Annotated in this window: 58 protein-coding genes, 1 tRNA gene and 1 pseudogene (1 of these 60 only partly in view); 28 read left to right on the top strand and 32 right to left on the bottom strand. The window is 67.1% G+C overall.

Annotated elements, in window-relative coordinates:
- On the bottom strand, positions 1–361 hold the 5' portion of the coding sequence (locus tag ASE83_RS06320) for a tryptophan halogenase family protein (protein WP_055786397.1). Its footprint begins 1,133 nt before the window's first position; the window shows 361 of its 1,494 coding nt (coding positions 1–361); the start codon lies at positions 359–361; the stop codon falls past the left edge of the window.
- 179 nt (positions 362–540) lie between these two features.
- Between ASE83_RS06320 and ASE83_RS06315 the strand changes: the two genes are divergently transcribed.
- Both ASE83_RS06315 and ASE83_RS06310 read left to right on the top strand, forming a co-directional pair.
- A complete protein-coding gene (locus ASE83_RS06315) occupies positions 541–3,870 on the top strand; it encodes a TonB-dependent receptor (protein WP_162236594.1) in 3,330 nt (1,109 codons plus the stop codon).
- Between the two features lie 203 nt (positions 3,871–4,073).
- Positions 4,074–5,414: a glycoside hydrolase 5 family protein gene (locus tag ASE83_RS06310; RefSeq protein ID WP_055786405.1), complete on the top strand. Its 1,341-nt coding sequence runs from the start codon at positions 4,074–4,076 to the stop codon at positions 5,412–5,414.
- A gap of 138 nt (positions 5,415–5,552) precedes the next feature.
- Here ASE83_RS06310 and ASE83_RS06305 read toward each other — a convergent pair whose 3' ends face one another.
- The 3 genes from ASE83_RS06305 to cpdR all read right to left on the bottom strand — a co-directional run bounded on the left by ASE83_RS06305 (position 5,553) and on the right by cpdR (position 7,787).
- On the bottom strand, positions 5,553–7,139 hold the full coding sequence (locus tag ASE83_RS06305) for an amidase (RefSeq protein WP_055786407.1): 1,587 nt from the start codon (positions 7,137–7,139) through the stop codon (positions 5,553–5,555).
- 122 nt (positions 7,140–7,261) lie between these two features.
- Positions 7,262–7,336: transfer RNA gene (locus ASE83_RS06300), tRNA-Val, on the bottom strand.
- A gap of 73 nt (positions 7,337–7,409) precedes the next feature.
- Positions 7,410–7,787 carry a cell cycle two-component system response regulator CpdR gene (cpdR, locus tag ASE83_RS06295; RefSeq protein ID WP_055761907.1) on the bottom strand — a complete coding sequence of 126 codons (378 nt, stop codon included), beginning with the start codon at positions 7,785–7,787 and terminating at the stop codon, positions 7,410–7,412.
- 101 nt (positions 7,788–7,888) lie between these two features.
- Between cpdR and ASE83_RS06290 the strand changes: the two genes are divergently transcribed.
- Complete coding sequence (locus ASE83_RS06290) at positions 7,889–8,755, top strand: N-formylglutamate amidohydrolase (RefSeq protein WP_055786409.1); 867 nt, start codon at positions 7,889–7,891, stop codon at positions 8,753–8,755.
- 186 nt (positions 8,756–8,941) lie between these two features.
- On the opposite strand, the gene ASE83_RS06285 is transcribed toward ASE83_RS06290, so the two are convergent.
- From ASE83_RS06285 to ASE83_RS06275, 3 genes are all read right to left on the bottom strand, one after another.
- A complete protein-coding gene (locus ASE83_RS06285; RefSeq protein ID WP_055786411.1) occupies positions 8,942–9,472 on the bottom strand; it encodes a cytochrome b in 531 nt (176 codons plus the stop codon).
- A complete protein-coding gene (locus tag ASE83_RS06280) occupies positions 9,472–10,257 on the bottom strand; it encodes a SapC family protein (protein WP_055786414.1) in 786 nt (261 codons plus the stop codon). Before ASE83_RS06280 ends, ASE83_RS06285 begins: the two co-directional genes overlap by 1 nt.
- Positions 10,258–10,341: 84 nt before the next feature.
- Entirely contained in the window at positions 10,342–11,784 is a 1,443-nt protein-coding gene (locus ASE83_RS06275; protein ID WP_055786419.1) for an FAD-binding oxidoreductase, read from the bottom strand.
- 76 nt (positions 11,785–11,860) lie between these two features.
- On the opposite strand from ASE83_RS06275, the gene ASE83_RS06270 reads away from it, so the two are divergent.
- From ASE83_RS06270 to ASE83_RS06255, 4 genes are all read left to right on the top strand, one after another.
- On the top strand, positions 11,861–12,340 hold the full coding sequence (locus ASE83_RS06270) for a hypothetical protein (protein ID WP_162237160.1): 480 nt from the start codon (positions 11,861–11,863) through the stop codon (positions 12,338–12,340).
- 95 nt (positions 12,341–12,435) lie between these two features.
- Positions 12,436–13,896 carry a DEAD/DEAH box helicase gene (locus ASE83_RS06265; protein ID WP_055786425.1) on the top strand — a complete coding sequence of 487 codons (1,461 nt, stop codon included), beginning with the start codon at positions 12,436–12,438 and terminating at the stop codon, positions 13,894–13,896.
- Between the two features lie 4 nt (positions 13,897–13,900).
- Positions 13,901–14,107 (top strand): DUF1289 domain-containing protein, encoded by a 207-nt coding sequence (locus tag ASE83_RS06260; protein ID WP_055786429.1) that lies wholly within the window; start codon positions 13,901–13,903, stop codon positions 14,105–14,107.
- Positions 14,108–14,172: 65 nt separating this feature from the next.
- Positions 14,173–15,384 carry an SDR family oxidoreductase gene (locus tag ASE83_RS06255; RefSeq protein WP_055786432.1) on the top strand — a complete coding sequence of 404 codons (1,212 nt, stop codon included), beginning with the start codon at positions 14,173–14,175 and terminating at the stop codon, positions 15,382–15,384.
- 54 nt (positions 15,385–15,438) lie between these two features.
- Here ASE83_RS06255 and gmk read toward each other — a convergent pair whose 3' ends face one another.
- The 6 genes from gmk to ASE83_RS06225 all read right to left on the bottom strand — a co-directional run bounded on the left by gmk (position 15,439) and on the right by ASE83_RS06225 (position 19,229).
- On the bottom strand, positions 15,439–16,101 hold the full coding sequence (gene gmk, locus ASE83_RS06250; RefSeq protein ID WP_055786435.1) for a guanylate kinase: 663 nt from the start codon (positions 16,099–16,101) through the stop codon (positions 15,439–15,441).
- 157 nt (positions 16,102–16,258) lie between these two features.
- A complete protein-coding gene (locus ASE83_RS06245; RefSeq protein WP_055786437.1) occupies positions 16,259–16,465 on the bottom strand; it encodes a hypothetical protein in 207 nt (68 codons plus the stop codon).
- Positions 16,462–16,761: a hypothetical protein gene (locus tag ASE83_RS06240; protein ID WP_327196413.1), complete on the bottom strand. Its 300-nt coding sequence runs from the start codon at positions 16,759–16,761 to the stop codon at positions 16,462–16,464. Before ASE83_RS06240 ends, ASE83_RS06245 begins: the two co-directional genes overlap by 4 nt.
- Positions 16,762–16,925: 164 nt before the next feature.
- On the bottom strand, positions 16,926–18,311 hold the full coding sequence (fumC, locus tag ASE83_RS06235; RefSeq protein WP_055786440.1) for a class II fumarate hydratase: 1,386 nt from the start codon (positions 18,309–18,311) through the stop codon (positions 16,926–16,928).
- Between the two features lie 22 nt (positions 18,312–18,333).
- Positions 18,334–18,750, bottom strand: a complete 417-nt coding sequence (locus ASE83_RS06230; RefSeq protein WP_055786442.1) for a GNAT family N-acetyltransferase — start codon at positions 18,748–18,750, stop codon at positions 18,334–18,336.
- Positions 18,747–19,229 carry an SspB family protein gene (locus ASE83_RS06225; protein WP_055786444.1) on the bottom strand — a complete coding sequence of 161 codons (483 nt, stop codon included), beginning with the start codon at positions 19,227–19,229 and terminating at the stop codon, positions 18,747–18,749. The genes ASE83_RS06230 and ASE83_RS06225 overlap by 4 nt, the downstream gene beginning before the upstream one ends.
- An 80-nt stretch (positions 19,230–19,309) precedes the next feature.
- Between ASE83_RS06225 and hisB the strand changes: the two genes are divergently transcribed.
- The 9 genes from hisB (at position 19,310) to ASE83_RS06185 (ending at position 24,984) form a co-directional block, all read left to right on the top strand.
- A complete protein-coding gene (gene hisB / locus ASE83_RS06220; protein WP_055787654.1) occupies positions 19,310–19,897 on the top strand; it encodes an imidazoleglycerol-phosphate dehydratase HisB in 588 nt (195 codons plus the stop codon).
- 1 nt (position 19,898) lies between these two features.
- A complete protein-coding gene (locus ASE83_RS06215; protein WP_055786447.1) occupies positions 19,899–20,204 on the top strand; it encodes a YciI family protein in 306 nt (101 codons plus the stop codon).
- Entirely contained in the window at positions 20,201–20,800 is a 600-nt protein-coding gene (gene hisH / locus ASE83_RS06210) for an imidazole glycerol phosphate synthase subunit HisH (protein WP_055786451.1), read from the top strand. The genes ASE83_RS06215 and hisH overlap by 4 nt, the downstream gene beginning before the upstream one ends.
- A complete protein-coding gene (hisA, locus tag ASE83_RS06205; protein ID WP_055786454.1) occupies positions 20,788–21,516 on the top strand; it encodes a 1-(5-phosphoribosyl)-5-[(5-phosphoribosylamino)methylideneamino]imidazole-4-carboxamide isomerase in 729 nt (242 codons plus the stop codon). Before hisH ends, hisA begins: the two co-directional genes overlap by 13 nt.
- Positions 21,513–22,274: an imidazole glycerol phosphate synthase subunit HisF gene (gene hisF, locus ASE83_RS06200; protein ID WP_055786457.1), complete on the top strand. Its 762-nt coding sequence runs from the start codon at positions 21,513–21,515 to the stop codon at positions 22,272–22,274. The genes hisA and hisF overlap by 4 nt, the downstream gene beginning before the upstream one ends.
- A 173-nt stretch (positions 22,275–22,447) precedes the next feature.
- On the top strand, positions 22,448–22,603 hold the full coding sequence (locus ASE83_RS18420; protein WP_156352802.1) for a hypothetical protein: 156 nt from the start codon (positions 22,448–22,450) through the stop codon (positions 22,601–22,603).
- A 1-nt stretch (position 22,604) separates the two neighbouring features.
- Positions 22,605–22,922 carry a phosphoribosyl-ATP diphosphatase gene (locus ASE83_RS06195; RefSeq protein ID WP_055786460.1) on the top strand — a complete coding sequence of 106 codons (318 nt, stop codon included), beginning with the start codon at positions 22,605–22,607 and terminating at the stop codon, positions 22,920–22,922.
- Between the two features lie 5 nt (positions 22,923–22,927).
- Entirely contained in the window at positions 22,928–23,305 is a 378-nt protein-coding gene (locus ASE83_RS06190; protein WP_055786463.1) for a histidine triad nucleotide-binding protein, read from the top strand.
- A 110-nt stretch (positions 23,306–23,415) separates the two neighbouring features.
- Positions 23,416–24,984 carry an amino acid permease gene (locus ASE83_RS06185; protein WP_055786465.1) on the top strand — a complete coding sequence of 523 codons (1,569 nt, stop codon included), beginning with the start codon at positions 23,416–23,418 and terminating at the stop codon, positions 24,982–24,984.
- Between the two features lie 75 nt (positions 24,985–25,059).
- On the opposite strand, the gene ASE83_RS06180 is transcribed toward ASE83_RS06185, so the two are convergent.
- Positions 25,060–26,058, bottom strand: a complete 999-nt coding sequence (locus ASE83_RS06180; RefSeq protein ID WP_055786468.1) for an adenosine kinase — start codon at positions 26,056–26,058, stop codon at positions 25,060–25,062.
- A gap of 138 nt (positions 26,059–26,196) precedes the next feature.
- Here ASE83_RS06180 and ASE83_RS06175 point away from each other — a divergent pair, with 138 nt between their 5' ends.
- The 4 genes from ASE83_RS06175 to ASE83_RS06160 all read left to right on the top strand — a co-directional run bounded on the left by ASE83_RS06175 (position 26,197) and on the right by ASE83_RS06160 (position 29,232).
- Entirely contained in the window at positions 26,197–26,895 is a 699-nt protein-coding gene (locus ASE83_RS06175; protein WP_055786470.1) for an EI24 domain-containing protein, read from the top strand.
- Positions 26,888–27,265, top strand: a complete 378-nt coding sequence (locus tag ASE83_RS06170; protein ID WP_055786472.1) for a hypothetical protein — start codon at positions 26,888–26,890, stop codon at positions 27,263–27,265. The genes ASE83_RS06175 and ASE83_RS06170 overlap by 8 nt, the downstream gene beginning before the upstream one ends.
- Before the next feature lie 131 nt (positions 27,266–27,396).
- Positions 27,397–28,437, top strand: coding sequence for a mannose-1-phosphate guanylyltransferase/mannose-6-phosphate isomerase (locus tag ASE83_RS06165; RefSeq protein WP_082443154.1), 1,041 nt, complete (start codon positions 27,397–27,399; stop codon positions 28,435–28,437).
- Between the two features lie 48 nt (positions 28,438–28,485).
- Positions 28,486–29,232, top strand: coding sequence for an HAD-IIB family hydrolase (locus ASE83_RS06160; protein ID WP_055786474.1), 747 nt, complete (start codon positions 28,486–28,488; stop codon positions 29,230–29,232).
- A 70-nt stretch (positions 29,233–29,302) separates the two neighbouring features.
- Here the strand turns inward: ASE83_RS06160 and ASE83_RS06155 are convergent.
- Positions 29,303–30,922, bottom strand: a pseudogene (locus ASE83_RS06155) (SMP-30/gluconolactonase/LRE family protein); the annotation flags it as partial.
- 17 nt (positions 30,923–30,939) lie between these two features.
- Here ASE83_RS06155 and ASE83_RS06150 point away from each other — a divergent pair.
- Positions 30,940–31,188: a helix-turn-helix domain-containing protein gene (locus ASE83_RS06150; protein ID WP_055786478.1), complete on the top strand. Its 249-nt coding sequence runs from the start codon at positions 30,940–30,942 to the stop codon at positions 31,186–31,188.
- A gap of 41 nt (positions 31,189–31,229) precedes the next feature.
- On the opposite strand, the gene ASE83_RS06145 is transcribed toward ASE83_RS06150, so the two are convergent.
- Complete coding sequence (locus ASE83_RS06145) at positions 31,230–33,020, bottom strand: DUF885 domain-containing protein (RefSeq protein WP_055786480.1); 1,791 nt, start codon at positions 33,018–33,020, stop codon at positions 31,230–31,232.
- Between the two features lie 284 nt (positions 33,021–33,304).
- Between ASE83_RS06145 and purU the strand changes: the two genes are divergently transcribed.
- Both purU and ASE83_RS06135 read left to right on the top strand, forming a co-directional pair.
- On the top strand, positions 33,305–34,165 hold the full coding sequence (gene purU, locus ASE83_RS06140; protein ID WP_055786482.1) for a formyltetrahydrofolate deformylase: 861 nt from the start codon (positions 33,305–33,307) through the stop codon (positions 34,163–34,165).
- A 216-nt stretch (positions 34,166–34,381) separates the two neighbouring features.
- Positions 34,382–35,878 carry an ABC1 kinase family protein gene (locus tag ASE83_RS06135; RefSeq protein ID WP_055786484.1) on the top strand — a complete coding sequence of 499 codons (1,497 nt, stop codon included), beginning with the start codon at positions 34,382–34,384 and terminating at the stop codon, positions 35,876–35,878.
- A gap of 28 nt (positions 35,879–35,906) precedes the next feature.
- Here the strand turns inward: ASE83_RS06135 and phbB are convergent, their stop codons facing one another.
- From phbB to ASE83_RS06070, 14 genes are all read right to left on the bottom strand, one after another.
- Positions 35,907–36,629 (bottom strand): acetoacetyl-CoA reductase, encoded by a 723-nt coding sequence (phbB, locus tag ASE83_RS06130; protein WP_055786487.1) that lies wholly within the window; start codon positions 36,627–36,629, stop codon positions 35,907–35,909.
- Between the two features lie 30 nt (positions 36,630–36,659).
- Complete coding sequence (gene hemH / locus ASE83_RS06125) at positions 36,660–37,667, bottom strand: ferrochelatase (protein ID WP_055786488.1); 1,008 nt, start codon at positions 37,665–37,667, stop codon at positions 36,660–36,662.
- 260 nt (positions 37,668–37,927) lie between these two features.
- Positions 37,928–40,159 (bottom strand): xanthine dehydrogenase family protein molybdopterin-binding subunit, encoded by a 2,232-nt coding sequence (locus ASE83_RS06120; RefSeq protein WP_055786491.1) that lies wholly within the window; start codon positions 40,157–40,159, stop codon positions 37,928–37,930.
- Between the two features lie 404 nt (positions 40,160–40,563).
- Positions 40,564–40,884 carry a Grx4 family monothiol glutaredoxin gene (gene grxD / locus ASE83_RS06115; protein ID WP_055787658.1) on the bottom strand — a complete coding sequence of 107 codons (321 nt, stop codon included), beginning with the start codon at positions 40,882–40,884 and terminating at the stop codon, positions 40,564–40,566.
- Positions 40,885–40,916: 32 nt separating this feature from the next.
- A complete protein-coding gene (locus tag ASE83_RS06110) occupies positions 40,917–41,153 on the bottom strand; it encodes a BolA/IbaG family iron-sulfur metabolism protein (RefSeq protein WP_055786494.1) in 237 nt (78 codons plus the stop codon).
- A 1-nt stretch (position 41,154) separates the two neighbouring features.
- The gene (locus ASE83_RS06105; protein ID WP_055786496.1) at positions 41,155–41,478 is read right to left on the bottom strand and encodes a DUF1476 domain-containing protein; all 324 of its coding nucleotides are present in this window, start codon (positions 41,476–41,478) and stop codon (positions 41,155–41,157) included.
- A 306-nt stretch (positions 41,479–41,784) separates the two neighbouring features.
- Positions 41,785–42,780 (bottom strand): NADPH:quinone oxidoreductase family protein, encoded by a 996-nt coding sequence (locus ASE83_RS06100; protein WP_200921843.1) that lies wholly within the window; start codon positions 42,778–42,780, stop codon positions 41,785–41,787.
- A complete protein-coding gene (leuD, locus tag ASE83_RS06095; protein WP_055786500.1) occupies positions 42,743–43,372 on the bottom strand; it encodes a 3-isopropylmalate dehydratase small subunit in 630 nt (209 codons plus the stop codon). The genes ASE83_RS06100 and leuD overlap by 38 nt, the downstream gene beginning before the upstream one ends.
- The gene (locus ASE83_RS06090; protein ID WP_055787662.1) at positions 43,372–44,166 is read right to left on the bottom strand and encodes an N-acyl homoserine lactonase family protein; all 795 of its coding nucleotides are present in this window, start codon (positions 44,164–44,166) and stop codon (positions 43,372–43,374) included. The genes leuD and ASE83_RS06090 overlap by 1 nt, the downstream gene beginning before the upstream one ends.
- 38 nt (positions 44,167–44,204) lie before the next feature.
- On the bottom strand, positions 44,205–44,330 hold the full coding sequence (locus ASE83_RS19030; RefSeq protein ID WP_268794965.1) for a hypothetical protein: 126 nt from the start codon (positions 44,328–44,330) through the stop codon (positions 44,205–44,207).
- Between the two features lie 4 nt (positions 44,331–44,334).
- Positions 44,335–45,771, bottom strand: coding sequence for a 3-isopropylmalate dehydratase large subunit (leuC, locus tag ASE83_RS06085; RefSeq protein WP_055786503.1), 1,437 nt, complete (start codon positions 45,769–45,771; stop codon positions 44,335–44,337).
- A gap of 326 nt (positions 45,772–46,097) precedes the next feature.
- Positions 46,098–46,733: a CoA transferase subunit B gene (locus ASE83_RS06080; RefSeq protein ID WP_055786506.1), complete on the bottom strand. Its 636-nt coding sequence runs from the start codon at positions 46,731–46,733 to the stop codon at positions 46,098–46,100.
- Positions 46,734–46,737: 4 nt separating this feature from the next.
- The gene (locus ASE83_RS06075; RefSeq protein ID WP_235513107.1) at positions 46,738–47,631 is read right to left on the bottom strand and encodes a 5'-nucleotidase, lipoprotein e(P4) family; all 894 of its coding nucleotides are present in this window, start codon (positions 47,629–47,631) and stop codon (positions 46,738–46,740) included.
- Between the two features lie 236 nt (positions 47,632–47,867).
- Positions 47,868–48,569 (bottom strand): CoA transferase subunit A, encoded by a 702-nt coding sequence (locus ASE83_RS06070; RefSeq protein ID WP_055786509.1) that lies wholly within the window; start codon positions 48,567–48,569, stop codon positions 47,868–47,870.
- Positions 48,570–48,873: 304 nt separating this feature from the next.
- Here ASE83_RS06070 and ASE83_RS06065 point away from each other — a divergent pair, with 304 nt between their 5' ends.
- Positions 48,874–50,526 carry a thiamine pyrophosphate-binding protein gene (locus tag ASE83_RS06065; RefSeq protein WP_055786512.1) on the top strand — a complete coding sequence of 551 codons (1,653 nt, stop codon included), beginning with the start codon at positions 48,874–48,876 and terminating at the stop codon, positions 50,524–50,526.
- Positions 50,527–50,587: 61 nt separating this feature from the next.
- Complete coding sequence (locus tag ASE83_RS06060) at positions 50,588–51,256, top strand: outer membrane protein (protein ID WP_055786515.1); 669 nt, start codon at positions 50,588–50,590, stop codon at positions 51,254–51,256.
- Between the two features lie 358 nt (positions 51,257–51,614).
- On the opposite strand, the gene ASE83_RS06055 is transcribed toward ASE83_RS06060, so the two are convergent.
- Both ASE83_RS06055 and thiS read right to left on the bottom strand, forming a co-directional pair.
- Positions 51,615–51,797 carry a CsbD family protein gene (locus ASE83_RS06055; protein ID WP_055787668.1) on the bottom strand — a complete coding sequence of 61 codons (183 nt, stop codon included), beginning with the start codon at positions 51,795–51,797 and terminating at the stop codon, positions 51,615–51,617.
- Positions 51,798–51,890: 93 nt separating this feature from the next.
- Positions 51,891–52,898, bottom strand: a complete 1,008-nt coding sequence (thiS, locus tag ASE83_RS06050; RefSeq protein ID WP_082443152.1) for a sulfur carrier protein ThiS — start codon at positions 52,896–52,898, stop codon at positions 51,891–51,893.
- A 106-nt stretch (positions 52,899–53,004) separates the two neighbouring features.
- On the opposite strand from thiS, the gene aroQ reads away from it, so the two are divergent.
- The 3 genes from aroQ (at position 53,005) to accC (ending at position 55,491) form a co-directional block, all read left to right on the top strand.
- Entirely contained in the window at positions 53,005–53,439 is a 435-nt protein-coding gene (aroQ, locus tag ASE83_RS06045) for a type II 3-dehydroquinate dehydratase (protein WP_055786517.1), read from the top strand.
- A gap of 41 nt (positions 53,440–53,480) precedes the next feature.
- The gene (accB, locus tag ASE83_RS06040) at positions 53,481–53,996 is read left to right on the top strand and encodes an acetyl-CoA carboxylase biotin carboxyl carrier protein (RefSeq protein ID WP_055786520.1); all 516 of its coding nucleotides are present in this window, start codon (positions 53,481–53,483) and stop codon (positions 53,994–53,996) included.
- Between the two features lie 145 nt (positions 53,997–54,141).
- Positions 54,142–55,491, top strand: a complete 1,350-nt coding sequence (accC, locus tag ASE83_RS06035; protein ID WP_055786523.1) for an acetyl-CoA carboxylase biotin carboxylase subunit — start codon at positions 54,142–54,144, stop codon at positions 55,489–55,491.
- Positions 55,492–55,587: the final 96 nt, after the last annotated feature.

Here is a 55,587-nt window from a genome sequence, read left to right as displayed (position 1 = left end):
CCGCCGCGCGGCGCAGCCAATAATGATGGAACGCCACCCCGCCCAGGGGACGGCCATAGGTGCCGAACGGATGGATGTACCGGTCGCCGATCGCGCCGAAGTCGCGAAACTCGATGCCGAGCTTATAGGTCGCCTCGGTCGCGGCCATGAACGCCGCTTCGTCAATGCCCAGGCGTTCGAGGTAGAGGCGCAAATGCGGCAAGGTCGCCTCGCCCACGCCGACGATGCCGATCGACTCGGATTCGACCAACGTGACGCTGCACGCCGCCGGCAACAGCCCGACCAGCCCGGCCGCCGTCATCCATCCTGCCGTACCGCCGCCCACGACGACGACGCGGACCCCTTGTGCCTGTTCCGTCATCCGCTCCCCGTCACTCTATCTGTCACCGCGCAGCCACACTTGGCCAAGGATCGCAGAATAGGGAAATTGATTTATCATATTTCTGTTGTGTTGCTGAAGCCGGAGTTTTACCGGGACGATAACCCGCGATGGCGAGGTTGTTGAACGGGTCCGACAGGGGACCAAGGGGAGGAAGCGTGATGGTGGTACGCCATAAGCAGACGGCTATGGACGGTTTTAACGCGCGCAAGCGGCTGGGTGCAACGGCATCGTTGCTCGCACTGACGGTCGCGGCACAGCTGGCAGCGACGGGTGCCATGGCACAGACGACGGTCGCGCCGGCATCACGCGACGACACGTCGAAGCCGCAGACCGAAACCGCCCCGCAGACCGATGGCGTCCCGGCCGGCAGCAGCGCCGGCAAGCGTCCCGTGTCGGGCAGCCTGTCGATCGAAAACCAGGGCAGCGTCGAGCAGTCGAACGTGACGGCGTCGGACCTTCAGACCCCGGCGGCCGATACGACGGACGGAGCTGACATCGTTGTCACCGGTCTGCGTCAATCGCTGGCGAATGCGCAGTCGATCAAGCGCAATGCTGACACCGTTGTCGACGCCATCACCGCCGAGGATATCGGCGCCCTTCCCGACCGTTCGGTCAACGAAGCGCTGCAGCGCGTCCCCGGCGTAGCGATCACCCGCTTCGCCGCCGCGACCGACACCGCGCACTTCTCGGTCGAAGGATCGGGCGTCACCATCCGCGGCCTGTCGTATGTCCGCGGCGAGTTCAACGGACGCGACAGCTTCGGCGTCAGCGGCGGTCGCGAGATCGGCTTCAACGACGTGCCGACCGAACTGGTCGGCTCGGTCGAGGTGTACAAGAACCTGACCGCCGACATGATCGAAGGCGGCATCTCGGGTTCGGTCAACATCAACACCCGCAAGCCGTTCGATACCAAGGAAACGCTGGTCTATCTGTCGGCCAGCGTGAACTATGGCGACTATAACGGCCGCAGCGAGCCGGCAGTGGTCGGCCTGTTCTCGAAGCAGTGGGACCTGAACAACGGCGGCCGTTTCGGCATCATGGCCAGCGGCAGCTACAACCGCCAGCGCAGCCGGTCGGACTCGGTGTTCTACTCGTCGTTCCTGCCGCGCTACAATGACGACAAGAACAGCAACGGCGTGCAGGACAATGGCGAAGGCCGCGTTCTGAACCCGGGCACGCCGTACCAGTCGACGCTGTGGGACCGCTATCCGGTGCCATCGGGCCGCGACTTCGTGTATGTGCCGCTGGGCGCCGGTATGCGTATGCAGGAGTTCGACCGCAAGCGCGTCGGCTATTCGGGCGCCGCGCAGTATGAGAACGCCTCGCGCAGCCTGTTGGTCACCGCGCAGTTCCTGCGTGCCGAATCGTCGCAGAGCTGGCTCGACCGCACCGTCGAACCCAACGTCTATTATGGCGATGCGAACCAGATCTTCCCGCAGGGCTACAACTCGTTCGCGCCGGTCGCCGGGCAGAATTTCAGCCAGCCGACCTATAGCGACGACGGCCTGTTCACCAGCGGGACGCTCATCAAGCAGTTCGGCGGGCAGTACACGACGCTCGGCAACCGCTATTTCCAGACCGACGGGTTCACGCAGGACCAGTCGCTGAACGTCAAGTGGGACCCGACCGACCGCCTGCACCTGAACTTCGACGGGCAGTATGTCTATTCGAAGGCGCGCGATTCGGACGACGTGGTCGAACTGTCGACGTTCAGCGGCGTGCGGATCGACGGGCGCGGCAACGTGCCGCAGATCACGCTGGTCCCGCCGGGCAACCAGGCGGTCGGCCCGTATTTCGCCAGCCAGACCAACACCTTCATCCGCGACGCGATGAACAACCGCACGCACAGCGACGGCGACGAATGGGCGTTCCGCGCCGATGCGCAATATGACGTGTCGGACGATTCGTTCCTGCGCAAGGTGCGCGTCGGTGGCCGCTACACCACCCGTGACCAGACGGTGAAGGCCAACGACTACAACAACTGGGGCGCGGTGTCGGACACCTGGACCTCGGGCCTTGCCACGGTCGACCGCTATCGCGACAGCATGACGCCGGTGAACTTCGCCGACTTCTATCGTGGCGAAGCGGTCCAGCCGCCGGTGGTCTGGGGCATTCAGGACGGCATCCTGACCAACCACGACGCGCTGACCGCGCTGCTGCGCACCGCCACCCGCCAGGGCGGCGGCGGCTATACCCCGCTCGAAGACCGCGGCACCGACCTGGTCGACGGCTTCTTCCGTCCGAGCGAGGTCTATCGCATCACCGAAAAGACCTATTCGGGCTATGCCCGTCTGGACTTCGGCGTCGACGGCCTTGGCGGTGGCGAAGGCAATATGTCGGGTAACATCGGCGTGCGCTTCGTCCATACGGAAGACCAGTCGTTCGGCGGCACCACTTTCCCGAACATCGCCAACACGCTGGGCGGTTTCCCGACCGTCGCGGCATTCTGCGCCAGCCCGAACACCAACAATACGGTTCGCCCGATCTGTACGGTGTCTGCGGCCCAGCAGGCGGCGATCGTCGCCTTCTCGAACAGCGGCAACGCGACCGGCGTGGCGACACAGTCGTTCGACAAATGGCTGCCCAGCCTGAACATCAAGTTCCAGCCGAATTCGCAGCTGCTGTTCCGCCTCGCGGCATCGAAGGCGATCTCGCGTCCGGGCTTCACCGACCTGCGCAACTTCGTCGGGCTGACCCCGTCGTCGGCGAACACGACCGGGATCTACGGCTTCAGCGCCAATTCGCGGAACCCTTTCCTCAAGCCGATCGATGCCAAGCAGGTCGACGTGACCGCCGAATGGTATTTCGCCAAGGTCGGCTCGCTGACCGCAGCGCTGTTCTACAAGCAGTTGTCCAACATCATCCTCGACAATTTCGGGTATAGCCGCAGCTTCACCAACAACGGCCAGACCTTTGCCGCGACGATCAACGGTCCGGTCAACGTGCCGGGCAAGGCCGACATCAAGGGTGCGGAACTGTCATACCAGCAGACCTACGACTTCCTGCCGGGCGCACTGCGCGGCCTCGGGACGCAGGCCACCTTCACCTACATCGATGCGGGCAAGATCCCGAACGCGGTGCCGGACAACCGGCCCGAGGACGGCAACCGTCCGCCGCTCGACGTGGCGGGGCTGTACGACAACCTGCCGCTGTCGCAGCTGTCGAAGTACAACTTCAACGTCTCGGCCTTCTACGACCTCGCCGGCGTCTATGCCCGCGTGGCGTATAGCTGGCGTTCGAAGTATCTGCTGACCAACCGCGACTGCTGCTTCCCGTTCCTGCCGGTCTATGCACTGGCAACCGGGCAGATGGACGCATCGCTGTTCTACACGGTCAACAAGCAGTTCAAGATCGGCGTACAGGTCCAGAACCTTCTCGACGCGACGACGCGGACGACGTTCGTGTTGAACCGCGACGGCCAGGAAGCGCCGCGCTCCTACTTCAAGAGCGATCGCCAGTTCCAGCTGACGGCGCGCCTTACGCTCTGATCTCCGAACCGGACATCACCTTCTCATGGGGTCGCAACCAACTGGTTGCGGCCCCTTTTTCTTGTGCATCGAACGCATCCGGCAATTGGGAAAACAAATATCAATATTGTCGTTGACAGCGATGACACTCCCCGCCCAAGCTACCACCATCGACTGGAACAAGGACGCGCCGGCATCGGACCAGCGCGCAGGAAGGGGACCTGATGACCACCATCGCTCGACGCACATTCCTCGGCACGTCCGCCCTGCTGGCGGGATGCACCCTGACGCCGCCGGTCGCGACCGCGCCGGCCGCCACGAACCGCGCGTTCGTCCGACGCGAAGGCGCGCGCCTGATGGTCGGCAACGAACCGTACCGCTTTGCCGGCGCGAACATCTGGTATGCCGCCTATCTGGGCGCCGACGCGCCTTATGGCGACCGGGCGCGACTGGGGCGCGAACTGGACGCGCTGGCGGCGATGGGCGTCACCAATCTGCGCGTGCTGGCCTCGGCCGAGGAAGGACCGCTCAAGAATTCGATCAAGCCGGGCTTTCGCGGCCCGGGCAAGGATTACAACCAGACGCTGCTCGCCGGGCTCGACTATGCGCTGGCCGAAATGGCCAAGCGGGGGATGCGGGCGGTGCTCTACCTGACCAATTTCTGGGAATGGTCGGGTGGCATGATGACGTACCTGTCCTACGTCAACGGCGGCCAGTATCTCAACATGAACGATCCGGCGCATCCATGGCCGGAATTCGCCAACTACAACGCGCAATTCTATGGCAACCAGCGGGCGATGGAGCTGTATCGCGACTGGATTAGCGCGGTCGTCGGCCGCACCAACAGCGTGACCGGCATCCGCTATGCCGACGATCCCGCGATCATGGCGTGGCAGCTGTCGAACGAACCGCGCCCGTCGGGCGACGTTGCGCACGCCAACCTGCCGCAATTCTACGCCTGGGTCCGTGCCAGCGCGCAGCTCATCAAGTCGATCGATCCCAACCACCTCGTCTCAACCGGCAGCGAGGGGCTGAAGGGTGGCCTCGAGCGTGCCGACATCGTGCTGGCCGAACATGCCATTCCCGAAATCGACTATCTGACCGTACACATCTGGCCGAACAACTGGGACTGGGTAAAACAGACCGACCTCGCCAACACCGCCGCAAGGGGGGAAATGTTGACGGACAAATATATCGCCGACCACGTCGCGCTGGCGAAGCAGCTGGGCAAGCCGATGGTGATCGAGGAGTTCGGCTATCCGCGCGACGGCGGCAGCAACGATCCCGCCGTGGCGACGACCTACAAGGATCGCTTCTACGGCCGCATCTATACCGCTGCGCTGAAAAGCATGACCGAAGGCGGGCCGATCGTCGGCACCAATTTCTGGGCATGGAATGGCGAGGCGCGCGCGCAGCATCCAGACTATCGTTTCGCCGAAGGCGACCGGCAGTACATGGGCGACCCGCCCCACGAACCGCAGGGCTGGTACGGCATTTTCACCGGCGACACGACGATCCGTCTGGTAGCGGATCAAGCGGCCGCCATTGCCCGGTTGCCGCGATAGTAGAGACATCAACTACCTTCGCCATTCCCGCGTAGGCGGGAATCCATAGACGCCAACGTCCTGGCGAGAAGCACGACGCTAGCGCATATGGACTCCCGCCTGCGCGGGAGTGACGATGAGCATAATCCCGAAGCGTGGTCAGCGCCGGGCGCCCTCCAGCCCCGGCGCGACCGCCTGCGGCAGATAGCGCGGCGCAACCCGCGCCGTCGCCCGCTGCTCATAGGCATAGCCGGCCGACAAGATCGCCGCATCGGTGCCGGCGGTGCCGATGAACGACAGCCCAACCGGCAACCCCTGCATCAGCCCCATCGGCACGGTCAGATGCGGATAGCCGGCCACCGCCGGCAGTTCCGACGCCGACGGTCCGCCATATTGGTCGCCATAGACCGGATCGCTCAGCCACGCGGCGGCATAGGTCGGCTCGACCAGCAGGTCGGCACGCGCCGTCTTCAGCATCGCATCGATCCCCTCGCGCCCCGCCAGTCGCAGCGAGGTCGCGCGCGCGGCGCGATAGGCCGGATCGGCCAGCCCCCTGGTCTGCACCGCCGCCTCGAACAATTCCTGCCCGAAGAATGGCATCTCGGCAGCGGCATTCGCACGGTTGAAGGCAATGACCTGTTCCAGCGTCCGCGCCTTCACCTCGGCGGGCGTGGTGGCGAGATAGGCGTCGAGATCGGCCTTCAGTTCGGTCTTGAGCACCAGCAATTCCGCCTCGCCCAGCCCGTCGAGCTTGGGCGGCGTCACCTCGACCAGCGTCGCGCCGGCCGCCCGCAGGACCTTCAGCGCGGCGTCGAACCGTTCGGCCAGCGCCGCCGGCATTCCCGCCGGACGGATAACCCCCACGCGCTTGCCCGCCAGCGCCCGTGCCGACAGACCAGCCGCATAGTCCCGCACCACCGCCCGCGCTGTGGCGGCATCGGTCGGATCGGGTCCGGCCATCGCCGACAGCAGCAGCGCGACGTCGCGGACCGATCGCCCCATCGGCCCGGGCGTGTCCTGGCTATGGCTGATCGGCACGATCCGGCTGCGACTGACCAGACCCAGTGTCGGCTTGAACCCCACCAGCCCGTTGATCGACGACGGACACACCACCGATCCGTCGGTCTCGGTCCCGACCGCCACCACTGCCAGGCTGGCCGCGATCGCCGCGCCCGATCCTGACGACGATCCGCAGGCGGTCCGGTCGAGCGCATACGGGTTGCGCACCAGCCCGCCGACCGCGCTCCACCCGCTCATCGACCGGGTGGAGCGGATATTGGCCCATTCCGACAAATTGGTCTTGCCCAGGATCACCGCCCCGGCACGGCGCAGATAGGCGACGACCGGCGCATCGCGGCGGGTGATATTGTCCTTCAGCGCCAAACTGCCGGCGGTGGTCGCGATGGGGTCGGCGGTTTCGATATTGTCCTTGATGAGCACCGGCACGCCGTGCAGCGGCCCCCGCACCCGCCCCGCGCGACGCTCGTCGTCCAGCGCCTTGGCCTGTGCCAGCGCATCGGGATTGGTCGCGATCACGCTGCGCAAGGTCGGCCCCTGTCGATCGATCGCCGCGATCCGGGCCAGATAGGCTTGGGTGAGCGCCACGCTGCTGGTCGCGCCCGATTGCATCCGCTGCTGGAGTTGATCGACCGACACTTCCTCGACCGGTTCGACCTGCGTCTGCGCGGCAACCGGCACCGCGATCGACGCTAATGCAGCAACGCCGATAAAAGTTCTGCCGCGCATATCCGTCCCCCATTCGATCCGATGACGCGAAGCTATCGCAGCCACCGGTTCACGCAATGGTCGAAACTGAGCCCGGACAGCAAAAACCCCGCCAATCCAACGGACTGACGGGGTTTTCTAAGTGGTGGGCGCGGCAAGGATTGAACTTGCGACCCCTGCGATGTCAACACAGTGCTCTACCACTGAGCTACGCGCCCGGCGCTTCCTTCCGGAGAGGGGAGCGAAACCGGAGACGCGCTGTTAGCCGCGCCGATTCCGCCTGACAAGCCCCTAATTGCTGGTCGGGATTCTTTCTCCCTCGAACAACCGATCCACCTCCGCCACCAGCTCGCGCAGGTGGAACGGCTTGGACAGGATACGGGCGTGCGGCACCTGCCGCCCGGCCTTCAGCGTGACCGCGGCAAAGCCGGTGATGAACATCACGCGCAGGTCGGGCACCATTTCCCCGGCGCGCTGCGCCAGTTCGATCCCGTCCATCTCGGGCATCACGATGTCGGTCAGCAACAGGTCGAACGATTCGGTCTGCAGCAACGGGATCGCCGCCGTGCCCCGGTCCACCGCGCTGACGAAATAGCCGGCACGTTCCAGCGCGCGCGTGAGATATTCGCGCATCACCTGATCGTCCTCGGCCAGCAAGATTCTGAACATCCGACTCCCTTCGATGCAGGCCCCTTTTCTATGCCGGTGACGGTTAACATTTTCCAGCCGGACGCTCGACAAGCGCGACGGGGCGTGATCCTTTGCGACCGATGGAAGCAACCCCCGCCCCGCCCTCGTTCGACCGGTACGGACCGGACGAACCGTTGTCGCCGGTGGTGGTGTCGGTGCCCCATGCCGGGCGCGAATATCCCGAAGCGATGCAGACGTTGCTGACCGTGCCCATCGCCCGGCTGACGACGCTGGAGGACCGCCATGTCGACGCGGTCGCACGGCTGGCCGCGGGCGAGGAGACGATGTTCGTCGCCCGCCGGGCGCGCGGCTGGATCGACCTCAACCGATCGCCGGTGCGCGACCGCGATCCCCAGGTCGATGCCGGAGCCGATCCGCGCGCGTTCGCCGCGCAGGCGTCGGACAAGGTGCGCAGCGGCATCGGGCTGATCCCCCGCCGGGCGGGCGGTGCGGAAAATATGTGGCGGCGCAAGCTGAGCGATGCGGAGGTCGTGGCGCGGATCGCGGAGGATCATGCGCCCTATCACGCCGCGCTTGCCGCCGCGCTGGGCGCGGCCCATGCCCGGTTCGGCATCGCGCTGCTGCTCGACCTGCATTCGATGCCGCCCCTGCCCGGTGTTTCAGCAGCGCAGGTCGTGCTGGGGAACCGCCATGGGCATAGCGGTGCGACGCTCTTCACCGATACGGCCGCCGCGGTCGTGCGGGCGGCCGGGCTGCGGCTGGCGGTCAACCATCCCTATGCCGGCGGACATATCCTCGCCAGCCATGCCCGCCCGCGCGCCGGCATCCATGCGCTGCAACTGGAAATCGATCGCAGCCTGTATCTGGACGACCAGCTCGATCGGCCGGGCAGCGGCCTCGCCACGACCGCTGGCTGGGTCCGCGCGGCGATCGATGCGCTGGCCGCCGCCGCGCTGGCCACCACCCACCGCATCGCAGCGGAATAGCCCCCAGAAAAAAGCCACCCCGTGCGGTGCACGGAGTGGCCAAGGTTCAGGGAGGAGGCGCGTGAAACGCGCCGCACGGTCCAACGAAAGGGGGGACATCGAACCGTGTAAGAACAATCTAGGGAGCAGGTCGGACGGGTTCAAGACCCATTTTACGGTTGACCGTGACTTTATCGCAACGGCGCGTCAGCGGACCCCGCGACCACCCGGGAGCATCCGCAACAACACCCCGTCGCGCAGCAGGAAATGATGCCGCAGCGCGGCGGCGACATGCAGCGCGACCAGCCCGGCCATTGCGAATCCGACGACCTCGTGCAGTTCATGCCCCAGATGCGCCGCCGAGGGCGAAATCGGCAGATAGGGGATCGGGAACAGCCCGAACCAGTCGAGCGGATACCGCTTGGCACCCGACGCCATCGCCCATCCGCTGAGCGGAACGACGAGCAGCAGGACGTAGAACAGCAGGTGCGACGCCTTGGCCGCCATCCGCTCCCAACCCGGCATTTCGGGCGGAAGCGGCGGCGGGGCATGGCCCAGCCGCCAGCCGATCCGGCCGAGCGTCAGGGCCAGCACGGTGATGCCGATCGCCTTGTGCGCCGACATCGACCCGCCGATCAGGCCGATCCACAGATTGACCAGCACCAGCACGGCGATCACCCAATGGAACAGGATCGCGCCGCGCGAATAGCGCCGGGCGTGGATCGGCCGGGTCACCATCAGAAGGTCGGCACCGCGACCGGCTGCGGCTGCACCTTGCCCTGGCGCATCTGGCGCGCGAACACGTCACGCATCAGCGACAGCGAGAACAGGTGCGCGAAGATCAGCGGGAGCATTCCCGACTGCTGCATCTTGCGCAGTTGATCGCCACGCAGTTCGTTCAGCTTTTCCTCGGACACCATCTGGAACCCGCGATAGATGAAGGGCTGGTCGTTGCCTTCCTGCTGGATCGCGACTTCGCCGTCCATCAACAGGCCCAGGTCCTTGATCTCCTTCATGAACATGCCGGTGCGCTGCCCGGCCTGCTCGAACTGCTCGTTGAAGGCGAGGATCTGCTTGGTCACCTCGCTCGGCTGGTCGCCATCGAACAGCCGCTCGCCATCTTCGAACGGGCCGACGACGTCCGACGTCGGGTCGAAGCACAGCGACAGGTCCTCCGAATCGGGACGCAGCCGGGCGAGCAGATAGGGATAGCGGCGGATATAGGCCGGGATATAGGTTTCCGGGTCGATCAGCCGGCCCTCATCGTCCATGAAGGTGTTGACGCCTTCGTTCAGGCCCATCAGCGCCAGCGGCACGGGATCGTCCCCGACCGAGAAGACGATCGGCATCCGGCGCTGCACCATCGGGAATTCCTCGACGGTCACGGGGATGGCGTGCTGGCCGACCAGGAACGGTGCGGTCTCGCTCGCGCGGACCTTCCAGTCGGCATGGGTCTGGCTCGAAAGCGGTTCAAGCTGGTTGTAGAACAGCGGAAGCGATTGATTCTGTGGCGCGCTGGCCATTTCAGGGTCTCCAGATACTCTATGGTCGGCCCGGCGATACCTTGCCGGGCGGCCGCCCCCCCGGGCGAGCCTCAAGGGCCGTGTCTATGGATTGGCGATGCGGGGCGCAAGCGATACGAGTTTGCCGGGATTGAACAGGTTGTCGGGGTCCAGCCCGCGCTTGATCGCGCGCAGCGCCGCCAGCCGCGCGGGCGGGCCGAGCCGTTCCAGTTCGCCGAGCTTCATCTGCCCGATGCCATGTTCGGCGGAGATCGATCCGCCCGCCGCCGTCACCGCATCGTGGACGAAGCGGGTGACGACCGGCGCATCCTCGGCATACCAGCGTGCCGGATCGACGCCTGCGGGGGCGCGAACGTGGAAATGGACATTGCCGTCGCCCAGATGGCCGAAGGCGGTGGCATGGCTCCCCGGAAAGCGCGCCTCCGCCGCCCGCGCAGCCTCGACCATGAAGCGCGGCATGGCGGCGACCGGCACCGAAATGTCGTGCTGGACCGCTGGCCCGGTCGACTTCTCCGCCGCCGACAGCGAATCGCGCAGCGTCCAGAACGCCTCCGCCTGCGTCTCGCTGATCGCCAGCACGGCATCGGCGACGAGCCCGGCCTCAATGCCGTCTGCCAGCAATTCCTCCAACAGCGGCCCCGGCGGCGATTGGCCGGGGGCGGCCACCGCCTCGATCAGCAACTGCCACGGATACTCGCCCGACAGCGGCGTGCGGGCGCCGGGCACATGCGCGACCGCCAGCGCCAGCGTATCGGCGGGGATGATCTCGAAACTCTCGATCCGGTCGGTCGCCGCCTGCATCCGTCGCAACAGGTTCAGCCCCGCCTGCGGATCGGCGATCCCGACCCATGCCACCGCCCGCTCCGCGACCGCCGGGACCAGCTTCAGCGTGACGGCGGTTACGATGCCCAGTGTCCCCTCCGCCCCGACCAGCAATTGCGTCAGGTCATAGCCGCGATTGTCCTTGGGCAGCGCGGCAAGGCCGTCATGCACGCTCCCATCCGGCAGCACCGCCTCGACGCCCAGCACCAGCCGCCGCATATTGCCCCAGCGCAGCACCTGCGTACCCCCGGCATTGGTCGCAGTGAGGCCGCCGATCGTAGCGCTCCCCCGCGCGCCGAGGGTGAGGGGAAAGCGCTGCCGCACAGCGGCGGCGGCCTCGTGCAGAGTTTGCAGGATAACACCAGCCTCCGCCACCGCCTGCCCCTCGCCGATGTGGCGAATGCGGTTCAGCCGGCGGAGCGACAGCAGCACCGCCGAACCGTCGGCCGGCGGCGTCGCCCCGCCGACCATCGACGTATTGCCCCCCTGCGGCACCAGCGCGACGCCGTGCCGTCCGGCCAGCGTGACCAGCGCCGCGACCTGGCGCGTATCCGCCGGCTCGAACAGCGCGGCGCTGGTCCCGCGATACCGCCCGCGCCAGTCGGTCAGCCACGGCGCGATCCGGTCGGCGTCGGTGGTAACGATCCGGTCGCCGAACGCGCTGCGGGCGTCGGCGATCATGGCGGCGATGGCAGGCAACGTCATCCTAACGGGTTAGCATCCCGCCGCCCCTTGCCGCCAGTTCATCTGAGGTTAAATCTCATCATAGGATGATCTCCGCGTGACCGCCCTGCCGCTTTCCGCAGCGACCATGATGTTGCTCCTGCTCGCCCTGCCGGGTGCGGCACAGCGGCGCCCCGTGGAGACGCCACCGGCAACGACCACGATCCGCACCGAGGTGCGGGTGCAGCGGATCATCCTGCGCGTGCCCCGTGCGCCCTTCGCCCCCGCCGCCTACAGCGCGCCGCGCGCCCTGCCCCCGATCCAGTGGGTCGAAAAGCGTACCGACCGCTGCGTGCCGCTCCAAAACCTGGCGGCGGTGACCATCAACCGCACCGACAGCGTCGACCTGCTGCTCAGCACCGGCGGCCGCATCCGCGCCCGGCTGGCCGACGATTGTCCCTCGCTCGATTTCGTGTCGGGCCTGTATATCAAGCCCAGCGGCGACGGCCGGATGTGCGCCTCGCGCGACGTCATCCGCTCGCGTTCGGGCGGCCAATGCCGCATCGCCGCGTTCCGGGCGCTCGTCCCGGCGCGCTGACCCACGGAAACCTTGACTTTTCGGGCGTTTTTGGCGAGGGGCCATCGGATATATCGGAGCGCGGGCCTGTTGCGTTCCTCAGCCATGGAATCGCGATGACCTTTGCCGATCTCGGCCTGTCCGACGAACTGCTGCGTTCCGTCAACGATTCGGGCTATACCGAACCCACCCCGATCCAGGCAGCGGCGATCCCGTCGGTCCTGATGATGCGCGATCTGGTCGCCATCGCCCAGACCGGTACCGGCAAGACCGCGTCGTTCGTGCTGCCGATGATCGACATCCTGGCGCAGGGGCGCAGCCGGGCGCGGATGCCGCGTTCGCTGATCCTCGAACCGACGCGCGAACTGGCCGCGCAGGTCGCCGAGAATTTCGAGAAATACGGTGCCAACCACAAGCTGTCGATGGCGTTGCTGATCGGTGGTGTGTCGATGGGCGACCAGCTCGCCGCGCTCGAAAAAGGCGTCGACGTGCTGATCGCGACGCCGGGCCGGCTGATGGACCTGTTCACGCGCGGCAAGATTCTGCTAACCGGCTGTTCGATGCTGGTCATCGACGAAGCCGACCGGATGCTCGACATGGGGTTCATCCCCGATATCGAGGAAATCTGCACCAAGCTGCCGAAACAGCGCCAGACATTGCTCTTCTCGGCCACCATGCCGCCGCCGATCAAGAAGCTGGCCGACAAGTTCCTCGACAATCCCAAGACGATCGAGGTGTCGCGCCCGGCATCGACCAACCTGAACATCGCCCAGCATGTCGTGCCGGTGTCCGCCGCGAAGAAGCGCGACGTGCTGCGCCAGCTGCTGGCGACCGAAGAGGTCCGCAACGCGATCATCTTCTGCAATCGCAAGACGACGGTGCGCGAGCTGAACAAGAGCCTGCAGCGCGCCCGCTTCCGCTCGGCCGAAATCCATGGCGACATGGACCAGTCGGCGCGCATCGCCGAACTCGAACGCTTCAAGTCGGGCGACGTGTCGATCCTGGTCGCGTCCGACGTCGCCGCGCGCGGGCTGGACGTGAAGGGCGTCAGCCATGTCTTCAACTTCGACGCACCCTGGCACCCGGACGATTATGTCCACCGCATCGGCCGCACCGGACGCGGTGGCGCGACCGGCATCGCCTATACGTTGGTGACGCCCGACGATGCCGAAAATATCGCCAATATCGAAAAGCTGACCGGACAGAAGATTCCGGTCCTCGACCTCGGCGGCGCGCCGGTAGAGGACATCGCCGAGCCGGAGGCCGCACCGGTCGAGGAAGCCCCGCGTCGTGGCCGCCGCCGCCCCGCCGCCGCCGCCGTCGTCGAGGCGGAAGCACAGCCGACCCGTGCGCCTCGCCCGGAACGCGACGAACGCCCGGCCCCTGCCACGCGTGAGGAACGTCCCACCACACGCGAGGAACGCCGCCCGCGCCGCGAACGCGAAGAGCGGTCGGACGACCGGTACGATCAACGCCGCGACGAGCGCCCCGCCCGCTATGTCCAGCAGGACGCGGTCGAGGACGGCGCATGGAACGGCCCCTTCCCCGCCTTCCTGAACGTCCGCATCCCCGGCTGATCCGATGGGCGACGACCAGTTCGAAACGGTCGCCGTGCAGGCGATCGAAAGTCCGTGCACGCTGGTCTGTTCGATCGATACCGACACCGGCTGGTGCCTCGGCTGCGGACGAACCCGTGACGAGATCGCACGCTGGACATCGATCGACAGCGATGCGCGCCGGGCGGTGATGACCGTGCTGCCGCAGCGGATGGCCGTTCTGGAGCAATAGCTTAGCGGACCCCGGCGCCGGCCCGTGCGTTGGGCGCGCGACCTGTTTGCCCTGGGAGTCTCATCATGGCCGTCACGCTCAAGCCGCTGTCCGAACAGACCATCGTCATCACCGGTGCCTCGTCCGGCATCGGCCTCGCCACGGCGCGCCGCGCGGCCGGGGCCGGTGCCCGCGTCCTGCTGGTCGCCCGTAACGAAGACGCACTGCGCGAGGCGGTGGAAGCGATCCGGTTGCGCGGCGGCAAGGCCGATCACCTCGCCATCGACGTCACCGCCGCCGATGCACCCGACCGGATCGGCGCCAAGGCGCGCGAGGCGTTCGGCGGGTTCGACACCTGGGTCAACGACGCCGCCGTCGCGCTCTATGCCCGGCTGGCCGACACTAGCGTCGAGGAACAGCGCCGGGTGTTCGACGTCGGCTATTTCGCGATGGTCGCCGCATCGCTTTATGCCGCCCGCGAACTGACCGCGCGTGGCGGCGGGGCGATAGTCAATATCGGTTCGATCCTGTCGGACCGCTCGGTTCCGGTGCAGGGCGCGTACAGCGCGATGAAACACGCGGTGCAGGGCTTTACCGAAGCGTTCCGCATGGAAATGGAAGCCGATGACCGCCCGGTCTCGGTGACGTTGGTCAAGCCGGCGGCGATCGACACCCCCTATCCCGAACACGCCCGCAACCGCATGGACCAGCCCGCGCGCGTGCCCCCGGTCGTCTACGACCCTGATCTGGTGGCAAAGGCGATCTGCTTCGCCGCCGCGCATCAGAAGCGCGACCTGACCGTCGGCGGCACCGGCATGGCAATGACGAAGATGAGCAACCTGTTTCCGCGCAGCGCCGACCGCTTCATGGAAGCATTCTTCAAGGAAGAGGCACAGACCACCGATACCACGCCCGCGCCGGGCACGAAGGACAATCTGTTCGAGCCGCGCGCCGATGGCCGCACCCGGTCGAACCAGGACCAGTATGTCCGCAAGCAGAGCCTCGCGCTCGAAGCACAGATGCGCCCCTGGACGACCGTCGCGCTGCTCGGCGGGATCGGCGTCGCGGCGGGGATGTTGTTGTCGCTACGCGGATCGACGCCGCGTAGCGCGCCGGAGGGGCCGAAGCTGCTGCCGCCACCCCGCGCGCATCAGGCCGATGGCGCCGATGCCAGCGCGTCCTACGCGGCCGGGATTGCGGATGAAGGGACCATTCCGGGCGATCCGGTATTTTCGGAACGGCCGATCGGTGCGGCCGATGCACCGAACGCGGCCGGGATCAAGGTCGCGCAGCCGTAGCCACCCTTACCGTCACCCCGGGCGTGACTCGGGTTGACGAAGTACGATCGCCCGCTACTCGCCCGGTCCGCGCATCAATTTGCGGATGAACCCAATGACCCCGGTCTGCCGCGACCGGCGCAGGCGTTCGGCGGCGAGGATCGTCTGCACCTTGCGGAAGCAATCCTCGACATCGTCGTTGACCAGCACATAGTCATAGCCGTCCCAGTGGCTGACCTCGGCCGCCGCGCGGGCCATCCGACCCTCGATCACTTCCGCGCTGTCGGTGTTGCGCGATACCAGCCGCTGGCGCAGTTCGGCCATCGACGGCGGCAGGATGAACACCCGCACCACGTCGCCGCCGGCGATCTGGAACAGTTGCTGCGCGCCCTGCCAGTCGATGTCGAACAGGACGTCCTTGCCCGCGCTCAGCATCGCCTCGACCGGTGCGCGTGGCGTGCCATAGCGGTTGTCGAACACATGCGCCCATTCGAGGAACTCATGGTCGGAAACCATCCGGCGGAATTCTTCGAGATCGACGAAATGATATTCCTTGCCATCGGTCTCGCCCGGCCGGGGGGCACGGGTCGTCGCCGAAACCGACATCGACAAGTCATCCTCGGCGGCGAGCAGCTTGCGCGCGATGGTCGATTTGCCGGCACCGGAGGGCGAAGACAGGACGAACAACACGCCGCGGCGCTTGAAGCCGTGGAGGTCGGAGTCTGGCAGATGGCTCATGGACCGGCCTATTCGCGCGGGCAGGCGCGTGGCGTCAAGGGGCGATGGCACAAAGCCCTCGCCCCTTGCATCGGTCCACGATGGTGGAGGTCTGTCCGGCCGGTCGCGGGTTGCCCCGTCCGGCACCGGTCCGCTTGGGGTGCAGACCGGGTACGCGTCAGTAGCCGCGTCGCATCTTGTCCAACTTGCGCCGGTCATAGGCCTTCTTGGCCACATAGCCGCCACCCAGGATCATGCCGAGCGGCCCCATGCGGCGCATCGCGCTGCCGGCCAGCCAGCCCATCGCAGCACCCTTCGCACCACCGCGTCCGCCGCGGCGATCCATCTCGCGCCCGACGAGCGCGCCGATAATCCGTCCGATCATGCTGCATCCTCCGTTTCGAAGAGTTGTTCCTTCAGTTCCGCCGTACCGCGCAGGACGGCCCAGCCGACCGCATAGGTTATCGCCAGGGGCACCACGACTTTCAGAACATTGGCGACAATGGCACCCTTGATCGCACCATCGACGCTCGAATCGTCATCGCCGCTCATCTTGTCGATGGCCGCACCGACCAATGCTCCTATCGTCGTCGCGCCCATATTTTCCTCACCGAAGTTATACGGATATAGCGCAGGAATGGCCGGGATGTTCCCTGTCGCCACCCCGCCGTCCGCACGCATTCGACCCATTGCCGACGCCAAAGTTCACGAAGTTCACACTCGCCGCGTTTTCGCAGCGTTGTGCGCCACGCTCGTCAAACGATGGCAAACCACTTCGGGGCAACACTCCCCAACGGGCAGCATGGCATCCGTTCACCGTGTAGGAAAGCGATCGGCGGTGGCCGCTATCCGACCATCGTCTCCGGCCGGACCAGCCGGTCGAACATCGCCTCGTCGACCAAGCCCAGCGCCAGCCCCGCCTCGCGCAACGTCAGCCCTTCGGCATGGGCATGTTTCGCGATTTTGGCGGCATTGTCGTATCCGATTTCAGGGGCCAGCGCGGTCACTAGCATCAGCGACCGTTCGACCAGTTCGCCGATCCGCGCGCGGTTCGGCTCGATCCCGTCGACGCAGCGCTCCGCAAAACTCGTCATGCCGATCGCCAGCAGATCGATCGAGCGCAGCACCGCCGCGCCGATCAGCGGCTTGAAGACGTTCAGTTCCAGATGCCCCTGCATCCCGCCGACCGTCACCGACAGGTGATTGCCCATCACCTGCGCCGCGACCATCGTCAGCATCTCGCACTGGGTCGGGTTGACCTTGCCCGGCATGATCGAGCTGCCCGGTTCGTTGGCGGGCAGGTCGATCTCGCCCAGCCCCGAACGCGGCCCCGATCCCAGCAGGCGGATGTCGTTCGCGATCTTGGTGAGGGCGACCGTCAGCGTGTTGAGCGTGCCGGAAAGCTGGACCAGCGGGTCGTTCGACGCCAGCGCCTCGAACTTGTTGGGCGCGGTGACGAAGGCTTGGCCGGTGATCGTCGCGATCTCCACCGCCACTGCCTCGGCGAAACCGGGTGCAGCGTTGAGGCCCGTGCCGACCGCCGTGCCGCCCTGTGCCAAGCGCAACAGGTCGCCTTCCGCCGACCGCAACCGGCGACAGGCATCGCGCAACTGTGCGACATAGCCCGAAAATTCCTGACCCAGCGTCAGCGGCGTCGCATCCTGCAAATGGGTCCGGCCGATCTTGACGATATCGCCCCAGTCGCTTGCCTTCGCCTCCAGCGATTCCGCCAGCCGGTCGAGCGCTGGGATCAGGTCGCGGTGCAGCGCCACGACCGCCGCGACATGTAGCGCGGTGGGGAAGCTGTCGTTCGACGACTGGCCCATATTCACATGATCGTTGGGATGCACCGGCGACTTGCCGCCGCGCGTGCCCGTCAGCGCCTCGTTCGCGCGTCCGGCGATCACCTCATTGACGTTCATGTTCGACTGGGTACCGCTGCCGGTCTGCCAGATGACGAGCGGGAATTGGTCGTCGAGTTGCCCTGCGATAACCTCGTCCGCCGCCGCCTCGATCGCATCGGCAATCTTGGCGTCGAGGCCATGCGCCCGGTTCACCCGTGCCGCCGCCTGCTTCACGATCGCCAGCGCGTGGACGATGCCGATCGGCATCCGCTCGGACGGGGGAAAGGGGAAATTCTCGATCGATCGTTCGGTCTGCGCCCCCCAATAGGCGGCGGCGGGAACCTCGATCGCGCCGATCGAGTCGGTTTCGGTACGGGTATCGGTCATGCGGATCAAACCCGTGGCAGCGTCAGTCGATCCGTTTCGACAGGAAGAAGCGCGCATGGCCCGGCGGGAAATCGTCGATCGTGCCGAAATGCGCAAAGGCCAGTTTCTCGTAGAAACCACGCGCCTGGAAACTGAAGGTGTCGAGCCAGATGCCGATGCAGTCGTCGGCGCGCGCCTCCGCCTCCGCCTGCTCCATCAACCGGCGACCGATCCCCTGCCCGCGCACCGCCTCGGGCAGCGCAAGATACTGGACGAACAGCCAGCGATAGCCGATCATGCCCCACAGCCCGCCAATGATGGCACCTGCATCGTCGCGCACGACGATCGCCACCTGCCGCCGATGGGTCCGCCCGACCGCAGCGTCATTATGGTCGACCAGCGCCGCGAGGATCGCCAGCCGGTCGTCCTCGCCGGGCGAAGCGACGACCTCGATCGTCACTTCTTGCGCTTGAAGTCCACCGCGACGACGTTCGACCCGTCCTCGCTGACCGCGATCGGCGCATCGTTTTCGGGCGGATCATGCGGTTCGGGTTCGTCGCCCGGCTCGTCATTCGCCTGGAACCGCAGCTCAAAATTGACCGCCGGGTCGTGGAAGCCGGTGATCGCGGCATAGGGAATGACCAGCGTCGACGGGATGCCGCCGAAGCTCAGCCCCACCGAGAAGCGCTCGGCATCGACGGTCAGGTCCCAGAAGCGGTGCTGGATGACGATCGTCATCTCGTCCGGAAACCGCTCGACCAGCCGCTTCGGGATGTCGACGCCGGGGGCCTGCGTCTTGAAGGTGATGTAGAAGTGATGCTCACCGGGCAGCGCGCCGGTGGCGGAAACCTGTCCCAGCACGCGGCCGACAACGGCGCGCAGGGCTTCCTGGACGATCTCGTCATACGGGATCAGGCTGTCGGCAACGGGCTGGCTCATGGCGCCTTGGGTAGCGGCGTTTGCCCGTCCGTCAAGATTCGTTGCGTTGCATGGCGGCGGCCAAGCGCTATGAGACGCCCATGCGCACCGCCACCATCGCCCGCAGGACCAGCGAGACGTCGATCGACGTCACGGTCAATCTCGACGGCACCGGCACCTATGACGTGTCGACCGGCGTCGGCTTCTTCGACCATATGCTCGAACAGCTCAGCCGCCATTCGCTGATCGACCTGACGGTCCGCACGGTCGGCGACCTGCATATCGACGCGCACCACACGGTCGAGGATACCGGCATCGCCATCGGCTTGTGCGTAGCCAAGGCGCTGGGCGACAAGCGCGGCATCCGCCGCTATGGCGACGCGCTGTCGCCGATGGACGAGACGCTGACCCGCGTCGCGCTCGACATTTCCGGCCGCCCGTGGCTGGTGTGGAAGGTCGATTTCACCCAGGCGCAGCTCGGCACGATGGATACCGAGATGTTCGGCCATTTCTGCCACAGCTTCGCGCAGGCCGCCGGCATCACGCTGCATGTCGAGACGCTGTACGGCACCAACAACCATCATATCGCCGAAAGCATCTTCAAGGGACTGGCGCGCGCCCTGCGCACCGCGACCGAAATCGACCCGCGCAAGGGCGATGCCATCCCGTCGACCAAGGGAGTGTTGTGACATGGTAGCGCGTCCGATGCAGCCGATGTGCCTGGCGATGCTGAGCTACGTAAAGCCGCTGGAGGACGTCGACGTCCACCGCGAGGCGCATGTCGCGTGGATCAAGGCGGCGATGGACGAGGGCCTCATGCTGCTCGCCGGTCGCCGCAATCCCCCGACCGGCGGCGTGCTGCTGTTCCGGGGGGAAGCGGACGCGGTGCGCGCGGTGGCGGAAACCGATCCGTTCGTCGTGAACGGCGTCGCCACGGTCGAGATCGTCGCCTTCACCATGACGCTGGCGATGGACCAGATCGGCGACCTGTTTTGATCGCACTGATCGATTACGGCGCGGGCAATCTCCATTCGGTCGCCAATGCGCTGAAGGCGGCGGGTGCCCGCGACCTGTCGATCACCGCCGATCCGGACGCAGTGGCACAGGCCGACCGGATCGTCCTGCCCGGCGTCGGCGCCTTCGCCGCATGCATGAACGGCCTGACCGCCATTCCCGGCATGGTCGAGGCGATGCGGTCGCGCGCGCTGGACGGCGGCGTGCCGTTCCTCGGCGTGTGCGTGGGGATGCAACTGCTGGCGACCACCGGTGAGGAGTTCGGCAGCCATGCCGGATTGGGCTGGATCGACGGCGCCGTCCGCCGCCTGGCCCCTGCGCCCGGCGTCACCGTGCCGCATATGGGCTGGAACGATGTCGTCCCCGCCGCGCCGCACCCCCTGCTGGTGCCGGGCGAGGCGTATTTCCTGCACAGCTATGCGTTCGAGGGCGATCATGTGCTGGCCACCACCGACCATGGCGGCCCGGTGACCGCAGCCATCGGCCGCGACAATCTGCTGGGCGTGCAGTTCCACCCCGAAAAGAGCCAGCGCTATGGATTGGCGCTGCTGGAGAGGTTCCTCGCATGGCGTCCCTGACCGTCTTCCCCGCCATCGATCTGAAGGGCGGACAGGTCGTCCGGCTGGCCGAGGGCGATATGGACCGCGCCACCGTCTATGGTGACGATCCGGCGCATCAGGCGACGCTGTTCGCCGACGCGGGTGCGGATCACCTGCACGTCGTCGACCTCGACGGCGCGTTCGCCGGCCAGTCGGTCAATGGCGATGCGGTCGCCGGTATCCTGAAAGCCTTTCCGGGCCGGGTGCAACTGGGTGGCGGCATCCGCAACCGCGCCAATGTCGACCGCTGGCTGGACCTGGGCGTCGCGCGTGTCGTGATCGGCACCGCAGCGCTGGAGGACCCCGATTTCGTCCGCGAAGCCGCCGCCGCCTGTCCGGGGCGGATCGTCGTCGCGGTCGATGCGTGGGACGGCATGGTCGCGACGCGCGGCTGGGCGGATGTGTCGACCGTCTCCGTCACCGACCTTGCCCGCCGGTTCGAGGATGCCGGCGTCGCCGCCGTGCTGTTCACCGACGTCGGCCGCGACGGGATGCTCAAGGGCTGCAATGTCGCCGCGACCGCCGCGCTGGCCGCCGCCGTCCCGATCCCGGTCATCGCCAGCGGCGGCGTCGCGGGGATCGAGGATATCCACGCGCTGAAGGGCAAGGCCGGCATCGAGGGCGTCATCACCGGCCGCGCGCTGTACGACGGTCGCCTCGATCTGGCCGAAGCGATCCGGGTGGCCGCCGCATGACGGTGCGGGCGCGCGTCATCCCCTGTCTCGACGTCCATGCCGGGCGGGTGGTGAAGGGCGTGAACTTCGTCGCGCTGCGCGATGCGGGCGATCCGGTGGAACAGGCGCGCGCCTATGACGCCGCCGGGGCGGACGAGCTGACCTTTCTCGACATCGGCGCCAGCCATGAGGGGCGCGACACGATCATCGACGTGGTGCGGCGCACGGCGGAAGTGTGCTTCATGCCGCTGACCGTCGGTGGCGGCGTGCGGTCGCCCGAGGATGCCCGTGCATTGCTGCTGGCGGGCGCGGACAAGGTCGCGGTCAATTCCGCCGCCGTCGCCCGGCCCGAACTGGTCGCCGACATCGCCGACCGCTTCGGCAGCCAGTGCGTCACCGCCTCGGTCGATGCCCGGCGGGTCGACGGGCATTGGGAAGTGTTCACCCATGGCGGTCGCCGCGCTACCGGCATCGATGCGGTCGAACATGCGCTGAACCTCGCGCGGCTGGGCGCGGGGGAATTGCTGGTGACGTCGATGGACCGCGACGGCACGCGTGACGGATACGACCTCGACCTGATCCGTACCATTGCCGACCAGGTATCGGTGCCGGTGGTGGCGTCGGGCGGTGTCGGCACGCTCGATCACCTCGTCGCTGGCGTTACGCAGGGCCATGCGAGTGCGGTGCTGGCGGCGTCGATCTTCCATTTTGGCGAGGCGTCGGTGGCCGACGCCCATGCCGCGCTGGCGGCGGCGGGGGTTCCGGTGCGGTCGCATTAAAATCCTCCCCGGCACGGGGAGGGGGACTATGCGCAGCATGGTGGAGGGGGGTGTCCGCATACGGCACGGTTGCGTTGCGGGGCGATCCCCCTCCACCATCGCCTTCGGCGACGGTCCCCCTCCCCGTGCCGGGGAGGATTTTCACGTCTCGCAAAACCCCCTACAGCCCGTCCATGGCCATAACCGCCCTTGCCGCCGTCCATTCGGGTATCGCACCGCCCCGCGAAGGCTTTGCCTTTTCCGACGTCGCGACCTTCGTCGCCTTCGTCTTCATGGTGGTGCTGGCGCGGCGGGCGATCCGCAATCGGCAACGCAGGAACAGGGACTGACATGGACGCCTTCGACCGGCTCGAATCGGTAATCGCCAGCCGGATCGGCGGCGATCCCGCCCAATCCTATGTCGCGAAGCTGCACGCGCGCGGCACGGCCAAGATCGCGCAGAAGGTCGGCGAGGAAGCGGTCGAGTGCGTGATCGCCGCGTGTAGCAACGACCGCGCCGGCCTGATCGGCGAGGCCGCCGACCTGCTGTTCCACCTGACGCTGCTGCTGCGGACCCAGGGCATCGCCCTCGACGATGTCCGCGCCGAACTGACCCGCCGCGAAGGGACGTCGGGCATCGCCGAAAAAGCGTCCCGTCCCCAGGAGTGATCCCCATGCCGATCGACGCCACGCAACCCTATGACGACACCAATATCTTTGCCCGCATCCTGCGCGGCGAAATTCCGGCGAAGCGTGTCTATGAGGACGACTTCGCGCTCGCCTTCCACGACATCGCTCCGCAGGCGCCGGTGCATGTGCTGGTAATCCCGAAAGGCCGTTACGTGTCGTGGGACGATTTTTCTTCGCGGGCCGACGATGCGGAAATTGCCGGCTTCATCCGTGCCGTCGGGAAGGTGGCGCGCGACCATGGCCTGGTCGAGCCGGGCTATCGGCTGCTCGCCAATATCGGCGGGGACGGCGGACAGGAGGTGCCGCACCTGCACGTCCACCTGTTCGGCGGTGCGCCGCTCGGCCCCATGCTGGCGCGATAGGACAGCTTTATTGCACGAAAGGAATTGCGCGGGCCGGAATTGCGGGTAGCATCGCGCCATTCAAACGAGAGCGTCGCGCGAACGAACGCGACGCATCAGGGGATAGCTTCATGATATTCGGGCGCGTCAAGCCACTCGACGCCATTCTCGCCGCTGCCGAAGGAAAGTCGCTTCCGCGCACCCTCGGCGCGCTTCAGCTGACGTTGTTCGGCATCGGATCGGTCATCGGCACCGGCATCTTCGTCCTTACCGCCGCCGGCGCGCAGAAAGCCGGTCCCGGCCTGATGCTCGCCTTCGCCATCGCGGGTCTGATCTGCGTCGTCGCGGCGCTGTGCTATGCTGAAATCGCCTCGATGATCCCGGTCGCGGGATCGGCCTATACCTATACCTATTCGGTCATGGGCGAGTTGCTTGCCTGGACGGTCGGCTGGGCGCTGGTCCTGGAATATGCGGTCGCCGCATCGGCGGTCGCGGTCGGATGGTCGGGCTATTTCAGCGGGACCATCCTCAACGAATTCTTCGGCATACAATTGCCCGCATGGCTGGCGGCGGGTCCATTGGCGCTGGGCGGCGCGCCGGGCGGGTTCATCAACCTGCCGGCGGTACTGATCGCGCTGCTGGTGACCGGACTGCTCATCATCGGCACCAGCGAGAGCGCGAAGTTCAACGCCATCCTCGTCGCGATCAAGGTCGTGGCGCTGACGGTGTTCATCGCGCTGACCATCCCGTCGGAACAGTTCAGCGCCAGCCGGTTCAACCCGTTCCTTCCCGCCGGCGTGTTCGGCGGCTGGGGTACGGGTGTCGGCGCGGTCGGCGCGGCGGCGACGATCTTCTTTGCCTATGTCGGGTTCGACGCGGTATCGACGGCCGCGGAGGAAACGAAGAATCCGCAGCGTAACGTGCCGATCGGGCTGATCGGCTCGCTGTTGTTCTGCACCGTCTTCTACATCCTCGTCGCCGCCGGTGCGATCGGCACGATCGGCGGCCAGCCGCTCGGTCCCAACGGGTTCATCACCGGCAGCGAGATGCCGTTCGCGGCCGGTTCGGCTGAACTGGCCCGCCAGTGCGCGATGCCGCAATATGCGGACGCGCTAGTCTGTTCGAACGAAGCGCTGGCGCATGTCCTGCGCGAGATCGGCTTCGGCAAGGTCGGCAACATGCTGGGGATCGCGGCGTTCGTCGCGCTGCCGTCGGTCATCCTCGTCCTGCTGTTCGGCCAGACGCGCATCTTCTTCGTGATGGCGCGCGACGGGCTGCTGCCGCCCAGCCTCAGCAAGATCCACCCGAAGTGGAAGACGCCCTATGTCGTGACGGCGATCACCGGCGGGGCGGTCGCTTTCGCCGCTGCCTTCCTGCCGGTCGGACAACTGGCCGATATCGCCAATGCGGGCACGCTCTATGCCTTCATGATGGTGGCGATCGCGGTGCTGATCCTGCGCAAGACCGAGGCGGCCCGGCCGCGTGCGTTCCGCGCGCCGCTGATCTGGCTGGTCGCGCCGGCGACGATCGTCGGCTGCATCTTCCTGTTCTTCAACCTGCCGATCGATGCGATGCTGGTGCTGCCGATCTGGGGCGCGATCGGTCTGGTCGTCTATTTCCTCTACGGCTATCGCACCAGCCATGTCGCGAAGGGCATCATCGAAGTGCCCGTCGACGACGTGTTCGACGTCAAGCACTGACCGCTACGCCGTCCACGCAAAAAAGGGCCGGGGGATCGCTCCCCCGGCCCTTTTTCTTTGCCGGTCGTGCAGCGGTCAGCCGAGCTTGGCCGCCATCAGCTTGGTCAGGTCCGCTTCGGGCCGCGCGCCATAGTGCGAGATGATCTCGGCGGCGCACAGCGCGCCCAGCTTCAGCGAGCGTTCGATGTCATGGCCCTGCGCCTGTCCGTGCAGGAAGCCGGCGGCGAACAGGTCGCCCGCGCCGGTCGTGTCGACGACCCGCTCGATCGGCTGCGCGGGCACGCTGGTCCGCTGGCCCCCGGTCACTGCGATCGCGCCCTGTTCGCCGCGGGTGACGACCAGCACGGGCACCTGGCGCGCGATCTGCTCCACCGCCGTGTCGAAATCCTCGACCTGCGCCAGCGCGACCAACTCGTTTTCGTTGGCGAACAGGATGTCGACCTGCCCCTCGGCGATCAGCGCGCGGAAGTCGTCACCGTGGCGCGAGATGCAGAAGGTGTCCGACAGGGTGAAGGCGACCTTGCGCCCCGCATCGCGCGCGATGCGGATGCCGGCGCGCATCGCGGCGCGCGGTTCCTCCGGGTCCCAAAGATAGCCCTCCAGATACAGGATCGCGCCGCTGGCGATCAGGTCGGCATCCAGCGCCGCTTCGGGCAGGAACTGCGAGGCGCCGAGGAAGGTGTTCATCGTGCGCTGCCCGTCGGGCGTGACGAAGATCAGGCAGCGGGCAGTCGTCGGCTCGCCGCCACGGACGGCGGTGTCGAAGCGGACGCCGGCGGCGCGGATGTCGTGGGCGAACACCGCGCCCAGCTGGTCGTCGGCGACCTGCCCGATAAAGCCGGTCCTGCCGCCCAGCGCCGCGATGCCCGCGACCGTGTTGGCCGCCGATCCGCCCGACACTTCGCGGCCTGGACCCATCTTGGCATAAAGGGCGTCGGCATCGGCGGGCGAGAAGACGAGCTGCATCGACCCCTTGGTCATCCCCTCCGCCGCGAGGAAGGCGTCGTCCGACTGGGCGAGAATATCGACGATGGCGTTGCCGATCGCAACGACGTCGAGCGTGGGCTGGGTCAATCAAGGTCTCCGAAACATGCGGTCCGGCGGGTGGCGCGCGAACATTGGCTTGCGCGTTAGCCAGCGGCACGCGCCCTAGCAAGCTTGGCACCCGATCGGGCGTTGACGCGCCCTGCCCGCGCCACCATCGTCGGGGACATGATCGAAAGTTTTTTCCTGTCCGTCGCGCAACTGGGCGACCGGGCGTTCCTGCGGGTGCTGGCAAAGTCGCTGGCGTTGACCCTGGTGGTGCTGGTGCTGGTCGGCGCGGGGCTGGCATGGGGCGCGCGTTGGGCAGTGGCCGACTGGTTCGTGCTGGGCGACGATGCCGGCACGCTGGCCGCGATCGCCGCCGGCATCGCGGCGATCGGCCTCGCCTGGCTGTTGTTCCGGATCGTCGCCATCGCCGTCATCGGGCTGTTCGCGGACGAGGTGGTCGAGGCGGTCGAGGCCAAGCACTATCCCGCCGCGCTCGCGAGCGCACGGCCGGTCCCGCTCGGCCGTTCGCTGGCGATGAGCGGCGGATCGGTGCTGCGGACGGTACTGGTGAACCTGTTCTTCGTGCCGCTCTACCTGCTGCTGCTCGCCACCGGCATCGGGACGGCGGCGGTGTTCTTCGTGGTCAATGGCTGGCTGCTGGGACGCGACCTGTCGGACATGGTCGCGGCACGGCATCTGCCGCCGGCGGCGATGGCGGCCGAACGATCGGCCAGCGGCGGGCGACGGTTTCTTCTCGGGCTGGTGGGAACCGGATTGCTGTTGATACCGTTTGTGAATTTCGTTGCGCCGCTGATCGGCGCCGCGATGGCGACGCATGGCTTTCATCGACGCCGCAGCAAGGGGGGTGGGAATGCGTAGCGTTGGGATCAGCGTAGGCTTGGCGCTGGCCGTCTCCGCCTGCGCCACGCCCGGTCCCGTCGTGCGCCAGAATGCCCTGCCCGCACCGCCGACGCCGACCTATGGGACGATCGGCCTCGAACGCGTCATGGGTCAGAATGCCAACGCCCTGACCCAGTTGTTCGGGCAGCCGCTGCTCGACCTGACCGAAGGTGCCGGCCGCAAGCTGCAATTCGGATCGAACATCTGCGTCCTCGATGCCTATCTCTATGCCCCGCAGCAGGGCGGGGTGCCGATCGTGCGCCATGTCGACGCGCGCCAGCGCACCGGCGCCCCGATCGACCGCGCCAGTTGCGTCGCGGCACTGACCCGGCGCGATGGCGGGCGCTGAATTGCAATAATGCTGCGGTTGCGAAACAATCTACGGACCGATAGGACCGGCGCAATGATGGCGGATCGCTGTATCGCTACAGTCCCGAATCGGTGTGTTTACTTACTCTTTAGACAGGAACCTGCTTGACCATGCCGATGATCGTCCCTGTGATCCTGTCCGGTGGTTCGGGCACGCGCCTGTGGCCGATGTCGACGCCGGAAACGCCCAAGCAGATGCTGGCGCTGACCGCCGAAGCGACGATGCTGCAGCTGACCGCACAGCGCGCGGTCGGTGAGGAGTTCGGCGCACCGATCATCGTCGCCAATGCCCGCCATGCCGACATGATCGACACGCAGTTGAGCGCGGTCGACGCCCGGCCCAGCGCGCTGATCCTCGAACCGGCCGGTCGCAACACCGCACCCGCCATCGCGCTCGCCGCCCTTGCCGCCGAGACGCCCGACGCGGTGCTGCTGGTAATGCCGTCGGACCATGTGATCGCCGATGTCGCCGCGTTCCATGCGGCGGTGCAGCGTGCGCTGCCCAAGGTGCAGGAGGGCTGGCTCGCCACCTTCGGCATTTCGCCCGACGCGCCGGAAACCGGCTATGGCTGGATTCAGGCCGGCGAGGAAATCGCCGACGGCGTCCACCGCGTCGCGCGCTTCGTGGAAAAGCCGCCGCTCGACGCGGCACAGGCGATGCTGGCGGCGGGCGACCATGTGTGGAACGGTGGCATCTTCCTGTTCCGTGCCGACCGCTATCTCGCCGAACTGGGCCAGCACGAACCGGCGATGCTGGCGGCGTGCGAGCGGGCGATGGACAAGGCCGAACGGACCGGCAACCGTGTCGCGCCCGACGCCGCCGCCTTTGCCGAGGCGCCGTCGCAGTCGATCGACTATGCGGTGATGGAAAAGGCCGACCGCGTCGTGGTCGTACCGGTCGCGATGGGCTGGAACGACCTAGGCAGCTGGGACGCGCTGCACGCGATCAGCGAGCGGGACGATACGGGCAATGCGCATCGCGGCGAAGTGCTGGCGATCGACACGCGCGACTGCCTGGTGCGGACCGATGGCGTTCGCATCCGCATGGTCGGCGTGTCGGACCTGATCGTGGTGGCCAGCGGCAACGACGTGCTGATCCTGCCGCGCGGCCAGAGCCAGAGCGTCAAGAAGCTGGTCGAAGCGCTGAAATAATCCCGGCCGGGCGGCACGACGCCGCCCCGCCCCCTGTCGGAGTATGACATGAAGCAACTGGTAGCCTTCGACCTCGACGGCACGCTGGCGGAGAGCAAGCAGCAGCTGACGGAGGCGATGGGGGAAGCGCTGGCCGACCTGCTGGGCGTCGCACATGTCGCGATCATTTCGGGCGGCGACTGGCCGCAGTTCGAAAAGCAGGTCGCGACCCGCCTGCCCGAACGCGCCGACCTGTCGCGCCTGTGGATGATGCCGACCAGCGGCACCAAGCTGTACACCTGGGGCGACGGGCGCTGGAACACGGTCTATGCTGACCTGTTCGACGACGCGACCAAGGCGAACATCCTGTCGGCGTTCGACGCCGCGCTGGAGGCGACCGGCTTCGTCCCCGAACAGACCTGGGGCGAACGGATCGAGGATCGCGGCAGCCAGATCACCTTCTCGGCACTGGGCCAGCAGGCACCGATCGACGCCAAGGAACATTGGGACCCCAAGTTCGAGAAGCGCAAGATCATCCAGGCCGACCTGAAGCAACGCCTGCCGGGCCTGTCGATCAACATGGGCGGCGCGACGTCGATCGATATCACCAAAGAAGGCGTCGACAAGGCGACCGGCCTCGCCAAGCTGGCCGACGTCAGCGGCATCGCGACCGACGACATGCTGTTCATCGGCGACGCGATCTTCCCCGGCGGCAACGATTACGCGCCCAAGGCGGCGGGCATGGACACGGTGAAGATCCGCGACCCGCAGGAAACGCTGGCCGTGATCGAGGCGATCGTCGCCTGCCAGAAGTGACCTTACGCCCCCTGCCCCGTCGCGTGCGGGGCGGGGTTTGGCAGACCGAAGTTCGTAGCGTTCGCCGTCGTCAGGGTCGCGCGGAATAGAGCGCATGATGGGTGAGGATGTAGAGCGTCCGGCCGTCCTCGCCGCCGAACAGCAGCTGAAGCGGCCGGTCGGGCACGTCGATGCGACCGACCTCGGCACCGGCGGGGTCGTAGACGAAGACCTGGCCGTTGGCGACATAGACCCGGCCATTGGGGCCGGTCGCCACGCTCTCGCCGCCGCGCGGGGCAAAGGGTTTGAGGTCGCCGACCGCCCCGCCCGCACCCAGCAGCCCGCTATAGGTGCGGTTCTCCGAGGCGTTGATGACATGGATGCGCTCCCCGACCTTGCCGGTGATCCAGCCATAGGTGTCGAGCAGGTCGGAGAAGCGCCAGCCTAGATGATTGGCCGGCCCCTGTTGCCAGACGCGATAGGCGGGCAGGACTAGGCTGCCGTCGGGCGAGACATATTCGCGCGGCCTGGGCACAGCCATATCGCGCGCGAACATCTCGCCAAGCGTCGTGAACCGGTCGCGCGCCGGATCATATTGGTCGCGAAACTCGCCATTGTTCCAGAAGCTGCCGGGCAGCGCGACACGAGCGCGCGATCCCCCTCGTACCGCGCCCGGCGCGATCGGGCGGACCGCATTTGGTGCCCCGGGATCGATCGCATAGACCGTGGTTTCGGGGCCATCCGACGACATCACCAGCAGGTCACCCGAACCGTCGACCGCCAGGTTGACCGCATCCAGCGGTGCATCGGCGACGACCGACAGCCGGCCCGTGTCGCTCCAGCCATGGATGCGCTGGAAGAAGCGGTCGATGAAATACAGCTTCCCATGCTGGTCGACCGCGCCGCCGCCGATCGAATGGAAGCCGTCGGCCAGCTTGCTGACCGGTGTCATCGGCACAGTGGCGGGCGTCGTTGTCGTCGCGTCGGTGATGTCGAGCACCGCGAACTCCCGCTCCCGCACGTCCCCGCCGCGCGTCACGTCGCTGATCGCGTTCTCGAACGGGAATTTGCTGGCCCGCAAATAGGTGCCGCAACCATTGTCGTCGCAGGTGGCAAAGCCGCTTTCGGCATTCACATGGACGTTGCGAAAGCGGATGTCGGTCGACCCGTACAGCTTCACCGCCGACGATGCCGGCTGGATCGATCGGGTAACGCGGTAACCGTGGAAATTGGCGAACAGGATGTTGCGCGAATTGCGGACCTCCAGCGCGACGGCGTTGCGGCTCTCGCCCGCTTCCTCCTCGGTCTGCGGCGCGTAGAAGTTCCAGTTCCGCACGCCGTCCAGCACGATCTCCGCGCGGGCATGATGCTCGGCCGACATCTCGTACACATAGCCCGGCGTGCTGGTGTTCGACACGTACAGCCCGGCATGGGCATAGGTGTTGGGCGTCCACAGCCCGTTGAACGTGCCGCCGCCATTATCGGTGACCCACAGGCTGGAGAATTGTCCGTCCCACCGCTTCGTCACATCGGTGTCGGCGGTGTGGTTGGGGTTGTACGGTTCGAACCGGCTGCCATCGGCCAGCGTGGTGCCGTGCCCGCCCTGGACCTTCACATCGTCGACCAGCGGGCGTTCGCCCGCCCGCCAGATCATCGCCGTCGCGCGCGGATTGATGCCGCCGGTGAACAGCCCGAACCCGCTGACGATCGCGCAATGAAAGGGCAGCAATGGTAGCGCTCGCAATCGCAGAGCCATCGGCACGCGATGTCGGCACCCCGGTGCGACTGACCCCGACCCAGGCAAGGGTGCTCGACGGCGTCCGTTCGGGGCAGTTCAACAAACAGATCGCGCACGACCTCGGCATCGCCGAGGCGACGGTGAAGGCGCATATGACCGCGCTGATGCGCAAGCTGAACGTGCAGAACCGGACGCAGGTGGCGATCGCCGCCCAGTCGCTGGTGCCGCACATCGCCTGACCCCTGCCCGGGATGCGCGGCTTTTCGTCACCGGCCCGGCGCTACCGCGCGCGCTGTTGCGGCACGAACGCCTCCAGCACCGCCTTTTCCAGCAGGTCGGGCGGCAGCAGGCCCTGCCGCAGCAGGAAGTCGTTGAACGCCAGCCGGTCGAACTTCGGCCCCAGCGCCAGCTCCGCCTCGATCCGTATACGCAGCAGGCGGGTATAGCCGTAGAAGTAGCTGCCCGCCTGTCCCGGCGCGCGCGAGGTGTAGCGTTCGATCTCCTGCTTCGCCATCGCCGGCGATGTCGCGACCTGTTCGAGCAGGACACGCCGCGCATCGTCGATCGATATCAGCCCGAGGTTGAGCATCGGATCGAGAAACGCCCGCGCCGCGCGTAACAGCCGCGCCTGATACGCCATCAACTGCCCCTCGATCGGGTGATGGGGCAGCGCCTCCGCCTCGGCATAGAGCGCCCATCCTTCGACATTCACGCTGTTGAAGGCATAGAGGATGCGCGCCTGCGACACGCCGCCTTCCAGCATCGCCGAGAATTGCAGCTCGTGCCCCGGTCGCCCTTCATGCGCGCTGACCGTCCATTGCGCAGCCGGGAAGTTGAAGTCGTCATAGGCCGCTTCCGGCCCCTTGCCCGGCACCCCGACCGGCAGGACGAAGGTGCCATATTCGCCCTTGTTGCCGAGCAGCGGCGGCGGTTCCATGTGCGGCGCGGGCTGCGCCGCCGATTCCGCCGCGCTGGCCAGCCGCATCTTCATCGGCCGCTGCGGCAGGGTGACGATGCGTTCGCGCCGGATCGCCGCCTCGATCGTACGGTTGACCTCGGCATAGCTCGCCTCGATCCGGTCGTCGGGGATGCTGCCGCGCTTCAACTGGCGGATGACGTCGACATAGCTGCCCGGCGTCAGCCCCTTGTCGGCGGCGACGCGCGGGGCAAGCGCGATCATCGCGGCGCGCGTCTCGGCGAACTCGACCTGCGCCTGCGCGATCAGCTGGCGCGGGTCGATGTCGATGCCGAACTGCTTCAGCCGGAACGCGTACATTTCCGGCGGCAACCGGTAATCGGTCCGCGCGATCGGCAGGATCGTCGCCCTGGTCCACGCGGTATAGGCGGCGACCTGCGCATCGAGCTTCGCCAGCGCCCGCTCGGCCCCGGTCACTTTGTACTTGGCGAACAGCTTGCGGATGCCGTCGGCATAGGTCCCGGCATTGGCGATGGCATTGTCCACCGACACCTTGTCCGGTCCCAGCAGGCCGGGCGCGCGCAGTTCCTCGAACCGCTGTTTCGCCAGGTCGGTGAGCGGCGTCGTGCCGGGCCAGTCGCCGACATAGCGGCGCAGCAGCTCGACCGCCTTGGCCCGCCGGTTCGGTTCGACCTGATCGTCCAGCAGCACCTTGATCCCGCCGAACATCGCCTGCGGTGCATCGGTCCAGCTCAGGAAATATTTCCGGCGCAGCCGCGTGCCCTCCAGATCGTCGGTAACCGACTGGATCAGGATGTCGAGGTCCTGGCGGATACGCGGATCGCGCTCGCCCTCGCGCCGATGCTTCAGTTCGGCGATCACCGCGCTCAGCGCCTCGCCGCGCCGTTCGTCGCGCCGGGGTGCCAAGTCGGTCGCCAACCCGTCATAGGCCGACAGCCCGTTGCCCGAGGCGTCTTCCGGATCGAACTTCGCCTGCGCCTCCAGTACCAGCGCCGTATTGCGGTTGCTGGCCGCCACCCAGTCCGCCGTTTGCCTGGGCGACACGGCCTGTGCTGCATCACGGGGCGCAGCCTGTACCGCGGTTCCCGCCATCAGCAGCGCGGCACACACCGCATATCGTACCCGTTTGCCCATTACCGCCCCCCGCTATGAACCGTCAGGCTATGCGGTGGCGTGGCCGGTGTCAGCAGCAAAGTCGCAAGGCAGGCTGGCGGGGCGTCTGGCGTACCGCAAGGTGGACGAATTGACGCCCTCCGCCCCGCTCCCATCGTCATGCCGCACTTGTTCCGGGGTGGCGATGGAAATCCATGCGTGCCCGGTATCGCGACCACTCCCGCTTTATCCCCCAAAACACTGGACCGGGGTGCCCGAAGGATCGAAAGGCGATACCGACGCGGATCGACGGGGGGGACAGACCAATGGTAAGCAGCATCTACACGCTTCGGCTGCAATGCCCCGACCGACCGGGACTGGTGGCGAAGGTCGCCGGATACCTCGCGGATCGTGGCGCCAATATCGTCGATGCGCAGCAGTTCGACGATCCGCTCTCCAACCAGTTCTTCATGCGCGTCGCCTTCACGCCCGGTGAGGCGGGATCGATCGCGGCACTGCGCACCGGCTTTACGTCCGTCGCAGACGCAGCGGCGATGCAGTGGTCGCTGCGCGATCAGGCGACGCCGAAGCGGGTGTTGCTGATGGTGTCCAAATGGGACCATTGCCTGATCGACCTGCTCTATCGCACCCGGCTGGGCGAATTGCCGATGGAGGTGGCGGCGATCGTGTCCAACCATCCGCGCGACGCGCTGCACACCGCGCTGATCGACGGCATCCCCTTCCACCACCTGCCCGTCACGCGTGAGACGAAGGCGGCGCAGGAAGCGCAGGTCAAGCGACTGGTCGAGGCGACCGGTGCCGAACTCGTCGTCCTCGCCCGCTATATGCAGATCCTGTCGGACGATCTCGCCGCCTTCCTGTCAGGCCGCTGCATCAACATCCACCACAGCTTCCTGCCCGGTTTCAAGGGTGCCAAACCCTATCATCAGGCCCATGCGCGCGGCGTGAAGATGATCGGCGCGACCGCGCATTACGTCACCGCCGACCTGGACGAAGGACCGATCATCCATCAGGACGTCGAACCGATCAGCCATGCCGACACGCCCGACGACCTAGTGCGCAAGGGCCGCGACATCGAACGCCGCGTGCTAGCCGAGGCGGTGCGGCTGCACCTGAACGACCGGGTATTCGCCGACGGCGCGCGGACGGTCGTGTTCCGGGGCTGAGAGCGGGCGGTTCGATCGACATTGACATCCAATTTCGTCACCCCGGACTTGTTCCGGGGTCTACCAAGCTGCAAACGCGGTCGATGGAGGCTCGAACTGCACCGATTGACGCGCCGTGGACCCCGGAACACGTCCGGGGCGACGAAGAGGGCGGGTCCGTCGATGAGGAACGACACCGGGAGTAGCTGAATGTCGATCGGGCCTAGACTGCCGCCCATGTTGCAGACGCTGATCGTCGCCGGGCGGGACCGCCATCGGTTGCAGGAAATCGCACAGGTCGCCGGGCGCTTCGGCCTCGGCATCCTTGCCGCGCGGTTCGGACTGGGGGCGGACGGCGACGGCGCCGACGCCCCCGCCGACCTGCCGCGCCGCACCCGGCTGGCGCTGGAGGCGCTGGGGCCAACCTTCGTGAAGCTCGGCCAGATCCTCGCCACGCGCGGCGACCTGTTGCCGCCCGACTGGATCGCAGAGTTCGAACGACTGCACAGCAGCGCCCCGACGCTGCCGTTCGACGACCTGCGCGGCGCGGTGGAGGAAGCGTTGGGGGAACCGCCCGAAACCGCCTTCGCGACCTTCGATCCGCAACCGCTCGCCGCCGCATCGATGGCGCAGGTCCACCGCGCCACGCTGCACGACGGACGCCCGGTCGTCCTGAAGATTCGCCGCCCGGGCATCCGCCCCCGGATCGAGGCAGACCTGCGGCTGATCGCGCAAGGGGCGGCGCTGGCCGAACGGGCAAGTGCCGAGACGCGGCGGTTCCAGCCCGTCGCACTGGTCCGCGAACTGGCCGCCGCGATGCTGGACGAAGGCGATTTCACGCAGGAGGGGCGCAACGCCGACCGGCTGCGCGCCGATTTCGCCGACGAGCCGCGTGTCGTCGTGCCGGCGATCCACTGGCAATTTACGTCGGACGCGCTGCTGGTGATGGACTATGTCGACGGCGTGCGCCCGACCGGTCCCGAACCGCTGCGCGCCGCCGGCATCGATCCCGCCGCCATCGCGGCACTGGGGGCGGACGTCGTGCTCGACATGGTGCTCATCAACGGGCGCTTCCATGCCGATCCGCATCCCGGCAACCTCCTGTGCCTGAGCGGCAACCGCATCGCGCTGCTCGACCTCGGCATGATCGGCCATGTGTCGCCGCGCCGGCGTGAGGAGTTCGTCGGCTTCGTCCAGTCCCTGCAACGCGGCGACCCCGCCCTGCTCGCCGACATCCTGGCCGCATGGTCGGCGGGGGCCGGCGTCGCGCCCGATGCGGTCCGCTCCGCCGCCGACCGGCTGGTCGCCCGGCATGGCGGACAGCTGGTGCTGCGCGCGATCGTCACCGACCTGCTGGCGGTGATGCGGGAGACGGGACTGGTGATGCCCAGCGACCTGCTGCTGATCTTCAAGGCGCTCGTCACCATCGACGGCGTGCTGGCCGCGATCCAGCCCGATTTCGACCTGTCGGCCGCCCTGCGCCGTGCCAGCCTGCGCATCGTCCGCGCGCGGCTGTCGGCGGACCATTGGGGACCGGTCGCGCAGGGGCTGGCATGGGAATTGGGCCGGATCGGCGACGATGCGCCGCGCCTGCTGCGGCTGCTGGTCCGGCGGCTGGAGGCGGAGCCGGCGGTGCCAGTCGTGGTAGCACCCGACCGGGCGGGGCCGCGCTGGATCGCCGCCGCGATCCTGGCAGGGGCGGCGCTGATCGCAGCCGCCGGCCTGTGGGGGTGACGCGAGGGACAGCCCCCGCGTCGCCCGATCAATACATGTGCTGGCCGCCGTTGATGCTCAGCGTGGAACCGGTGACGAAGCCGCCTTCCTCCGAACACAGGAACGCGACGCCGCGCGCGATCTCACTCGCCTGACCGAGCCGCCCGACCGGAATCTTCGCCACGATCTTTTCCAGCACGTCGGCCGGCACCGCCGCGACCATGTCGGTATCGATATAGCCCGGCGCGATCGCGTTGACCGTCACGCCGAACCGCGCGCCTTCCTGTGCCAGCGCCTTAGTGAAGCCATGGATGCCGGACTTGGCGGCGGCATAGTTCACCTGGCCATATTGGCCGGCCTGGCCGTTGATCGACCCGATATTGACGATGCGGCCCCATTTGCGGTCGCGCATCCCGGGAAAGGTCGCCTTGGCGAGATTGAAGCACCCGCCCAGGTTCGTGCGGATGACGTCGTCCCACATGTCGTACGTCATCTTCAGCAGCGTGCCGTCGCGGGTGATGCCGGCATTGTTGACGACGATATCGACCGGGCCGATCGCTTCCTCGATCGCCTTCACGCCGGCCTGGGTCGCTTCGAAATCGCCCACGTCGAACTTGAACGCGGCGATGCCGGTGCGGTCGGTGAACGCCTTCGCCTTTTCGTCGTTGCCGGCATAGTTGGCGGCGACGGTGACGCCCATGTCCTTGAGCGCGAGGCTGATCGCCTCGCCGATCCCGCGCGTGCCGCCGGTGACGATCGCTACCCGTGCCATGCATTCTCTCCTACGAACGTTTCGACCCTGCTAGGCCGCGTCGATCCATCCCGCAAGTTCGCGCGCGATAATGTTGCGCAACATTTTATTGCCCGTGGGTTCGGCATTCAGGCACGGAAGATACGCGAAATCGGTCCCGCCCGCTTCCTCGAAGCTCTCCTTGCCCCGGATCGCCAGTTCCTCCAGCGTCTCCAGACAATCCGCCGAAAAGCCCGGTGCGAAGATCGCGACGCGCCGCTTCCCCGCCTTCGCCAGTTCGACCAGCGTCTCGTCGGTCGCGGGACCCAGCCACTTGGCGGGGCCAAAGCGCGACTGGAACGCGATCGTCAGCGGACGGCCGAGCGCTTCCTGCACCAGCCGCGCGGTCTTCTGGCAGTGGCAGTGATAGGGGTCGCCCAGTTGCAGCGTGCGCCTGGGCATCCCGTGGAAGCTGGCGACGATCGCATCGGGTTCGAAATCGAGCTTCGCCAGATCCTCCCGCAGCGTGCTCGCCAGCGCATCGATGTAGAGCGGATCGTCATAATAGGGCGGCAGCGTACGGATCGCCGGTTGCCAGCGCAGTTTCGCCAGATGGGCGAACGCCTTGTCGTTGGCGGTCGCCGTCGTCGCTGCGCAATATTGCGGGTAGAGCGGCGCCAGCAGGATGCGGTCGCAGCCCTGTTCGCGCAGGGACTCGATCCGGCTCGCGATCGACGGATTGCCATAGCGCATCGCCCAGTCGATCACCACGCCGTCGCCGAACGCGCCCTGCATCGCCTCCGACTGCGCCCGCGTGATCGCGGCCAGCGGCGAACCCCGCTCGCTCCAGACCTGCTGATAGGCGTGCGCCGATTTTTTCGGACGCGTATTCAGAATGATACCGCGCAATATCGGCTGCCACGCGATCGGCGGAAGTTCCACGACGCGCCGGTCGGACAGGAACTCGGCCAGGTAGCGCCTGACCGATCGCGGGCTGGGATCGTCGGGCGTGCCGAGGTTCATCAGCAATACGCCAACACGGCGCTTCGGGATGGCGGGATGATTCGACGGCAGGTTCATGGGCCGGGTTAACGCGCGACGCGGCGGTTCGGGGCAAGCTGTATTTTGGGGCGGGGAAAGGGGAAGAAGGATTCGGTTTCACGCGAAGGCGCGGAGACGCGAAGGGGGTTGCGTCCGTGGCGTCGCTTCGCGATCGGGAGACGACATCGTTCGCTGACCATGCGGGAGGAGGCCGCTGGCGCGGGTGCGGCGTCCTGCCGCGCAACTCCTTCGCGTCTCCGCGCCTTCGCGTGAACCCTCTTCCTGCCTGAACGCCCGCCTCACCCCAGCAACGGCAACGACCGATAGCGCCGCCCGGTCGCCGCGTGCAGCGCGTTGGTGATGGCCGGTGCCACCACCGGCACCGCCAGTTCGCTGACCCCGCCCGGATCGGCGTCGGACTCGACGATCTCGATCATGATCTCCGGACTGTCGGCCAGACGTGGCAGGTTCAGCCCGCCGAAACCGCGCACGCCGGGCAGGTTCGCCTCGAACCCCGTCGACGCCCCGGTCGCCATCGCCATGCCGAAGATCAGCCCGCCCTCGATCTGTTGCCGGACCAGATCGGGGTTGATGACCCGCCCGCAATCGACCGCGACGACCAGCCGATCGACCTTCACCCGCTGATCGTCGCCGATATGCGCCTCCGCCATGCAGGCGATGGCCGATCCGCGCATCCGGTGACAGGCGATGCCCTGCGCGCTGCCCGGCACCCCGCCCTGCCACCCGCCCATCGTCGCGACGGTCGACAAGCAGCGGGCCAGCGCCACGTCGCCGCCCAGCATCGCGATACGGAACGAATGCGCTTCCATGCCTGCGAACCCGGCCAGTTCGTCGAGGAAGCATTCGGTGAAGAACGCGGTATAGCTATGCGCGCCCGACCGCCACCATCCGGCGGGCAGGCCCAGTTCGGCCGGGTGATGATCGACCGCCAGGTTGGGGATGCCATAGGCCGGCACCGCGCCATCGGTCGCCAGCGCATCGCCCCGGTCGCCCGGCAACGCCATGGCCAGCGAGGCCGCAACATCGCCACCCAGCAGCAACCGCGCCAGATCACGCCCCGTGCGCGGCGCCGCCACCTGCGCCCGCCAGCCAAGGATCGCGCCCCCCCGCCCCAGCCGCGCCGTCATCCGCGCGGCGGCGGGCGCGCGGTAGCGGTCCGCCAGACAATCCTCGCCCCGCGACCAGGTGAGCTGCACCGGCTTTTCCAGCTTGCGCGCCAGCACCGCCGCCTGTTCAGCGACTCGGTGGTCGAGGTTCGCGCCGAACGATCCCCCGGCGATGGTCGGGTGCAGCACGACCCGATCCTCGGCGATGCCGATCGCCCGCGCGGCGGCGGCGCGGGCCAGCGTCGGGGCCTGGGTCGGCATCCACAGGGTCAGCGTGCCGTCGCTCCATTCGGCGGTGGCGCAGGTCGGCTCGATCGCACCATGCAGCGCCGCACCGACCCGGTAGGTCGCGGTCTGCGTCCGCCCGCCCGCAAACGCCGCATCGACGTCGCCCGCCTCGTGCACCCGTGCACCCTCGCCCGACAGCGCGGTGTCGAGCGCGGTGGCGATCGATGCGTCATCGACCAGCCCGTGCGTCTCGAACCGTGGCGCCATTGCGTCGACCGCGCGATTGGCAGCCCACCAGGTCGTGGCGGCGGCGGCGACCCAGCGATCGGTCTCGATCACGCTGACGACGCCCGGCACCGCATCCGCCGCCGCCTTGTCGACGCTCAGCAGCCGCGTGTCGCCGATCGGTCCCTGCCGGATCGAGGCGAAGACCATGCCCGGCTTGCGGACATCGGCGGCGAAGGTCGCGCTGCCATCGACCTTCGCCGGCGCGTCCAGCCGGGGCTGGGCGGTGCCGACCAGCCGTTTTTCGTCGCCGATGCGATAGGGTAGTTCACCGCCCGGCAGGCTCTCGCGCGCCGCCGCCTCGGCCAGCGCGCCGAAGCGTTCGCGCCGATCGCCCATGACCACGAAGCCATCGGCGGTACCGCAGCTGCGCCAGTCCCCGCCCCAGCCCCGCGCCGCCGCCTTGCACAGCAACACCCGCGCCGCCGCCCCTGCTTCCCGCAGCGGCCCTTCGAACCGGCGGATCGAGGTCGACCCGGCGGTCAGCATCAGCGCGGTGCGCTCGGCATGGGTCGCCCGCGTCGCGGCCGGCAGCAGCGCCAGCGCATCGCCGAATAGGATGCCGGCGGCCAGCGGATTGGCATAGAGCGGGTTGATCGGCGCGGCCTCCACCGCGACCGTGCGCCAGTCCGCGCCCAGTTCATCGGCGACGATCTGCGGCATGGCGGTATAGACGCCCTGGCCATGTTCGGCCTGCGGCACCGCGACGGTCACCTGCCCGTCGGCACCGATCTTCAGATAGGGGCCGAAGATGCTCTCCCCCTCCGCCGCCGCTAGGTTGACGCCATAGCGGCGCGGCCACAGCCCCCAGGCGACGACCAGCCCCACCCCGGCTCCGCCGCCGATCAGCAGGGTGCGGCGGGTGATGCGGGGGGTGGTCGGTGCGGCCATGGATGTGCCGTAGCAAATCCTCCCCGGTGGGGGGAGGGGGCGTGGTTCGTGGCGAAACTGCCGTTCCACGGCACCCCGGACTTGATCCGGGGTTCCACTTCTTCTGTTTCACTGAAGGCAGGGCACCCCCGCCCCAAACCGTCGCCTCGACTAAGGACGGATCAATATTCACCGGCCTATCGTCACCCCGGATTCATTCCGGGGTCCACCGAGCCGCAATCGCGGTCGATAGAGGCGCACACCGCACCGATTGCCGCGCCGTGGGCCCCGGAACAAGTCCGGGGTGACGAAGGGGATGGAGGCGGCGATCAGGAACAAAACCGGGAATAGCCGAAGGTCGCTCGGTCCCAAGCCGCGTCGCCGGATCTTCTGCCCACCACGCCTGCAGGGCTACACCCCAGCCCTCAGGCTGCCTTGCCGCCCAGCAGCTCGGCCAGCTCGCCGCTCTCGTACATTTCCATCATGATGTCCGATCCGCCGACGAACTCGCCGCCGACATAGAGCTGCGGGATGGTCGGCCAGTCCGAATAGGCCTTGATCCCCTGGCGGATGCCCTGGTCCTGCAGCACGTCGACGCTTTCGAACTGTGCGTTCAGGTGGTTCAGGATCGCCACCGCCCGGCTGGAAAAGCCGCATTGCGGGAACAGCGGGCTGCCCTTCATGAACAGCACCACATCGTTGTTCTTCACCACCGCATCGATGCGGGCACTGGTATCGTCGGTCATCGTCATTTCCTTTTGGCAGCCGCGTAGGCAATTCAGGTCTGGGGAACGCCGGTGGTCAGTTGCAGCGCGTGGAGTTCGCCGCCCATCCGCCCGCCGAGCGCGGCATAGACCGCGCGTTGCTGCGCGATGCGCGGCTTGCCCCGGAAGCTTTCCGACACGACCCGCGCGGCATAATGGTCGCCGTCACCAGCCAGATCGGTGATCTCGACCACCGCATCGGGGATCGCCGCCACGATCAGCGCCTCGATCGCCTGTGCCTCCATCGGCATGTCAGATGCTCCCGAGGAGCTGGCGACGCGCTTCGACATCGCAATCGGCCATCGCCTGCCGGATCACGGCCTCGTCGCAGTCGACGCCGGCCGCCGACAGGTCGGACAGCAACTTGCGGAGCACGTCCTCGTCGCCGACTTCCTCAAAATCGGCCTGCACGACCGAGGTCGCATAGGCATCGGTTTCGGCGGGGGTCAGCTCCATCCGCCCGGCCGCCCATTGGCCCAGCAGCTTGTTGCGCCGCGCCGTGACCCGGAACGCCATTTCGCCATCGCGGGCAAACTTGGCCTCGAACGCACGCTCCCGGTCATCGAACATCGTCATCGCATTCCCCTACGCATCCCTTCCCCGCGAGATAGGACGCGACAGGGTTACGCGCAACGCCCGTGCAAGCGGCCTCCATCGACCGCCACCGCCGATTGCCCGACGGACGATCGGGAAAGGTTTCACGCGAAGGCGCGGAGACGCAGAGGACAAGTGCCCGCCGCGAAAGCGGCTCTTATCCCACCAGCGGAATTACAGGGCTTTGCCGGAAAGGCTGACGCTGCCGGCTTCACAACCCCTCTGCGTCTCCGCGTCTCTGCGCGAAACCTGCCTTCTTCTTCCTCCGCGCCTCCGCGTGAAAACCGCTTACGGCACCACCACCAGCTTCCCGATGACCTGCCGGCCGGCAAGCGCCGCGATCGCCTCGCCGCCGCGCTCCAACGGGAACGTCCCCGTCACCCGCGGCGAAATCCTGCCCTCGTCCCACAGCCGGAACAGCGTCGCCACATGCGCCGCATTCGCCGCCGGATCGCGCATCGCGAACGCGCCCCAGAACACGCCGCACACGTCGCAGCTTTTGAGCAACGTCAGGTTGAGCGGCAGCTTCGGGATGCCCGCCGGGAAACCGACCACCAGATAACGGCCCTCCCATCCGACGCAGCGCAGCGCCGGTTCGGCATAGTCGCCGCCGACCGGATCGAACACGATGTCCGCGCCGTTGGGGCCGACCGCCGCCTTGAACGCCTCCGCCAGCGCCTTGGACGCGTCCCGGTCGAGCGGTGCGTAGGGATAGACCACCACGTCATCCGCCCCCGCCGCCCGCGCGGCGGCTGCCTTTTCCTCCGACGATACCGCCGCCACGACCCGCGCGCCGAACGCCTTGCCCAGCTCGATCGTCGCCAGCCCGACGCCCCCCGCCGCGCCCAGCACCAGCAGCGTCTGCTCTTGCGCGATCCGCCCGCGATCGACCAGCGCATGGGTCGCGGTGGCATAGGCCAGCAGCAGCGCCGCGCCCTCTTCGAAACTACGGTTTGGTGGCAGGCGGTGGAGCATGGGCGTCGCGACCGCCAGCTTCTCGACCATCCCGCCATGGCCGGTGACCGCGATCACCCGGTCGCCGACCGCCCAGTCGGTTACGCCCTCGCCGACGCGCTCGATCACGCCCGCCACTTCACCGCCCGGCGCAAAGGGCCGTGCGGGGCGGAACTGGTATTTATCCTCGATTATCAGGACGTCGGGATAATTGACCGCACACGCCCGCACCGCGACGACGACCTGCCCCCTGCCCGGCTCCGGCTCGGGCAGGTCGCCGATGGTCAGCGTGTCAGGCCCGCCTGCTTCCTTCGACAACAACGCCCGCATCACCGCTCTCCCCATGGAGCCACGGTCGGGCCGCCGCCACACCGGACTCGTATTTCGAAATCGCGGTATCTTGTGCCAGCGTCATGCCGATCTCGTCCAGCCCTTCCATCAGGCACTGGCGACGAAAGGGATCGAGGTCGAAGGGGAACCGGTCCTGGTACGGCGTGGTGACGGTCATCGTCTCCAGATCGACGGCGACGGTGTCGGTCTCCGCGACCGCGACCAGCCGGTCGATCGCCTCCTGCGGCAACACGACCGTCACGATGCCGTTCTTGATCGCGTTGCCGGAGAAGATGTCGGAAAAGCTCGGCGCGATCACCGCGCGGACACCCATGTCGGTCAGCGCCCATGCGGCATGTTCGCGGCTCGACCCGCAGCCGAAATTCTCCCCCGCGATCAGCACCGGCGCCCCGGCATAGCGCGGATCGTCGAAGATATTGCCCGGTTCCGCCCGCACGCTTTCGAACGCGCCCTTGCCCAACCCTTCGCGGGTGGTGGTCTTCAGCCAGTGCGCCGGGATGATGATGTCGGTGTCGATATTCTTGGCGCCCCACGGATAGGCGCGCCCTTCGACCTTGGTGATCGGCTCCATCAGCGAGCCGATGCCGGGAACGTCGGCAGCCTGGCCACGTCGTTCGCTTCGTGTTGCAGGATCACGGTCGCCTTCACATTGCCCGCCAGCTGCTTGAACCGGTCGAGCGAGGCGAGCGTGGCCGCGCGATCGGTGTTGAACGGCGGCACGCCGTTGCTGTCATAATTCTCGCGGAAATGCGCGAGGTCGCCCGATAATAATACCGGCCCCTTGTTCTTCAGCACCACCAGCAGCGCGTGATGCCCCGGGGTATGGCCGGGCAGGTTCAGCATGGTGACGCTGCCGTCGCCGAACACGTCCTTGTCGCCGTCGACGCCCTCGATCTTCGCGCCGCCGCCGAACCACGGCTTGAGCGGTTCGGTGCTGGTGCCGGGCTTGCCCGTCGTCAGTGCATCGACATCGCCCTTGCCGATCAACAGCGTCGCGCCCGGAAAGCCCGCCGCCTGACCACTATGGTCGAAATGATAATGGCTGATGCCGACGCGACCGATCTGTTCAGGCTTCACGCCGATCTGCGCCAGTTGCTTCTTGATCGTCGTGGTCAGGATCGGCGACATCGCATCGGTGCTGCTCACCGGCTTGCCGATCACCGCTTCGGGCAGGCCCGTGTCCCACAGCAGATACTCGCTGCCATGGCGGATCAGATAGCAGCTGACGACCAGCCGCTTTTTCTGCCCCGAATAGGCCAGCGTGTCGGAAAAGGCATTGAGGTCGTTGACCTGCACCTGCCCGCAATCCAGCCGCCACAGCTCGACATCGGCACCCCTGGGCGCGGGCGCAGGCGCCTGTCCCATCGTCAGCAGCAACGCGGCCGCCGCCGCGAACCGTGCGATCACGGGCGGGCGTCCGTCCGCGGTGACGACGGCGTCGCCGCCTTGGCCGGACGGACCGAGGCATAGGCCGCCGCCATGCCGCTCAACACCGCGCCCGCGATCAACGCGACCAGAACCCGCTTCATCTGCCTACTCCGTCACCAGTTCGCGTACATCGGCCAGCCGCCCGGTCACCGCCGCCGCCGCCGCCATGGCGGGGCTGAGCAGGTGCGTCCGCGCGCCCGGACCCTGCCGTCCTACGAAATTGCGGTTGCTGGTGGAAGCGCAGCGTTCGCCCGGCGGCACCTTGTCCGGGTTCATCGCCAGGCACATCGAACAGCCGGGTTCGCGCCATTCGAAGCCGGCTTCGGTAAAGATGCGGTCCAGCCCCTCGGCCTCGGCCTGACGCTTGACCAGCCCCGATCCGGGCACGACCAGCGCCTGCTTGATCCCGCCCGCGACATGCCGCCCCTTCACGACGCTGGCGGCGGCGCGCAGGTCCTCGATCCGGCTGTTGGTGCAGCTGCCGATGAAGATATAACTGACCGGCACATCCTGCATCCGCGTGCCCGGCGTCAGGCCCATATAGTCGAGCGATTTCTGCGCCGCGACGCGCTTGCTCGGATCGGCGAAGCTGTCGGGCGAGGGCACGACCCCGGTGATCGGCACGACATCCTCGGGACTCGTACCCCAGGTCAGCGACGGCGCGATGTCGCTGGCGTGCAACTGCACCACCTTGTCATACACCGCTTGCGGGTCGCTCGGCAGCGTCCGCCAATACTCGACCGCCTGGGTCCACGCGTCGCCCTTCGGCGCCATCGGCCGCCCGTTCAGATAGGCGAAGGTCGTGTCGTCCGGCGCGATCAGCCCGGCGCGCGCGCCGCCCTCGATCGACATGTTGCTGACGGTCAGCCGCCCCTCGATCGACAGGGCGCGAATGACGTCGCCGGTATATTCGACGACATAGCCGGTGCCGCCCGCAGCACCCGTCTTGCCGATGATCGCCAGCACGACGTCCTTGGCCGACACGCCGTATCCCAGCGTCCCGTCGACGCGGATTTCCATCGTCTTCGATTGTTGCAGCAGCAGCGTCTGCGTGGCGAGCACATGCTCGACCTCGCTGGTGCCGATCCCGAACGCCAGCGCGCCCAGCGCCCCGTGCGCGCTGGTATGGCTATCGCCGCAGACCAGGGTCGTGCCCGGCAGGGTGAAGCCCTGTTCCGGCCCCACGACATGGACGATCCCCTGTTCGGCCGCCGTCGCATCGATATAGCGAATGCCGAAATCGGGCGCGTTCTTCTCCAGCGCCGCCAGTTGCTGCGCGCTCGCCGGATCGGCGATCGGCAGGCGATGGCCCGCCGCATCGACGCGCGGCGTCGTCGGCAGGTTATGGTCGGGCACCGCCAGCGTGAGGTCGGGCCGGCGCACGGTGCGCCCATTGGCGCGCAGCCCGGCGAACGCCTGCGGGCTGGTGACCTCGTGAACGAGGTGCCGGTCGATATAGATCAGGCAGGTGCCGTCATCGCGGCGTTCGACGACATGGTCGTTCCAGATTTTTTCATACAGGGTTTGCGGACGGCTGCTCATGCCCGCGCGTTAACCGAAAACAGTCGGCGACGGAAGGTCTCGCGACACTTTATTACTCGCGGCCCTCGACGAGCGAAAGGCCGATTCACGCGAAGAACAAGCAGCAGAATTGGTTCGCGCAGAGACGCAGAGGCGCAGAGAGGTTGCGCCCGCACCGCCCCTTCTGCCGCGTCAGCGGCCTTCCGCCATCGGGGCAGCGGAAAGAAAGGCTTTGCCGGACAGATCCCCATCGCCACACGCCGAACCTCTCTGCGTCTCTGTGTCTCTGCGCGAAAACGTCCTTCTTCTCCGCGCCTTCGCGCCTCCGCGTGAAAACCCTGCTTCCCCTACCCCTCGTACTTCGCCGTCGTCTTCGCCCGAACCTCCTCCGCCGTCACCCCCGGCGCGGTTTCGATCAGCCGGAACGGACTTGCATGGTCGTCCCGCGCGAACACCGCCAGGTCGGTGACGATCATGTCGACCACCCCCAGCCCGGTCAGCGGCAACGTGCATTCCGGGATGAACTTCGGGTCGCCGTTCTTCGACGTGTGTTCCATCACGACGATGATCTTCTTGACCCCGGCGACCAGGTCCATGGCGCCGCCCATCCCCTTCACCATCTTGCCCGGGATCATCCAGTTGGCGATGTCGCCCTTCTCGGACACCTCCATCGCCCCCAGCACGGTCAGGTCGATATGCCCGCCGCGAATCATGGCGAAGCTGTCGGCGCTGCTGAAATAGACCGACTGCGGCAGTTCGCTGATCGTCTGCTTGCCGGCGTTGATGAGGTCGGGGTCTTCCTCGCCGGCCCAGGGGAACGGGCCGATGCCCAGCATCCCGTTTTCCGACTGCAGCGTCACCTCGACGCCGTCGGGGATATGGTTCGCCACCAGCGTCGGGATACCGATGCCCAGATTGACGTAGAAACCGTCCTTCAGCTCGCGCGCGGCGCGTGCCGCCATCTCGTCGCGGGTCCAGGCCATGGGGTTACTCCTTGCGCGCGCCGGGATCGCTCCAGCGCAGATCATTGGGGAACACGTCGTCGAAATCACCGGCCAGCGCGGTGCCGTATACGGGGTTGGGCAGCACGAACCAGCCATTGCCCCACAGGTCCGATACCGCCAGCATGTCCGCAGCGGAGCGGCGCTCGGCAGGTTTCAGCCCGGCATTGAACAGGTCGCTGAAATCGCCGAGCTGATCGCCGACCAGCGCGACGACGCAGAATTTGGAGGCGATCAGCGCCCGCCTTGCGTCCTTGCCCGACCCGCCCGGCGCATCCCCCTTCAGGAACAGCGTTTCGCCATGTTTGGCGGGGCCTAGGCCGGCGCGGTTCAGCGCCGCTTCGGTATAGGATGCGGTCGTGGCATTGCGGTTGGAATTGAACACGACGGTCACCCCCGCCGCACGCAACTGCGCCAGTGCCTCGATCGCACCGGGCACGGCCCGCGTCGCGCGCCCGTCCGACCGCTCCCACCGTTCCCAGCGCGCCGCGTCATAGGACAGGCCGCCGCGCGCGTCGGAATATTCGTAACCGGTGTTCAACAACACGGTTTCGTCGACATCGAACACCACCGCCGACTTGCCCGTACAGGGCAGTTGCGTCGGCATCGCCAGCGTGGCGTTCGACGCCAGCACTGCCTGCAACGGCATCCGGCGCAGCGTCGTGCGATCGCGCTGATATTGCTGCACATAGCGGACCAGCGCCGCATAAGCCTGTCGGCTGGCGGCCACCGCCTCGCCCGATCCATAGAGATACTGCATCCCCGCCGGCACACCCGCTACCGTGGCGGGCGCCACCGGCGCAGCGGACTGGTTGCCGACCGCGACGACGCAACCCGACAGGGCGAGCGCAGCGGTGCCGAGGGTCAGCGCACGGGTCACCCTACCCACCATCGTCACCCCGGACCTGTTCCGGGGTCCACGGTTCCGCGAACGCGGATCGGGCAGCTTCTGCGGGACGGTGGACCCCGGAACAGGTCCGGGGTGACGAACAGTGCTGGTGACGGCATCTTGCCCCCCACCCGTATTCCCGCACAGGCGAGTATCCAGAGCCACAGGTGCTGCATCACCCTGGATTTCCGCCTTCGCGGGAATACGAGATAATCCCGGCAAGTCCATCACGCCCGCTCCCGCACGGTACGGAACTCGATCTGCTTGTCGTACGGCGCGCCGACGATCATCCGCTTCACATAGATGCCCGGCAGGTGGATCGCATCCGGATCGAGCGACCCCACCGGCACCACTTCCTCGACCTCGGCGACGCAGATGTTGGCGGCGGTCGCCATCGGCTGGTTGAAGTTGCGCGCGGTCTTGCGGAAGATCAGGTTACCGGCCTCGTCGGCCTTCCACCCCTTGATGATCGACACATCGGCGCGGATGCCACGTTCGAGGATATAATCCTCGCCGTCGAACTGCTTCACTTCCTTGCCCTCGGCAATCAGCGTGCCGACCCCGGTTTTAGTATAAAAGCCCGGAATGCCCGCCCCGCCCGCACGGCAGCGTTCGGCCAGCGTCCCCTGCGGACAGAACTCCACTTCCAGTTCACCGCTCAGATATTGCCGCTCGAACTCCTTGTTCTCGCCGACATAGCTGGAGATCATCTTCCTGACCTGCCGGCTGCGCAGCAGCTTGCCCAGACCCTGTCCGTCGATCCCGGCATTGTTGCTGGCGATGGTCAGGTCCTTGACCCCCGATGCCTGGATCGCATCGATCAGCCGTTCGGGAATGCCGCACAGGCCGAACCCGCCCGCGCACAGCGTCATGCCGTCGTGCAGCAGCCCGTCGAGTGCGGCTTCCGCATTCGGATACAGCTTCTTCATCGCCACTCTCCCAACTCCGTCGGCCCGGATTACGCATGGGCGCGCGGGCGGGTCAAGAAGCTGAACCGGCTTTCAACTTTTGACGTGACAGCGTGCCCAGGCGCGGACCGCATCGCCGTTGATCGGCGTGAACCTCCCAGCCGTCACCCCGGACTTGATCCGGGGTCCCGCTTCTTCTGCGGGTGGTGAGAAACGGGACCCCGGATCAGGTCCGGGGTGACGATTCATGGCTGGAAAGCGTCGAAAGCTGTCCCGCCGGCACGACGCGCTGGCGCCCCGCACGACCTGCGGTTAGCCTGCCCGCATGACAGAGTCGCGCACCGGTGGCCGCATCCTCGTCGAATCCCTTGCCCTGCAGGGCTGCGACCGCATCTTCCACGTGCCGGGCGAAAGTTTCCTCGCCGTGCTGGACGCGTTGCACGACACGCCCGCGATCGATCTGGTGACTTGTCGGCAGGAAGGCGGGGCCGGGTTCATGGCCTGTGCCGATGGGGTGCTGACCGGGCGGCCTGGTGTCGCCTTCGTCACGCGCGGACCGGGCGCGACCAACGCGTCGATCGGGGTGCATGTCGCGCGGCAGGATTCGGTGCCGATGCTGCTGTTCATCGGCGATGTCGACCGGGCGGCGCGCGACCGCGAAGGATTTCAGGAGGTCGACTTCCCGGCGATGTTCGCACCGCTCGCCAAGCAGGTGCTGCGCATCGACGATCCCGCACGCATCCCCGAATATGTCGCGCGCGCGTGGCGCACCGCCACTTCCGGCCGCCCCGGTCCGGTGGTGATCGCCCTGCCCGAAGACATGCTGCGCGAACGCGCGGTCGTCGCCGACCGGCCGCCGCTGTCGCCGATCGAACCATCGCTCGACCCCGACGATTTCGCGGAACTGTTCGACCGCCTGCGTGCTGCCGAACGCCCGGTGGCGATCGTCGGCGGGGCGGGCTGGGATGGTGCGACCGGGTTCGCCTTCGCCGCCTTCGCGCACGACTGGGGCATCCCCGTCGCCGGCGCGTTCCGCCGGCAGGACGCGATCGCCAACGACTGTCCGGCATGGGCCGGCAATCTCGGCTACGGCCCCTCGCCTAGGCTGATCCGGCGGATCAGGGATGCCGACCTGCTGCTGGTGATCGGCGCGCGGCTGGGGGAGGCGACCACCGACGGCTATACCCTCGTCACCCCCGACCATCCGGGGCAGGCGCTGATCCACGTCCATCCCGACCCGACCGAACTCGATCGGGTGTACCGCGCCGACCTTGCCGTCGCCGCGACCCCGTTCGCCTTCGCCGCGATGCTCGCCCGCGCCGAACCGCCCGCACGACCCCGCCCCGCCGCGGCGGAGGCCCATGCCGAGTGGCTGGCATGGTCCACCCCCACGCCCCGCGACGTGACGCTCGATCTGGGGCCGTGCGTGGCGGCGATGCGCGAACGGCTGTCGGGCCACGACACGATCATCTGCAACGGCGCGGGCAATTTCTCCGGCTGGTGGCATCGCTACTGGCATTATGGCTGGAGCGGCACGCAGCTCGCCCCGACCTGCGGCGCGATGGGATATGGAACGCCCGCCGCCGTCGCCGCCGCGCTGCGCGAACCGACCAAGCTGGCGGTCGCGATCGCGGGCGACGGCGATTTCCTGATGAACGGACAGGAGCTGGCGACCGCGATCCAGCATCGCGCCAACGTGCTGGTCCTGCTGGTCGACAATGGTGGCTATGGCACGATCCGGATGCATCAGGAGCGCGAATATCCCGCGCGGGTTAGCGGCACCGCCCTCACCAACCCCGATTTCGCCGCGCTCGCCCGTGCCTATGGCGCATGGGCCGAAACGGTCGAGACGACCGACCGGTTCGCCCCCGCGCTCGACCGCGCGCTGGCGCGCAGCGGCGTGCGGCTGCTGCATCTGAAGACCGACATGAACGTCATCACCCACGGCACGACCATTGCCGCGATGCGGGCGCGTTAAGCCTATCGTATCGTTTCCTGCCTATCCCCCGGCGACAGAAGCAATTTCCCGGGGGATTTCCGTGAAGACCGTCGCGACCATCATCGCCGCAACCCTTGCCGTCGTCGTTGCCATGCCGGCCGCCGCGCAGAGCATCGTCGAAACGCCGCTCGGCCCGCGCATCGAACTGCGTGCCGGCTGGGACCGCGTCGATGCCGTGACCGAAGTGCATGACGGATCGGCCCGCACCGAGGCCAGCACCGGCGACAGCGGCGTCACTTACGGCGGCGAAGTCGGATATGACATGGTGTTGTCGGGCGCGTCGGTGGTCGGCCTGTATGCCGGCCTGTCGAAATCGACCTTCGAAACCTGCGACGACCTGTTTTCCGGCAGCACCGTGATCGCACGGGATTGCCTGTCGGCGGGGCGCGAGGTCGCGGTCGGCGCGCGCATCGGCTTCGTCACCGCACCCAATTCGCTGGTCTATCTGAAGGCCGGCTACAGCAACGGCGAATTCCGCCGCGACCAGCGCGATCTGGCGACACCGGCGAACAATATCCGCGAATTCACCCGGCTCGACGGCTTTCACGTCGGCGCCGGCGGCGAATTCGGCCTGACCAGCCGCGCCTATGGCAAGGTTGAATATCTCTACACCAATTACGCCGCCGACCGCGGCACGGTCGGCCAATATCGCATCGAAACCGGCGTCGAACGCCATCACGTCGTCGCCGGGCTGGGCTATCGCTTCTGACCGGAAAGACTACCGCGCCGGTCGGTCCGGCGCGGTAGCCTGCGACAGATGTTGCGCCAACCACGCCGTCGCCGACCGCAGCCCTACCGGCGCATCGTCCGAAAAGCTGGAACCTGATCCGCCCCGTTCGAACCAAGCGTCATCCCCGCGAAGGCTGGTATCTTCTGGTTGTAGCGCGGGACAGGAGACGCAAGCGGCCACAGCGATCAAAGGCCGCGCGGGGTGACACCTTTCCCAGCGGAAGGGAATAGGCACTGAACGTGCGGGGGCCAGCATGAAAAGGGCCGCTCCGGTTTCCCGGAACGACCCTTTCGGACACCATCCGCCACTACATCGGCGGTACGCAGTGTCTGTCAGCTCAGATCTTGTCGCCAAGCGCGCCCTTGACGCTGCCCTTGACGTCCTGACCGGTGCCCTTGGCCTGCTGGGCCTCGCCCTCGGCTTCCAGACGCTCGTTGTCGGTCGCCTTGCCGATGGCTTCCTTGACGTTGCCGGCGACCTTGTTGCCTGCGGCGGCCAGCTTGTCGGTGAATTCACCCATGATCGGCTCCTTGCGGTTGTGCGGGGGCTTTACCCTCGCTGGATTGCCCGGATACAACCGCCCCGGCAACCGCCTTGTTCCATGAAATCTGCTTCATATTAGCCCGGCCAGCGGGCTGGACGGGTCGGCATAGCGCCGCCGCTGCATCCGCCCGGCCAGATAGCCCATGCGCCCGCCCTCGACCGCGGCCTTCATCGCGGCGGCCATCAACACCGGGTCCTTCGCCTCGGCAATCGCGGTGTTCATCAGCACCCCGTCGCAGCCTAGCTCCATCGCCACCGCCGCGTCCGACGCCTGGCCCACGCCCGCATCGACCAGCACCGGCACCGTCGCGCCCTCGACGATCAGGCGGATGGTGACCAGGTTCTGGATGCCCAGCCCCGATCCGATCGGCGCGCCCAGCGGCATGATCGCGACCGCGCCGGCATCCTCCAGCCGCTTGGCCGCGATCGGATCGTCGACGCAGTAGACCATCGGCTTGAAGCCTTCCTTCGCCAGCACCTCGGTCGCGCGCAGCGTCTCGACCATGTCGGGATACAGCGTCCGCGCCTCGCCCAGCACCTCCAGCTTCACCAGGTCCCAGCCGCCGGCTTCCCGCGCCAGCCGCAGCGTGCGGATCGCGCTGTCGGCGTCGAAGCAACCGGCGGTGTTGGGCAGATAGGTGATCTTCTTCGGGTCGATATAGTCGGTCAGCATCGGCGCCTTGGGATCGCTGACGTTCACCCGGCGCACCGCGACGGTCACGATCTCCGCGCCCGATGCCGCGACCGCGGCGGCATTCTGTTCGAAATCCTTGTACTTGCCGGTCCCGACGATCAGCCGCGACGTAAACGTCCTGCCCGCCACGCTCCACGTATCGGCCGTCTGCGCGACCGGCTGATGGTCGCCGCCGCCGACAAAATGCACGATCTCCAGCTCGTCGCCATCCTCCACCCTGACATCGGCCAGCGTCGAGCGTGGCACGACCTCCAGATTGCGTTCGACCGCGACCTTTTCCGCCACCAGCCCGATCTGCGCCGCCAGATCGGCGATGGTCAGCCCGTCGCGGACGCGCATGTGATCGCCATTGACCGTGATGCTGATGGTGCCGTCGCTGTGCATGTCGTCTCCTGTGGATACGCCGTCTATCGACTTCGCGTGTCCGGTCCGAGTATGGTGCGGTGCATATAGGGAGGGCGGACAAGCCCCCGCAACCGAAAGCACCGCCTTGCCCGCCACCATCTTCGTCCTCAACGGTCCGAACCTGAACCTGCTCGGCCTGCGCGAGCCGGAAATTTACGGCTCGGACACGCTCGACGACATTGCCGGGATGCTGGAGGATCGCGCCCGCGAACTGGACCTCGCGATCGACCTGCGCCAGTCGAACCACGAAGGCCATCTGGTCGACTGGCTGCACGAGGCGCAGGCGGAAGGGGCAAAGGCGGTGCTGCTCAACGCCGGTGCCTATACCCACACGTCGATCGCGCTCCACGACGCGATCAAGGCGGTGAAGACCCCGGTGATCGAGGTCCATCTGTCCAATCCGCACGCCCGCGAAGACTTCCGCCACATCAGCTATGTCGGGCGCGCCGCGCGCGGCACGGTGGCGGGGTTCGGCGCACTGTCCTATCTGGTCGCGCTTGAAGCGGCCGCCCGCATCTGACAAGGGCGCGGTTTTTTAAGAATACACCATTGGGGGTTACCATGGCAGACGACAATCAGGGCGAAGGAACGCCGTTCACCAGCCACGCGATGCGCGTCGACATCGACCTCGTCCGCGCGCTGGCGCAGGTGCTGGACGAAACCGACCTGACCGAGGTCGAGGTGGAGGACGGCGCGCGCAAGGTCCGCGTGGTGCGCAAGCCCGCCCCGATACAGGCGGCGGCGAGCTATGCCCCGGCCTATGCGCCCGCACCGCAGCCGCAGCTCGCGGCGCCCGCGACCACCACGATCGAGGCCGGCGCCGCCGTCGCCCCGGTCAGCGCCGTGCCGCCGGTCACCTCGCCGATGGTCGGCACCGTCTATCTGGCCGCCAATCCGGAAGCCAAGCCGTTCATTACGGTCGGGCAGAAGGTCGCCGCCGGCGACACGCTGGTCATCGTAGAGGCGATGAAGGTCATGAATCCGATCATCGCCACCGCTGCCGGCACCGTCACGCAGATCCTGGTGTCGAACGGCCAGCCGGTCGAATTCGACCAGCCGCTGGTGGTCGTAGAGTAATTACCCAGCCACCCCCGTTCGTGCTGAGTAGGGACTGAGCGAAGTCGAAGGCCCGTATCGAAGCATCCGTCCTTCGATACGCCATTTCGACAGGCTCAATGGCACTCAGGACAAACGGGGGGCTGTGTGGCGTAGGAAGATCGTTATGCCCGACATCAAGAAACTGCTGATCGCCAACCGCGGCGAGATCGCGCTCCGCATCCATCGTGCCTGCCACGAAATGGGGATCAAGACGGTCGCGGTCCATTCGACCGCCGATGCCGACGCCATGCACGTGCGCCTGGCGGACGAGGCGATCTGCATCGGCCCGCCGTCGGCGACCGACAGCTATCTCAACATCCCGAACATCATTTCGGCTGCCGAGATCAGCGGCGCCGACGCGATCCATCCGGGCTATGGCTTCCTGTCGGAAAACGCCAAGTTCGCCGAGATCGTCGAACTGCACAACCTGATCTTCGTCGGCCCGAAGCCCGAGCATATCCGGATCATGGGCGACAAGGTCGAGGCGAAGCGGACGGCGGGCAAGCTCGGCCTGCCGCTCGTCCCCGGTTCGGACGGCCCGATCGCCGATGTCGAGGAGGCGAAGGCGATCGCCGCGTCGATCGGTTATCCGGTCATCATCAAGGCGGCGTCGGGCGGCGGCGGGCGCGGCATGAAGGTGTGCGCGTCGGAAGACCAGCTCGAAACGCTGATGCAGCAGGCGGGCAGCGAGGCGAAGGCCGCGTTCGGCGACGCCACCGTCTACATGGAAAAATATCTCGGCAACCCGCGCCATATCGAGTTCCAGGTGTTCGGCGACGGCAATGGCAAGGCGGTCCATCTGGGCGAGCGCGACTGCTCGCTGCAACGCCGTCACCAGAAGGTGCTGGAGGAAGCACCCTCGCCGGTGCTGGGACAGGCCGACCGCGAACGCATGGGCGCGGTCTGTGCCAAGGCGATGGCCGACATGGGCTATCGCGGCGCGGGCACGATCGAATTCCTGTGGGAAGACGGCGAGTTCTATTTCATCGAAATGAACACCCGGTTGCAGGTCGAACATCCGGTGACCGAGATGATTACCGGCATCGACCTGGTCCGCGAACAGATTCGCGTGGCGGAGGGGCACGGCCTGTCGTGCGAGCAGGAACAGATCCGCTTCACCGGCCACGCGATCGAATGCCGCATCAATGCCGAGGATCCGCGCACCTTCGCGCCGTCGCCCGGCACGGTGAAGCATTTCCACGCGCCCGGCGGGATGCACGTCCGCGTCGATAGCGGCCTCTATGCCGGCTACAAGGTGCCGCCCTATTACGACAGCATGATCGCCAAGCTGATCGTGTACGGCACCACCCGCGAACGCTGCCTGATGCGCCTGCGCCGCGCGCTGGAAGAGTTCGTGATCGAGGGGATGAAGACCACCATCCCGCTCCACCAGTCGCTGCTCGACGATCCGCAGTTCCAGGCGGGCGACTACACGATCAAATGGCTGGAAGAGTGGCTGGCGAAAAACGACTAGGCAGCGTGGACAAATTTGAGCCAGTATCTTGCGGTGGCGAGGTGGACCATGCCCAGAAAGCTGGTGGCTAGCTGGTCGTAGCGAGTGGCGATGGCG

Source organism: Sphingomonas sp. Leaf32, from assembly GCF_001421765.1.
Taxonomy (GTDB): Bacteria; Pseudomonadota; Alphaproteobacteria; order Sphingomonadales; family Sphingomonadaceae; genus Sphingomonas.
This window is presented reverse-complemented; position numbering and strand designations above follow the sequence as displayed.

Bases quoted from the DNA above. Each gene is read 5' to 3' on its own strand.
- ASE83_RS06080 (WP_055786506.1), bottom strand. From the start codon at position 46,733: ATGGCCTGGACCCGCGACGAGATGGCGGCACGCGCCGCGCGCGAGCTG.
- fumC (WP_055786440.1), bottom strand. From the start codon at position 18,311: ATGACCGATACCCGTACCGAAACCGACTCGATCGGCGCGATCGAGGTT.
- ASE83_RS06285 (WP_055786411.1), bottom strand. From the start codon at position 9,472: ATGGTGACCCGGCCGATCCACGCCCGGCGCTATTCGCGCGGCGCGATC.
- ASE83_RS06290 (WP_055786409.1), top strand. From the start codon at position 7,889: ATGGAAGCAACCCCCGCCCCGCCCTCGTTCGACCGGTACGGACCGGAC.
- ASE83_RS06165 (WP_082443154.1), top strand. From the start codon at position 27,397: ATGCCGATGATCGTCCCTGTGATCCTGTCCGGTGGTTCGGGCACGCGC.
- ASE83_RS18420 (WP_156352802.1), top strand. From the start codon at position 22,448: ATGGCCATAACCGCCCTTGCCGCCGTCCATTCGGGTATCGCACCGCCC.
- ASE83_RS06240 (WP_327196413.1), bottom strand. From the start codon at position 16,761: ATGCGTGCGGACGGCGGGGTGGCGACAGGGAACATCCCGGCCATTCCT.
- thiS (WP_082443152.1), bottom strand. From the start codon at position 52,898: ATGCACAGCGACGGCACCATCAGCATCACGGTCAATGGCGATCACATG.
- accC (WP_055786523.1), top strand. From the start codon at position 54,142: ATGCCCGACATCAAGAAACTGCTGATCGCCAACCGCGGCGAGATCGCG.
- purU (WP_055786482.1), top strand. From the start codon at position 33,305: ATGGTAAGCAGCATCTACACGCTTCGGCTGCAATGCCCCGACCGACCG.
- leuD (WP_055786500.1), bottom strand. From the start codon at position 43,372: ATGGAGCCGATCACCAAGGTCGAAGGGCGCGCCTATCCGTGGGGCGCC.
- ASE83_RS06090 (WP_055787662.1), bottom strand. From the start codon at position 44,166: ATGGGACAGGCGCCTGCGCCCGCGCCCAGGGGTGCCGATGTCGAGCTG.
- ASE83_RS06280 (WP_055786414.1), bottom strand. From the start codon at position 10,257: ATGGCCAGCGCGCCACAGAATCAATCGCTTCCGCTGTTCTACAACCAG.
- ASE83_RS06310 (WP_055786405.1), top strand. From the start codon at position 4,074: ATGACCACCATCGCTCGACGCACATTCCTCGGCACGTCCGCCCTGCTG.
- ASE83_RS06260 (WP_055786429.1), top strand. From the start codon at position 13,901: ATGGGCGACGACCAGTTCGAAACGGTCGCCGTGCAGGCGATCGAAAGT.
- ASE83_RS06275 (WP_055786419.1), bottom strand. From the start codon at position 11,784: ATGACGTTGCCTGCCATCGCCGCCATGATCGCCGACGCCCGCAGCGCG.
- ASE83_RS06110 (WP_055786494.1), bottom strand. From the start codon at position 41,153: ATGCCGATGGAGGCACAGGCGATCGAGGCGCTGATCGTGGCGGCGATC.
- ASE83_RS06100 (WP_200921843.1), bottom strand. From the start codon at position 42,780: ATGCGGGCGTTGTTGTCGAAGGAAGCAGGCGGGCCTGACACGCTGACC.
- grxD (WP_055787658.1), bottom strand. From the start codon at position 40,884: ATGACCGACGATACCAGTGCCCGCATCGATGCGGTGGTGAAGAACAAC.
- ASE83_RS06305 (WP_055786407.1), bottom strand. From the start codon at position 7,139: ATGCGCGGCAGAACTTTTATCGGCGTTGCTGCATTAGCGTCGATCGCG.
- hisA (WP_055786454.1), top strand. From the start codon at position 20,788: ATGGCGTCCCTGACCGTCTTCCCCGCCATCGATCTGAAGGGCGGACAG.
- ASE83_RS06255 (WP_055786432.1), top strand. From the start codon at position 14,173: ATGGCCGTCACGCTCAAGCCGCTGTCCGAACAGACCATCGTCATCACC.
- ASE83_RS06265 (WP_055786425.1), top strand. From the start codon at position 12,436: ATGACCTTTGCCGATCTCGGCCTGTCCGACGAACTGCTGCGTTCCGTC.
- ASE83_RS06195 (WP_055786460.1), top strand. From the start codon at position 22,605: ATGGACGCCTTCGACCGGCTCGAATCGGTAATCGCCAGCCGGATCGGC.
- ASE83_RS06225 (WP_055786444.1), bottom strand. From the start codon at position 19,229: ATGAGCCAGCCCGTTGCCGACAGCCTGATCCCGTATGACGAGATCGTC.
- phbB (WP_055786487.1), bottom strand. From the start codon at position 36,629: ATGGCACGGGTAGCGATCGTCACCGGCGGCACGCGCGGGATCGGCGAG.
- hisB (WP_055787654.1), top strand. From the start codon at position 19,310: ATGCGCACCGCCACCATCGCCCGCAGGACCAGCGAGACGTCGATCGAC.
- ASE83_RS06065 (WP_055786512.1), top strand. From the start codon at position 48,874: ATGACAGAGTCGCGCACCGGTGGCCGCATCCTCGTCGAATCCCTTGCC.
- ASE83_RS06120 (WP_055786491.1), bottom strand. From the start codon at position 40,159: ATGGCCGCACCGACCACCCCCCGCATCACCCGCCGCACCCTGCTGATC.
- ASE83_RS06215 (WP_055786447.1), top strand. From the start codon at position 19,899: ATGGTAGCGCGTCCGATGCAGCCGATGTGCCTGGCGATGCTGAGCTAC.
- ASE83_RS06145 (WP_055786480.1), bottom strand. From the start codon at position 33,020: ATGGGCAAACGGGTACGATATGCGGTGTGTGCCGCGCTGCTGATGGCG.
- accB (WP_055786520.1), top strand. From the start codon at position 53,481: ATGGCAGACGACAATCAGGGCGAAGGAACGCCGTTCACCAGCCACGCG.
- ASE83_RS06175 (WP_055786470.1), top strand. From the start codon at position 26,197: ATGATCGAAAGTTTTTTCCTGTCCGTCGCGCAACTGGGCGACCGGGCG.
- ASE83_RS06190 (WP_055786463.1), top strand. From the start codon at position 22,928: ATGCCGATCGACGCCACGCAACCCTATGACGACACCAATATCTTTGCC.
- leuC (WP_055786503.1), bottom strand. From the start codon at position 45,771: ATGAGCAGCCGTCCGCAAACCCTGTATGAAAAAATCTGGAACGACCAT.
- ASE83_RS06170 (WP_055786472.1), top strand. From the start codon at position 26,888: ATGCGTAGCGTTGGGATCAGCGTAGGCTTGGCGCTGGCCGTCTCCGCC.
- ASE83_RS06245 (WP_055786437.1), bottom strand. From the start codon at position 16,465: ATGATCGGACGGATTATCGGCGCGCTCGTCGGGCGCGAGATGGATCGC.
- ASE83_RS19030 (WP_268794965.1), bottom strand. From the start codon at position 44,330: ATGAAGCGGGTTCTGGTCGCGTTGATCGCGGGCGCGGTGTTGAGCGGC.
- ASE83_RS06070 (WP_055786509.1), bottom strand. From the start codon at position 48,569: ATGAAGAAGCTGTATCCGAATGCGGAAGCCGCACTCGACGGGCTGCTG.
- ASE83_RS06135 (WP_055786484.1), top strand. From the start codon at position 34,382: ATGTTGCAGACGCTGATCGTCGCCGGGCGGGACCGCCATCGGTTGCAG.
- hemH (WP_055786488.1), bottom strand. From the start codon at position 37,667: ATGAACCTGCCGTCGAATCATCCCGCCATCCCGAAGCGCCGTGTTGGC.
- ASE83_RS06185 (WP_055786465.1), top strand. From the start codon at position 23,416: ATGATATTCGGGCGCGTCAAGCCACTCGACGCCATTCTCGCCGCTGCC.
- cpdR (WP_055761907.1), bottom strand. From the start codon at position 7,787: ATGTTCAGAATCTTGCTGGCCGAGGACGATCAGGTGATGCGCGAATAT.
- gmk (WP_055786435.1), bottom strand. From the start codon at position 16,101: ATGAGCCATCTGCCAGACTCCGACCTCCACGGCTTCAAGCGCCGCGGC.
- ASE83_RS06055 (WP_055787668.1), bottom strand. From the start codon at position 51,797: ATGGGTGAATTCACCGACAAGCTGGCCGCCGCAGGCAACAAGGTCGCC.
- ASE83_RS06105 (WP_055786496.1), bottom strand. From the start codon at position 41,478: ATGACGATGTTCGATGACCGGGAGCGTGCGTTCGAGGCCAAGTTTGCC.
- ASE83_RS06315 (WP_162236594.1), top strand. From the start codon at position 541: ATGGTGGTACGCCATAAGCAGACGGCTATGGACGGTTTTAACGCGCGC.
- ASE83_RS06150 (WP_055786478.1), top strand. From the start codon at position 30,940: ATGGTAGCGCTCGCAATCGCAGAGCCATCGGCACGCGATGTCGGCACC.
- ASE83_RS06160 (WP_055786474.1), top strand. From the start codon at position 28,486: ATGAAGCAACTGGTAGCCTTCGACCTCGACGGCACGCTGGCGGAGAGC.
- hisF (WP_055786457.1), top strand. From the start codon at position 21,513: ATGACGGTGCGGGCGCGCGTCATCCCCTGTCTCGACGTCCATGCCGGG.